The sequence below is a fragment of the Enterobacter sp. BIGb0383 genome, from assembly GCF_003751845.1.
Classification (GTDB): domain Bacteria; phylum Pseudomonadota; class Gammaproteobacteria; order Enterobacterales; family Enterobacteriaceae; genus BIGb0383.
Genome location: NZ_RJKQ01000001.1, coordinates 1484844 through 1541987, shown reverse-complemented (window position 1 = coordinate 1541987; position 57144 = coordinate 1484844). Strand labels below are relative to the sequence as shown.

The following is a 57144-nucleotide window of genomic DNA, read 5'->3' as shown; positions in this document are numbered from 1 at the left end:
CCGACATGGTTGCTCCGTCCGGTGAAGGCGCGGTGCGCTGCATGAAGCTGGCGATGCACGGCGTTGACACTCCGATCGACTACCTGAACTCCCACGGTACCTCTACGCCGGTTGGCGATGTGAAAGAGCTGGGTGCTATCCGCGAAGTGTTCGGTGATAAGAGCCCGGCCATCTCCGCGACGAAAGCAATGACCGGTCACTCTCTGGGCGCCGCTGGCGTACAGGAAGCCATCTACTCCCTGCTGATGCTGGAACACAGCTTTATCGCCCCGAGCATCAACGTTGAAGAGCTGGACGAGCAGGCTGCTGGCCTGAACATCGTCACCAAACCGACCGATGCGGCACTGACCACTGTAATGTCTAACAGCTTCGGCTTCGGCGGCACCAACGCCACGCTGGTCATGCGTAAATACAACGCATAAGCGACATCGTAAGATGACAAAAGGGAGCCTGATGGCTCCCTTTTTTGCTTTGGGGGTCGTCTGTCAGATAACCAGCCAGAACACGACCGCCACGGCCAGTGCGGCAATCAGCATCAGGCCGGGACGTGCGGACAGATTCTTAAACGACTCGATCACCGGCGTGAACGGGTTGATGTATGGCGGCACGTAGCGGGTATCCAGCGCCGGGTTTTCCGCAGAGCGCTCCGTCCGGCGCAGGAAGATCTGATTCAGAATATCCTGGACCTGAGCGGTGGTCAGCACGCTCTGCGGCATCACCTGCCAGTTTTGCTGGGCGTAGTCGCGGATGGTCTGTAATTCCTGCGGTTCCATCGGCTGCTTCAGCGCCGCCTGCAGCGTATGCAGCGTCGGTGCGCTCTGAGTGCTTAGCGTCTGGCGGGCCTGTAGCCAGGTGACCAACTGGGTAAAGTGCTTCGCCGGGATCGGTTCGCCGGTTTTAACGCCGGTCAGTTCCAGCATCGACTGCCAGATAAGCTTCCCGGACTCGCCGGTACTGGCCGCGAGCTTAGTGACCAGCTGATTCAGGGTGTTGTTTTCCGCAGGCAGCATGGGCCTGTCGGTGCCCGGGCGGACCTGGGGCTGCGGGATCGATAACTGGTTATTTTGCAGCAGCGTCAGCACCGTCTTGAGCTGTTCGGGCGAGAGCTGGCTCAGTGCTGTCTGACCAAATTGCTGGCGAATAAAGTCGCTCACCGCCTGGCGGTTATTGCCCTGGCCGAGCAGTTCCGTGAGCTGGGACAGCACCTGACGCGTGCTGTGGGTCTGCTGGGCCGTTTCCAGACGCTGGTTAAGATTCTGTTCGGCGGCAGGGAAGTGGCGCGACAGCAGCGGCGCATCGCCCTTTAAACCGAGATCGTGTTTCACGCCAGCCCATAGCTCGGGGCTTTGATGCTGGGTCAGTGCGATCAGGCGCGTGATCAGGCGCTCCAGGACCGTGCGTTGCAGGCTGGAAAGCGGCAGTTCTCCGATACCGGAGGCGGGTGTTGTCGGGCCCTGGCCGGGAGGTTGCGCAGGAGCGCCCTGAATGGGTTGCATAGTGGTATTCCTCTGGCTCTAAGTATGCCTGGCGGCGAGATTATGGCACACTTATCGCCTTATCTCCCGCACTCAGACAGGAACATGGTGTGAAAATCCTCGTTGACGAAAATATGCCCTATGCCCGCGAACTTTTCAGCCGTCTCGGCGACGTCGAAGCGGTACCGGGACGCCCGGTTCCCCGCGAGGCGCTGGCCGGTGCCGACGCGTTAATGGTGCGCTCCGTCACCAGGGTCGATGCCGCGCTGCTGGCGAACGAGTCGGTCAAATTTGTGGGTACCGCCACGGCCGGGACCGACCATGTGGATATTCCCTGGCTGGAACAGGCGGGAATCGGTTTTTCCGCCGCACCCGGCTGTAACGCCATAGCGGTAGTGGAGTATGTCTTTTCCGCGCTGCTGATGCTGGCGGAGCGGGACGGTTTTACCCTGACCGATCGCACCGTGGGAATTGTCGGCGTGGGCAACGTCGGCGGGCGCTTGCAGGCGCGTCTTGAGGCGCTGGGCGTGCGTACGCTGCTGTGCGATCCGCCGCGTGCGGACCGGGGCGACGAGGGGGATTTCCGCTCGCTGGACGCGCTGGTCGCCGAAGCCGATATTCTGACCTTCCATACCCCGCTGTTTAAAAGCGGGCCGTACACCTCTTTGCATCTGGCCGATAAAGCCCTGATCCAGCGCCTGAAGCCGGGCACTATCCTGATTAACGCCTGTCGCGGTCCGGTGGTGGATAACGGGGCGCTGCTGGCCTGTCTGGAAGCCGGACAGGATCTGAGCGTGGTGCTGGACGTCTGGGAAGGCGAGCCGGATCTCAATACCGCGCTGCTGGACCGGGTGGATATTGGCACCGCGCATATCGCGGGCTACACCCTGGAAGGAAAGGCGCGTGGGACCACTCAGGTATTCGAAGCCTACAGCCAGTTTATCGGTCAGGCGCAGCAGGTGGCGCTGGATACGCTGCTGCCCGCCCCGGAATTCGGGCGCATTACCCTGCACGGACCGCTGGATCAGCCGACGCTAAAAAGGCTGGTGCATTTGGTGTATGATGTGCGCCGCGATGATGCCCCCCTGCGAAACGTGGCCGGTATTCCGGGTGAGTTCGACAAGCTGCGTAAGCACTACCTTGAGCGCCGGGAGTGGTCGTCCCTGTTTGTGCAGTGCGACGATCCGCAGGCGGCAACGCTGCTGCATGCGCTTGGTTTTAACGCTGTTTATCACCCTGCGCATTAATCTGAAATTTCTGTTCCTCGCCTGCCGGGCGAGGAATTTTTGTTATTGTCTGGAGTAAACCACCATGTCAGAAGGCTGGAATATTGCCATCCTGGGTGCCACCGGCGCCGTAGGTGAAGCCCTGCTTGAAACGCTCGCTGAGCGTCAGTTCCCGGTGGGTGAGTTGTATGCCCTGGCGCGCGCGGAAAGCGCCGGAGAATCCCTGCGTTTCGCCGGTAAAACCGTGCGCGTAGAAGACGCAGAGGCGTTTGACTGGACCCAGGTTCAGCTGGCCTTTTTCGTGGCCGGGGTCGAAGCCTCTGCCCGCTATGCCGAAGAAGCCGCGGGTTCGGGCTGTCTGGTCATTGATGCCAGCGGTCTGTTTGCGCTGGAGCCGGACGTGCCGCTGGTGGTGCCGGAGGTCAACCCGTTTGTGCTGGCGGACTACCGCAACCGCAATATTGTCGCGGTCGCCGACAGCCTGACCAGCCAGCTGCTGACGGCTTTGAAGCCGTTAATTGACGAAGGCGGTCTGTCGCGCATCAGCGTGACCAGCCTGCTGGCCGCGTCAGGACAGGGCAAAAAAGCGGTCGATGCCCTGGCCGGACAGAGCGCGAAGCTGCTGAACGGTATCCCGGTTGACGAGGATGACTTCTTTGGTCGCCAGCTGGCGTTTAACATGCTGCCGATCCTGCCCGACGGCGAAGGCAGCGTTCGCGAAGCGCGCCGTGTCGTCGATCAGGTGCGTAAGATTATGCAGGATGAGGGACTGATGATCTCCGCCAGCTGCGTGCGTGCCCCGGTATTCTACGGCCACGCGCAGATGGTGAGCTTTGAGGCCCTGCGCCCGCTGGCGGCGGAAGAGGCGCGTGACGCCTTCGGTCGTGGTGAAGACATTGTGCTGTCTGAAGCTAATGACTTCCCGACGCAGGTTGGCGACGCCTCCGGCAGTGCGCACCTCTCCGTAGGCTGCGTGCACAACGACTACGGCATGCCGGAGCAGATCCAGTTCTGGTCCGTCGCCGATAACGTCCGTTTTGGCGGTGCGCTGATGGCGGTGAAGATCGCTGAGAAACTGGTGCAGGAGTACTGGTACTAATGTCTGACGTTGAAGGTCTGCCGGTGCAGAAAATAGCCCTGGGGATCGAGTATGACGGTAGTCGCTACTATGGCTGGCAGCGGCAACAGGAAGTGCGCAGCGTGCAGGAAAAGCTGGAACAGGCGCTTTCTAAGGTCGCTGATGAGCCGATCGTGGTCTTCTGCGCCGGGCGTACCGACGCGGGTGTCCACGGCACCGGTCAGGTGGTGCATTTCGAAACCCGTGCGGTGCGTAAAGATGCGGCCTGGACGCTGGGCGTAAATGCGAATTTACCTGGAGACATTGCGGTGCGCTGGGTGAAAACTGTGCCGGAGGATTTTCATGCCCGGTTCAGCGCGACGGCCCGCCGTTATCGCTACATTATTCACAATCATCGTTTACGCCCGGCGGTGCTTAACCGTGGCGTGACCCATTACCATCAGCCGCTTGATGTGGAGCGCATGCAGCGCGCCGCTCAGAGTCTGCTGGGGGAGAACGATTTTACCTCGTTCCGTGCGGTACAGTGCCAGTCGCGCACGCCGTGGCGTAACGTGATGCACATCAACGTTGAACGTTTCGGTGCATATGTGGTGGTGGATATCAAAGCCAATGCCTTTGTACATCATATGGTAAGGAACATTGTCGGCAGCCTGATGGAAGTAGGCGCCCAGAACCAGCCAGAGAGCTGGATAGCAGAATTGCTCGCGGCGAAGGACAGAATGCTGGCGGCAGCGACGGCACGAGCGGAAGGGTTGTATCTGGTGGCGGTCGATTATCCGTCCCGTTTCGACCTGCCGGTCATGCCGATGGGCCCGCTATTTTTAGCGGACTGATGCAGACAAACAAAGGCTAACGTTAATGGATCTGATCTACTTCCTTATCGATTTTATTTTGCATATTGATGTGCATATGGCGGAGCTCGTTGCCGAATACGGCATGTGGGTTTACGCCATTCTGTTCCTGATATTGTTCTGTGAAACGGGGCTGGTGGTAACGCCTTTCCTGCCGGGGGATTCTCTGCTGTTTGTGGCCGGTGCCCTTGCGGCGCTGCCGGGTAACGATCTCAACGTCCATATGATGGTTATGCTGATGATCGTGGCGGCAATCCTCGGGGATGCGGTTAACTACACCATTGGCCGACTGTTTGGTGAGAAGTTATTCAGCAACCCGAACTCGAAAATTTTCCGCCGCAGCTATCTCGATAAGACCCATGCTTTCTATGATAAACATGGTGGGAAGACCATTATCCTGGCCCGTTTTGTGCCAATCGTCAGGACTTTTGCGCCTTTTGTGGCGGGAATGGGACATATGTCTTATCGTCATTTTGCCGCCTACAATGTTATCGGCGCGCTGGTGTGGGTGCTGCTGTTTACCTACGCGGGCTACATCTTTGGCGATCTGCCGGTGGTGCAGGAGAACCTGAAGCTGCTGATTGTGGCGATTATCGTGCTCTCTATCCTGCCGGGCGTGGTTGAAATCATCCGCCACAGACGCGCTGCTGCGCGGCAGGCAAAATAAAGCGAACGCGCCCCCGGTTATCATCTACCGGGGGCCAGTACAGGGGGGGCTTCCCCCTGCTTGTCTGTAACCCGCCAGGATTAAGCCCTCGACAAAACCACAGCAATCCTGGTGGAAGGGATCTGATAAAAAATTTTTAATCTTCAAATAACGCCATAGCATACAGCCAGGCTGGAGGCATATGTATTAATTGCTGATAGCTATATTGATTTTGTAAATCGCAAACAACATTTGCGTTATAGGTAAATGCAGGTAATCCTGAGGCGATGAAATATTTGTCAATCAGGGATGACAGACAAAAGAATGGTTTATTATTCGCCGCTGCTGTGAGCTGTGCGATACTCTCACGATCCCGGGATTTTATCAGTACCGGAACATCGCCATAATCTTTTGGCGTAGCTCCGTTTTTTAACAAGAAATCCTCATCACGATCACCGGTCTTTGAAAACATCTCTGCGGGCAGTATTTTATTTTTATAGAAATAGGTATTCAGCGAGGGCTTATGATCACCATAGATAACGATCACCGCGTCAGGATCTAATTTTTCTACCTCTTTTGAAAATTCGGTTATTCTTTCAATGGATTCATTTAGTTCATGACCATATACACCTTCACCATAGTCATTCATGTGCGGGAAGGGGCCATGGGTGGACATGGTAATCAGATTGAGGAATATTTTCTTTCCATCGGCGAGCTTGATGGCATTGATAGCGTTTCGGTATAAGAGATAATCATCAGGTTGCCATTGCCAGGACTGCTTTCTGGAAGCATATTCCGGGGGGAGATCGCCCATTTCAGAAAGGCCATGAAAAACATCAAAACCAAATTTCTTATAAACTACATCCCGGTGCCAAAAGTTTTTAATGTAATTATGCGCAGCGTAGGTTATAAATCCTTTTTGTTTTAATGCGCTGGCTAAAGTTTCCGCATCAGGTTTTATTAATCCAGCATATTCCTGATAGATAATCCCTGATAATTTATCGGCGTTACTGGGCAAGCCCGTGAGCATTTCAAACTCGGCATTCGGGGTGCCTCCGCCGTAGACAGGCGATGTTGCTCTCAGGGCAGAGTAGCCCATACGGAACAGAGGTTCGAACTTTTCAGAAAAATTATTTTTATCATACCAACAGGATTCACAGAGTATATAAATAATTGTTTTATGACCCGTTATCGGTGCCGGATTTCTGTCTTTTTCAGTTGCATAAAGGGCACGCCCGGCATCTGTAGCTGAAGGCACAGATTTTCTTAAACTCGTCTGAATGAGATGCATTGGCAGTCCGTTAGCCTGCGCATTGCCTGGCCAATTCCATGAGGCATAGACGATATTGTATTTTGTAGACAGTGCTTGAAATTTCGCATTGAATTTAGTATCCCCGGGAAGTAGAAGAAAATAGGGTGTAAATGCGAAAGGGCTAATAGCAATAAGCAACAGTAATAAAAACAGCTGGTGTAATCTACTGGTGGTGATATTTTTACTGACGTAAGCTAATATTGTACCGCCCAAAATAATAAGCACTGCGGATGTGATCGACCAGTAATTGAGATAACGTCCTGCAATCGTCAGGTTCAAACCTGAAATAATATCATTAAAAGATAAGGGTTCACCGGTCAGGGCTGTTTTTGTACCGTTAATGAAGTTAAAAGCAACTATCAGGCTCAATGTAATGTAACTACATAACAGAGCTGGTATTCTTATCACACGAAGCAGCAAGTAGAGAAAAATAACGGGCGATGATAACCATATAAAGGCTGTCAAATAATGCTTTTTATCCGCAAGAAACAGATCGGCTCGCCATTCAATAAGCGTCTGACTAAGTACATAAAGAGTGAATGCAATGGTAAGTATATCTACGTGAATGCCTTTTATACTTATTATTTTTTTTTGTAATATTCGTTTGATAAATATTGTCATCGAGTTTCATTACTTTTCATGTTGACTCTGTTTAAAATATAGCCCACCAGGCTTCGCAGAGGCGTTAATCCTCCCATCCTGGCGTGGATTTATAACAGAATTCACGTTAGGATAAAAGTATGCACCCTTATGCGTTATCGTTCGAAATGTGCGCGACATTATTGACTATAGATAGCGAAAAATTGCATGCTGTTGTATATTGTAGCCTAATATATAAGCTAATAGTTATCCTAGTTGTTGTAAAGTAGAGTTTTTTAGACCAGAGAGCCCTCGATGAGCTGGATTGAACGAATTAAAAGCAATATAGCACCCACCCGCAAGGCAAGCATTCCTGAAGGTGTGTGGACAAAATGCGACAGCTGCGGTCAGGTACTGTATCGCGCTGAGCTTGAGCGTAACCTGGAGGTTTGCCCTAAGTGCGACCACCACATGCGTATGACGGCGCGTAATCGCCTGCATACTCTGCTGGATGAAGGTTCACTGGTAGAGCTGGGCAGCGAGCTTGAGCCAAAAGACTTGCTGAAGTTCCGCGACTCCAAGAAATACAAAGACCGTCTGGCGTCGGCCCAGAAAGAGACCGGTGAAAAAGACGCGCTGGTTGTCATGAAAGGCACGCTGCACGAGATGCCGGTTGTGGCTGCGGCCTTTGAGTTCTCCTTTATGGGTGGCTCAATGGGTTCCGTTGTTGGCGCGCGCTTTGTGCGTGCGGTCGAGCAGGCGCTCGAAGACAACTGCCCGCTGATCTGCTTCTCCGCATCCGGCGGTGCCCGTATGCAGGAAGCGCTGATGTCGCTGATGCAGATGGCTAAAACCTCCGCAGCGCTGGCGAAAATGCAGGAGCGCGGTCTGCCGTATATCTCCGTGCTGACCGACCCGACCATGGGCGGCGTTTCCGCAAGCTTTGCAATGCTGGGCGACCTCAACATCGCCGAGCCGAAGGCGCTGATCGGCTTTGCCGGCCCGCGTGTTATCGAGCAGACCGTACGTGAAAAACTGCCGCCGGGCTTCCAGCGCAGTGAATTCCTGATTGAAAAGGGCGCTATCGATATGATCGTCCGCCGTCCGGACCTGCGTCTGAAGCTGGCCAGCGTTCTGGCGAAGCTGATGAACCTTCCGGCACCCAACCCGGATGAAGCCCGCGAAAACGTGGTGGTACCGCCGGTACCGGATCAGGAACCAGGGGCCTGATAATGCAAAGGGCAGGGCCAGACGGCGCTGCCCTTTTGCTTTTACTCTCTTAAAAAATGTACGGGCATCATGGAAAAAGAATCGATTCCTCACGCCACGTCGCCCCTGGCCTCGTGGCTTTTCTATCTGGAAAACCTGCACGGTAAAACCATCGATCTGGGGCTTGAGCGCGTCAGCCAGGTTGCTGCACGTCTGGCGGTTCTGAAACCGGCTCCCTTTGTCTTTACCGTTGCCGGTACCAACGGCAAAGGCACCACCTGCCGTACGCTGGAAGCCATGCTGATGGCCGCAGGCTATCGCGTGGGTGTCTACAGCTCGCCGCACCTGGTGCGTTATACGGAGCGCGTACGCGTGCAGGGCCAGGAGCTGACCGAAGCCGACCACACCGCGGCCTTTGCCGAAATCGAAGCCGTGCGCGGTGATATCTCTCTGAGCTACTTTGAATACGGCACGCTCTCCGGCCTGTGGCTGTTTAAGCAGGCGAGACTTGACGTGGTGATCCTGGAAGTCGGTCTTGGCGGGCGTCTGGACGCCACCAATATGGTGGATGCCGACGTCGCCGTCGTCACCAGTATCGCGCTGGATCATACGGACTGGCTGGGACCGGATCGCGAAAGCATCGGCCGCGAAAAAGCGGGTATTTTCCGTGGCGGAAAACCGGCCATTGTCGGCGAGCCGGATATGCCGGAAAGCATCGCCGCCGTCGCACGCGAGAAAGGCGCGCTGTTGCAGCGTCGCGGTGCCGACTGGCACTATGACGTGAGCGATAACGGCTGGCGCTTCAGCGATGCCGCAGGTGAGCTTAACGGCCTGCCGCTGCCGCAGGTACCGCAGCCGAATGCGGCCACTGCGCTGGCGGCAATACGCGCCAGCGGCCTTGAGGTGAGCGAGACGGCAATACGCGAAGGTATCGCCAGCGCGATGCTGCCTGGACGTTTCCAGATTGTCAGCGATGCACCGCGGACGATCCTCGACGTGGCGCATAATCCCCACGCCGCGGAATATCTCGCAGGGCGTCTGAAAACGTTGCCAAAAACCGGGCGCGTACTGGCGGTCATTGGTATGCTGCATGATAAGGATATCGGCGGAACCCTGGCGCACCTCAAACCGCAGGTGAACAGCTGGTTCTGTGCGCCGCTGGAAGGCCCACGCGGCGCAACGGCAGAAGAGCTGCAGGCGTTTCTGCCGGACGCGGGCGTGTATCCGGATGTCGCGAGCGCATGGCGCGCCGCGCTGGCGGAGGCGAAGCCGGAAGATACCGTGCTGGTGTGTGGCTCTTTCCACACCGTGGCACACGTCATGGACGTAATGGACGCGGGGAGTAGCGGTGGCGAGTAAATTTCAGAATCGCTTAGTCGGAACAATTGTGCTGGTGGCGCTGGGGGTGATCGTGCTGCCAGGGCTGCTCGATGGCCAGAAAAAGCATTATAAGGACGAATTCGCGGCGATCCCGCTGGTGCCGAAGCCGGGTGATCGCGACGAGCCGGACATGTTACCGGCGGTAACCCAGGCCTTACCGGCTCAGCCGCCGGAAGGCGCGGGAGAAGAGGTTCAGGCGGGCAATGCGGCGGCGCCGTCGCTGAATGCCTCGCGGATAGCGGCCAACAACTCTGCGGAGGAGAACGGCGCGCCGTCGCCTGCGCCGGTTGTTGAACAGCCTAAGCCGAAGCCGGTCGAAAAACCGCAGCCGAAGCCTGAACCGAAACCGGAACCGCAGCGTACCGTCGTCAACGAAACGCCGGTCCCGCCAGCGGCAGAAGAGCCTGCGCCTGCCCCGAGCGGCAAAGCGTACGTTGTTCAGCTTGGCGCACTGAAAAATGCCGATAAGGTCAATGAGATAGTCTCAAAACTGCGCGGCGCGGGTTATCGGGTTTATACATCGCCATCGACGCCGGTACAGGGTAAAATCACCCGCATCCTGGTCGGTCCGGACGCGTCGCGAGACAAGTTAAAAGGATCGCTGGATGAGCTGAAACAGCTGTCCGGATTAAGCGGCGTAGTGATGGGGTATACCCCAAACTAACAGGGGATAAACCCCGGTAAATGCGCCCGCTGCGGGCTATCAGCTTAATGGCGTTGAATGTTTTTTCAGCGCCATTTTTATTTACAGTCGGGAAAGGAAATCCCTACGCAAACGTTTTCTTTTTCTGTTAGAATTCGCCCCGAACTGGATGACAGGGCGTGAAATCGTGGGACATATATGGTCTGGATTGATTACGCCATCATTGCGGTAATAGGTTTTTCCTGTCTGGTTAGCCTTATCCGCGGCTTTGTTCGTGAAGCGTTGTCGCTGGTAACATGGGGCTGTGCCTTCTTTGTTGCCAGTCACTACTACACTTACCTGTCCGTCTGGTTCACGGGCTTTGAAGACGAACTGGTACGAAATGGGATTGCTATCGCGATACTGTTTATCGCGACGCTTATCGTCGGCGCCATCGTGAACTACGTGATCGGTGCGCTGGTGGAGAAAACCGGCCTGTCGGGTACCGACAGGGTGTTGGGGATCTGCTTCGGTGCGCTACGCGGTGCGCTGATCGTCGCCGCCATTCTGTTCTTTCTCGATACCTTTACCGGCGTCTCGAAAGGTGAAGACTGGCAGAAGTCGCAGCTTATCCCACAGTTCAGTTTTATCATCAGATGGTTCTTTGAATATCTGCAAAGCTCGTCGAGTTTCTTACCCAGGACATAAGCCCTGGGGTATGGCTGAACGAGGAAAAGACCAATGTGCGGTATTGTCGGGATCGCCGGTGTTATGCCGGTAAACCAGTCTATTTATGACGCGTTAATGGTGCTACAGCACCGTGGGCAGGATGCAGCGGGTATCATCACCATCGATGCAAAAAACTGCTTCCGTCTGCGTAAAGCGAACGGGCTGGTGAATGACATTTTTGAAGCTCGTCATATGCAGCGTCTGCAGGGCAACATGGGTATCGGTCACGTACGTTACCCGACAGCAGGCAGCTCCAGCGCCTCCGAAGCACAGCCGTTTTACGTCAACTCTCCGTACGGTATTACGCTTGCCCATAACGGCAATCTGACCAATGCCCACGAGCTGCGTAAAAAGCTGTTTGAAGAGAAACGCCGCCATATCAACACCACGTCAGATTCCGAAATCCTGCTCAACGTGTTTGCCAGCGAGCTGGATAACTTCCGCCACTACCCGCTGGAAGCCGACAACATCTTTGCGGCGGTTTCCGCAACCAACCGTCAGATCCGCGGCGCATACGCCTGTGTGGCGATGATTATCGGCCACGGCATGGTTGCCTTCCGCGACCCGAACGGTATCCGTCCGCTGGTGCTGGGTAAACGCGACGTTGGCGATGGCCGTACCGAATATATGGTTGCCTCCGAGAGCGTGGCGCTCGATACGCTGGGCTTTGAGTTCCTGCGTGACGTGGCTCCGGGTGAAGCAGTCTATATCACCGAGAAAGGCCAGCTGTTCACACGCCTGTGCGCCGAGAACCCGGTCAGCAACCCGTGCCTGTTCGAATACGTCTACTTCGCACGCCCGGACTCCTTTATCGACAAAATCTCCGTCTACAGTGCCCGCGTCAATATGGGCACCAAGCTGGGGAATAAAATCGCCCGCGAGTGGGAAGACCTGGATATCGACGTGGTTATCCCGATCCCGGAAACCTCTTGCGATATCGCGCTGGAGATCGCCCGTATTCTCGACAAGCCTTACCGCCAGGGCTTTGTGAAGAACCGCTACGTTGGCCGCACCTTTATCATGCCGGGCCAGCATCTGCGCCGTAAATCGGTGCGCCGCAAGCTCAACGCCAACCGCGCGGAGTTCCGCGATAAAAACGTCCTGCTGGTGGATGACTCCATCGTGCGCGGCACCACCTCCGAGCAGATTATCGAGATGGCCCGTGAAGCGGGGGCGAAGAAAGTCTACCTGGTCTCTGCGGCACCGGAAATTCGTTTCCCGAACGTTTACGGGATCGATATGCCGACCGCCAACGAGCTGATCGCGCACGGGCGTGAAGTGGACGAGATCCGCCAGATCATCGGCGCTGACGGCCTGATTTTCCAGGACCTCGACGATCTGATCGACGCGGTACGCGCCGAGAACCCGGAAATCCAGCAGTTCGAATGCTCAGTCTTTAACGGGATCTACGTCACCAAAGACGTGGACCAGCAGTATCTCGACTACCTCGATTCCCTGCGTAACGACGATGCGAAAGCCGTCCAGCAGCAGAACGATCTCGAAAGCTTAGAGATGCATAACGAAGGCTGATCCCCTGTCGCGCCTCCGGTTCCGGGGGCGCGCTTATCTTGCAAGTGTCGGGATAATCCGGCAAAGTCTGCCCATCAGTTGAAAGGGCAATCATCATGAAACGACTTATTGTGGGCATCTCCGGTGCCAGTGGCGCGATTTACGGCGTGCGTTTACTGCAGGTATTGCAGAGCGTGGAAGGCGTCGAAAGCCATCTGGTGATGAGTCAGGCCGCCCGGCAAACCCTCTCCCTGGAAACCGATCTCTCCCTGCGCGACGTGCAGGCGCTGGCCGATGTGGTTCACGATGCCCGCGATATCGCGGCCAGTATCTCGTCCGGCTCCTTTAAAACCGCCGGGATGGTGATCCTGCCGTGCTCGATTAAAACCCTCTCCGGGATTGTGCACAGCTATACGGACAGCCTCCTGACCCGCGCGGCCGACGTGGTGCTGAAAGAGCGTCGTCCGCTGGTGCTCTGCGTGCGTGAAACGCCGCTGCATCTGGGGCATCTGCGTCTGATGACCCAGGCCGCCGAACTGGGCGCGGTAATTATGCCGCCGGTCCCGGCGTTTTATCATCGCCCTGAAAGCCTCGACGACGTGATTAACCAGACGGTAAACCGGGTGCTGGATCAGTTTGCTATCGATCTGCCCGACGATCTCTTTACCCGCTGGCAGGGCGCATAGCCCTGTGCACCGCATCGGTGCATAACGGCTCCGCTTGCTCTGTTTCAGGGCGATTTTGTAACCCCGATCATATCCTCAACATTTAATCCCTCAATTGTGCGTTTTGCGCTGCGGTTCATTCGTGGCACCTGCTATCTTCCAGGTTAATACAGAGCGATAACTTTTAATTAACATATTTAACCTGCTATCGCCGGGACGGAGCCAATGTGGCACAGGACGTGCATCGGACAGACAGCAACACACAACGCAATCGATAATAAAATCACCACATTGAGGGTATTGTATGAAGAAGACGGTTCTGGCTCTCTCTTTACTGCTGGGGCTCAGCAGCGCCGCCAGCGTTTACGCCGCGCTGCCGCAGACGGTACGTATCGGGACAGACGCCACCTATGCGCCGTTCTCATCGAAGGATGCGAAAGGGGAGTTCGTGGGCTTCGATATCGATCTTGGCAATGAAATGTGCAAGCGCATGGCCGTGAAATGCACCTGGGTAGGCAGCGATTTCGACGCGTTGATCCCGTCCCTGAAGGCGAAGAAAATTGACGCCATTATCTCTTCTCTGTCGATCACCGAGAAACGCCAGCAGGAGATCGCTTTCTCCGAGAAGCTGTACGCTGCGGATTCCCGCCTGATTGCCGCCAAAGGTTCCCCAATTCAGCCGACCCTTGATTCCCTGAAGGGCAAACACGTTGGCGTCCTGCAGGGCTCCACCCAGGAAGCTTACGGCAATGCTACCTGGCGTAGCGAAGGGGTCGATGTGGTGGCCTACGCTAACCAGGATCTGATCTACTCCGATCTCGCCGCCGGTCGTCTCGATGCCGCGTTCCAGGATGAAGTCGCCGCCAGCGAAGGCTTCCTGAAGCAGCCTGCCGGTAAAGGCTTCGACTTCGCTGGTCCGTCGGTGAAAGACAAAAAATACTTCGGTGACGGCACCGGTATCGGCCTGCGTAAGGACGACACCGAGCTGAAAGCCGCGTTCGATAAAGCCTTTACCGAACTGCGCGCCGATGGCACTTACGACAAGCTGGCGAAGAAGTACTTTAACTTTAACGTCTACGGCGATTAAGACCGCCGCGACGGACTCGCGCTGTGCCGCTTCGATGTTCGGAGCGGTGCACGCTGACGTGGATTGCATCATTATGGTGCCTGTTGTGCACCATAATGGGGCGTGAGTGCATAGTTAAGCGGTTATGATGCAAAAAAAGTCCCGTGAAGCGGGCAGAAACTTTTGCGTTGCCGGCCTGAATAATGGCACGATAACCGCTCCTTATACTTCTTATAAATCCCGTCAGAATGACCGTCGGTTGAGGATAATTATGAAAAAGTTGGTGTTATCACTTTCTCTGGTACTGGCGATGTCCAGTGTTTCCAGCGTATTCGCTGCGATCCCACAAAAAGTCCGTATCGGTACCGATCCGACCTATGCCCCGTTTGAATCGAAGAATTCACAGGGTGAGCTGGTTGGTTTTGATATCGATCTGGCAAAAGAGCTGTGTAAGCGCATTAATACGCAGTGTACCTTCGTCGAAAACCCGCTGGACGCGCTAATCCCGTCTCTGAAAGCGAAGAAAATCGACGTGATCATGTCTTCTCTGTCGATCACTGAAAAACGCCAGCAGGAGATTGCCTTTACCGACAAGCTCTATGCAGCGGATTCCCGTCTGGTGGTGAAGAAAGGCTCCGGTATCGTTCCGGACGTGGCGAAGCTTGCGGGCAAACGCGTCGGCGTACTGCAGGGCACCACTCAGGAAACCTACGGTAACGTCCACTGGGCACCGAAAAATATTGAGATCGTCTCTTATCAGGGCCAGGACAACATCTACGCTGACCTGACCGCAGGCCGTATCGACGCCGCGTTCCAGGATGAAGTCGCTGCCAGCGAAGGCTTCCTGAAGCAGCCGATTGGCAAAGATTACGAGTTTGGTGGCCCGTCCATCAAAGACGAGAAGCTGTTTGGCGTCGGGACCGGTATGGGCCTGCGCAAAGAGGACAACGAGCTGCGTGAAGCGCTGAATAAAGCCTTCGCAGAAATGCGCGCCGACGGTACCTACGAAAAACTGGCTAAGAAATATTTTGATTTTGACGTTTACGGTGGCTAATCCCCACGCGTAACGGCACCTGTCCGCGCGAGCGGGCAGGGCCGTGCCTTACGACGACACACGACAGGACAGGCTGAATGCTGTACGGGTTTTCTGGAGTCATCTTACAGGGTGCCATCGTGACGCTGGAGCTTGCGCTCAGCTCGGTGGTACTGGCAGTACTGATAGGCCTGGTGGGTGCCGGCGCAAAGCTTTCCGGTAATCGTCTGCTGGCGATTATTTTTGAAGCCTACACCACGCTGATTCGCGGTGTGCCAGACCTGGTTCTGATGCTGCTTATCTTTTACGGCCTGCAAATCGCGCTCAACAGCGTGACCGATGCGCTCGGCCTCGCGCAGTTTGATATCGACCCGATGGTGGCCGGTATTATCACCCTGGGCTTTATCTACGGGGCCTACTTTACCGAAACCTTCCGCGGCGCCTTTATGGCGGTGCCGAAAGGGCATATCGAGGCGGCGACCGCCTTCGGTTTTACCGCCAGCCAGATCTTCCGCCGCATTCTGTTTCCGTCGATGATGCGCTTTGCGCTGCCGGGGATCGGCAACAACTGGCAGGTTATCCTCAAAGCCACGGCGCTGGTGTCCCTGCTCGGCCTGGAAGATGTGGTCAAAGCCACGCAGCTCGCCGGGAAAAGCACCTGGGAACCCTTCTGGTTCGCCATCGTCTGCGGCGTGATTTATCTCTTTTTTACAACGGTGTCCAACGGCGTCCTGCTGCTGCTCGAACGCCGTTACTCGGTGGGTGTGAAGAGGGCTGACCTGTGATTGATATTCTCCAGGAGTACTGGCGCTCTCTGCTGTGGAGCGACGGCTACCGCATGACCGGCGTGGCCATCACCCTGTGGCTGCTGATCTCTTCCGTGGTGATGGGCGGGATCATGGCGGTGTTCCTCGCCATTGGCCGCGTCTCCAGCAACAAATTTATTCGTTTCCCGATCTGGCTGTTCACCTGGGTCTTTCGCGGCACGCCGCTGTACGTCCAGCTGCTGGTGTTCTACTCCGGGATGTACACCCTGGAGATCGTCAAGGGCACCGATCTGCTCAACGCCTTCTTCCGTAGCGGGCTGAACTGTACGGTGCTGGCGCTGACCCTCAACACCTGCGCCTACACCACGGAGATCTTTGCCGGGGCGATACGCTCCGTTCCGCACGGCGAGATTGAAGCCGCGCGGGCCTACGGGTTCTCCTCATTTAAACTGTACCGCTGCATCATTCTGCCGTCGGCGCTGCGCATCGCGCTGCCTGCCTACAGCAACGAGGTGATCCTGATGCTGCACTCCACCGCGCTGGCCTTTACCGCCACCGTGCCGGACCTGCTCAAGATTGCCCGCGATATCAACTCCGCGACCTACCAGCCCTTTACGGCCTTTGGTATTGCTGCGGTGCTGTATCTGATTATCTCTTATGTGCTGATTAGCCTGTTCCGCAAGGCGGAAAAGCGCTGGTTGCAGCATGTGAAACCGTCTTCGACGCACTGAGAATACGATGTCTGAGAACAAATTAAACGTTATCGATCTGCACAAGCACTACGGCGAACACGAAGTGTTGAAAGGGGTCTCGCTGCAGGCCAACGCCGGGGATGTGATCAGCATCATCGGCTCGTCCGGCTCCGGGAAAAGCACCTTTCTGCGCTGCATCAACTTCCTCGAAAAGCCGAGCGAAGGCACTCTGGTCGTTAACGGCCAGAACATCGGCCTGGTGCGGGACAAAGACGGCCAGCTTAAAGTCGCGGACAAAAACCAGCTGCGGATGCTGCGCACCCGCCTGACCATGGTCTTCCAGCACTTCAACCTGTGGAGCCATATGACGGTGCTGGAAAACGTCATGGAAGCCCCAATCCAGGTCCTGGGCCTGAGCAAAGCCGAAGCCCGCGAGCGCGCCATCAAATACCTGCAAAAAGTCGGTATCGACGAACGCGCCCAGGTCAAATACCCGGTCCACCTCTCCGGCGGCCAGCAACAGCGCGTCTCCATCGCCCGCGCATTAGCCATGGAGCCGGAAGTCCTGCTGTTCGATGAACCCACCTCCGCCCTCGACCCGGAACTGGTCGGCGAAGTCCTGCGCATCATGCAGCAGCTGGCGGAAGAGGGGAAAACCATGGTCGTGGTAACCCACGAAATGGGCTTCGCCCGCCATGTCTCTTCCCACGTCATCTTCCTGCATCAGGGGAAAATCGAAGAAGAGGGGACACCGGATGAGGTATTTGGGAATCCGAAAAGTACCAGGCTGCAGCAGTTTTTGAAGGGGTCGTTGAAGTAGGTTCGAGGAACCCAATAAAGAGAAGCCCTGGGTACTGGATATCCGGGGCTTTCAGACCAGAGGGTTTATGGCGCGAAATAGAAAGGAGAATTTTTAAACTTCAGCCAGGTCTTCTCATCCGGTGCCGGTGGCAGTTTCGCACGCGTCAATGCAGCAAGCGCCGCCTCACAAAACTCCGGATCGCCATCCTCAGCCACTGCTTTCATCAGCATTCCATCCTGCAAAATTGAAGCCCGGATAGTACATTCCTTTCCCCGCCACGACTTAATGTCCGAAAACTCCGCCGTTACCGCCTGCTGTATCTGTGCTGCATAGCTCTGGATTTTAGAAATCTCATCCTGGTTTACTTCCGGTTGGATAGCCTGTTTTTGATTACCGCTGGCGCAGGCAGCTACCAGAAATGGCAGGAGTAGCAGAAGCGGTTTGATATGTCGTGCTGACATTGGACACAATCCCTGTTAGTGAGTAGAAGAGACATAGTAGCTTACAGAAGAAGCCAAATCAGAAAAGGCACTGGAGCTTCGCTCGTATGTCCATGGGGATAACAGCCGTGCAATTCGTGCCTATGAGCGCTGCGGATTCACCGAATCCCCGTATACCATTATGAAAGCAGGTTTGTAACCTCTCCGGATACAGACGCCTGATGCGCTACCTGAATTCAGAACACAATGCCGCGTGAGCGGCATCTTTATGCCCGCTGAGTGCCAGAATCTGACGTTGCTTACATAGTTTTAAGTTTGTTTATGTGGAGTAAGTCACCGATTTATGCTTTTACTCTGCGTTGAACACCAGCCATCAGACTATGCTTCTCTTCTAAATCTAAGTCAGATGTCCATACAGTGTTATTACGGCTCCTGCGGCCTGAGGCAACGATCTTACGCTTAATTTCTTTTGGAGATATGTTATTCGCCTGGCCAGCAAGAACATAGTCTCTGGATGCTTTCTCTACTGTTTTCAGCAGATTATCAGTGAGGAGTTGTCCGTCGTTACGACATCTGCGAGTGTTAAACCGCACAGCGAATATCAACACATCCTGGTAATCAGAGCGGACAATTTCAGTTTTGAGCATCTGTTGCACACGTTTATGGGCAGTTGTCGATTTGCCCAAGTGTCTAACTGCCGCTTGCTTACTTGGTCTCATAAGATCCTCCCAAAGTTCTTCTCATAAGTATTTTATCATAACAGTTCATAAAATGCTCAATGCGTACTATCTGATCAGTTTTGTCAACAGCTTAGCCCGGGGATTATTGTTCCGCTTAACTCGAGCTTTGTCTGCAGCGTTTAGGGAATAGCCAAACGATTGATATCTATTGATAAGCCCTTTGTCTGGCCGACTTATATTGACCTGGCTTATACCATATGCATCAGCGAAGCTCTCTGAAATAATCAGGGCAATCGGCATGACGAAACCTTTCAAGGGATGGTCATTGGGATTTCCTTCGAGGTAGCGAAGGGTTATGCAAAGCCGTTTTTTAGAACGCCTCCCAAGCATCAACCCGCAAAGAAAATCGCGGCATCGAATACTTACATCAATGCGCTTGGTCTGGTTACACTTTTCTTGGCTCCAGTTGAAGTCAATAAATTGACGTTTTTCTGGCAGACGCCAATTACTACTAGCCTCTTCTGAATCTGAATAATAAATATGACCCAATACGATTTCAGCAACCGGCAGTTGGCTACTAAACTTCGCAGTAATGGAAATCATTGCATCAGCGATTGCCTGAGAATAGATTAACTCATGTGTTAGCTCTTCATCGGCAGAAAGGATGTCAGCTTGTTCCGACGCCATATCAACTCCCTTTTCATTATTTTTACCATAACCTGTAACTGAAACCATTTATTGATGTTTAAAGCAGACATTGATATCAGTTCCTCGTCCAGCGCTAACAGTAATATTTGATTTTGTGCTGCACGAGAGAACTGTCACATCAAACCTCAGTTAGTACACATGAGGGGTCTACCAGTTTTTTTTGGCAGACAATTCTAGCATTTAAAGAACTTATCGTTTTCACTTAGTTCCAAAATAGTGCTTGTAGCTATGGTTTTGCCATTAATGCTAGCCAGTTTGTCTTTTAATATCGCTATTATATATTGTCCATCAATTGTAGCAGCTATATCAAAAAGGGTTTTAATTTGGTTCTGATGTATTGCTTCAATTCCATCATGTGCAACAAAACGTATAAATCTAGATGATATTTCCTCTTGAAGTGAAAGATATGCAAGATCAAAAGCGGAAACCTGAGCTTTTTTCTTTCCATCACCTAGATTGCCTTGTGATTGTATATTACCAATAGGGTCAATGGTGAATTGAAATAGATCGGATTTATATTCGTAACTGAGTATGAATTCTTCATTGTAAAGTTGGCGAGTGTATTTTGAAAAGTATTTATTGAAGATTTTAAGGTTGTCATCGAACTGACTTATATATTTATCTATTTTAAATGAAATATTTTTGAGCTTAATCGTGAGAGCATTAACCTTTGATTCATATTCTTCGATTTGGTTTAATGAGCTTTCAAAACTACCTTTGCTTTCGTATAGTTTGTTTATATCTTTTTGTAATAACTGCAGGTCACTTAAAGAACCAAGTTTAGATAGTTCTTTTAATATTTCTGACTCCTTTTTAAGCCAGATACCTAGTTTATTATTTTTGGAAGATATTTCACTTTCTAAACTTGTCATTTGTGACTCGATAAACTCAACTTTCTTGACGATCATTTGATTATAAAAATTTAAAGCATCCTCGAAAGTTTTATTTAGAACGCCAACACGTTCTGTTGCTTCATTATACAGTTTTTTTAGGTCGTCAGGATTGGAATTGTCTTGTTGTACAAGTAAACTCTTAATAGCTTGTTCATTAAGAGAACGTCTCATATTCATGCTGGCTAAGTCTAATGATAAAGTTGAGATTTCAACCTTAATATCATTCAACTCTTGCATCTGCTGGTCATATGATGCGCCTAAATCATAATTATCAATATTACTAGCACTATTTTCAATCTCACGATTAATCACTTCAAGAGATTGTTCTAATGCATTTTTAGATTTTAATTTTGTTAATAATTTAAATTCGGTATCAATTTTTTTTAAATTCTTGGTGACACTTTGTTTTTCTGAAAGTAATGAGGCATCCTCAAACCCAAAAAGAAATAAATTAAGCGTCTCATACTCAGAGTAATTGCTCTTATTGAATAACGTTTTTAATGTGTTAGACATTTTATCGGGCGTATCCCGAACAACACGAGTCATTATTTGTCTTAAAGTTGGCTTGTCAGCTGAGCTGTAAAAAAGAGCAACTTTTAGATCATGACAAAAGTTTTTTAAGTTTTTGTATTCAATATTATTTATTTTACAAAGTACTTTTGGTTCCGATAGTGCTTTTCTATAAATGACTAGTGGGGAGTTATTTTTAGATAATAATGTTAGTGTAAACTCAACTTCATTATCTATAAGAAAGCTTCGTATAATCTCATTATCTTTTTTAAACTCTGGATCAGTATAGAATAGCTCTTGCTTGCATCCGAAACAAAAATCTAATGATCTTAGGGCTGTCGTTTTACCAACACTATTCCCAGTTTCTGAATCAGTGAGTGTACTTTTATCAACAATTAAGTTAACCCCTTTTTTGAAAGTAATGTTTCTAATCTCACCTAAAAGTGGTGAGCTGACTATGAGATTGCTCAAAAACATATGACAATATCTCCTTTGTCATTAATTTCTAAAAGGTCGAGAAGGAAAAGCCAGTTTAAAGCGTACATATATTGCACGAAACTTACTTTCGAAGGAACTATTGTTTGAAACTTCTCAAATAAAATTATGCTATCCAATATCTTTGATGGTTGAGACTGAATGCATTGAATCAATTTTGCACCTAAGTAATAAATAGTATTTTGTGGTTTAATGCTATTGGAAATAATCATAATGGTTTTTCCAATACTTTGCATTCCACGAAAGCGTGGAAAACTATATATTCAGCGTGCATTTCAATTTCTTCAATAGAGACCGCTGCGGAATTCAAAGCATTAATACATGTTTTTTTTACGTGATCAATAACGCAGCGAATTATCCCATCTGAATTATCTTTTATTATTTGTAAGAATGCTTTGTCTTTTTCTATTTTAAATTCTATTTTTTTTAGATGAGTTTTGTTTTCTATTTGGAGATCACCAATACAGTCACGATAATATTGGTTTATTCTGTTTAATGATTTTTCCCTAGCTGCTGGCATCTTTTCATTTAGGGCTTGGTATGACTTTTCAATCATATTATTGTATAGATAGAAATCTTCTATTCTACTTCTGTATTTTATAACGTCATTGAAGTCTATTTTACCCTCAATATCATAGGCGGAATAATCATCTTGCAAACTACTATCTTGAAAATTGTCCATAGAAGCAATTATTTCAACAAGATTCATGAAGATAGAAGGGGAACGCACAATGTCGATTGATGATGTTAAAAAATTATTCTGTATATTTGTTGAGCCCAATCCACCACGTTGTTGAATACTATTCATTTTTTGTTGTCTCCATTTGTACCGGAGAAATAATTATTTTGAGTATTCTGTGAAAAAGCACCACCCTTTTGTGTCGCAGTGTTTTGGATGGTTGATTCTTTTTTAGTCTTAATGAGGGTGCCTAAAAAACCAACAAACAAGCTCAGGGATGTAAAATACAAATTATTACTATGCAATGATATAGCTGCTACGAAGGCTGCAATCGAGCCTATTAAAGTCAATAATCGAATGATTAGCTTAATCATTTTCTTCCCTTTTTAACCATGTAATGCACTGATACATAACATTTTTTATACCACTTAACTCATCTGCTGTTGACAAGCTAAAATTTAAATGGTTCCAGAGATTATACCCATGTTTTCTTTGTTGAAAATAGAATTTTAGTACGAAAGTACATACCGCATTCAACCGCATAAAATTGCATTCGTTTTTCTGATTTACAAAAACTAGTGTTACCTTTAACAGTAAGTGATTGAGGTCTGGCTGCACCTGCATTAAAACCGACACATGAAGGGTGCTGGTGTGGCAGGGATAGCATTGCGCGCTTGAGTGTTTAATTATGTCGGTGTGGCGTTGAGAGATGCGCAGACATATCACGTTGTAGTTGTGGCGTTACGCAGTGTGAGGTACGTCTGAGGAAGTGAGAAGAGGGCGTTAAAAAGCCACTACCTGAGCGACCTGAGCGGCTGATATCGGGGATATACGGTGGCTGTCAGTGTAAGTATCTCACTTAACCGGAGCACTCATTTTTAGAAATTTTCCAGCGGGCTGATTATATCTTGGGCTAGCCCCCATTGGACTAATACACCAGTGTGTTCGTTAAGACCTTACCGACCGTAAGAGCAATTATGAACTTCCACTTTTCGCTCATAGCAGACTTTGATACCCCGCTTCCCACCGTAAAAAACATGAAACAAACCCCAGCCATATCAGTTTTTTGCGAGGCGACTCGGGGAAGTGATAAAGTGCATGGCAGCACGGCGAAAAAGCCTTGTTGTCTGTAAGGATGAACAGTATGGTCTTCCCGCACCTGCAAAATCAGGTGCCGGGATTAGCCTCCAGTCAACGTTACAGGCGACATAGCAAATATATGTCGTGCGTCCGGTTATACCTCAATGGCAGACCGGACGAGGGCGTCGAAAGACGCGCCGGTTTCCTGTAACACCGGTAAGGCTAACCTCGTTCGGTTCTGCCACCCGCGAGATTAGCCTCTCCAGTGGCAGAGTTATAACCTGTTACGGGAGATAACCTGATGTCCAGAACTCAAACATCCTCTTTATTCACGCTTCCCTTTACCCACGCCACCGAATTCACCGAGCTGGCCGATCACTGCGAAAGCTTTGCGCATGGCATGGCCAACTGCGATGACCCACAGCAGAAAATGGCCCTGTGTGGCCGGCTCTCTGCCTGCCTCGCGCTGCTCCAGCCGACGCTGAACGATCCCATTCCCGACTATTTAAAAGCGAGCCTGACCGTGGAAGATATTCCCGCTCGACTTCCTGCCTTTGAGCCGGATGCTATATCCCTGGCGGGCTATTGCCAGGTGCTGACCGGGCTGGTGATGGGCGGTGCACTTGCGGCGGAGACAGAAACGATTATTGCAGAGCTGCTCTGCGAGCTGGTTGATTACCTTGCCGATACCGTAAAAGCACCGCGCTGGCTCAAAACCGGGGAAGGGACGATTACCCTTGAGAGTCTGCACTAAGAGCGGCCATGCCTGGACTTAACGCGACTGACCATGTCAGGGAGCAGGGAACGCAGGCCGAAGAGTAAAGCGTCTCGCGCCATGGATGGCGCGAGCCGAGCTGTCAGGGATGACGCTTTTTGCGACTTTACGATCGGACTGCGTTCCCTGCGTTGGGCACAATGCCAACGCAGGGATTCAGCGCACACAGGTATTCACTATGGGAGATTCTAATATGACCGTTTTGCCAATGTCTTATAGCCCGTCAGCCATTGATCGCTGCTTTGTGATTGTTGATGAATTCGACGTGGCAGGCATTCGCGCGGCTGTTATCTATGATGCAGCAACGCCACGTGCGGCGATTATCGATCTGGATATTACGGCCGATATTCGCGGAGCGGCGCGCCACCGTGTGCTTGCCATGCTGAACCTTGCGAAAAAAAAGCCTCCAGGCAATAACGCAATCGCCGTTAAACGTTTCTGGCAGGATCAAAACTGCGTTGCAAAGGCCGGAGACACTTGTCTTTGGACTGCTGGTCTGGAAACGCACATGTATGAAACACTTGCCATCAAGTGTGGCGTAACCGTGGTCAGCGATAACGAGTAACCTCCGCTACACGTCAATCCAGTTATGCCGTTCCAGCCGAAACACCCAGTCGTCATGATACTCACCGCGCAGCAGATACGCCTTCTCCAGCACCTGCGTTTTACGAAAGCCACGCTTTTCCAGCACCCGGACCGAGCCGTGATTCTCCGCCAGCACCCAGGCGTTTAACGCCAGAATACCCCGCTGATTAAATGCCACCTCGCACAGCGCCCGCAATGCCTGAGAGGCGACGCCCTGACCCTGCGCGGCGGGCGCTACCGAATATCCCACGTCGGCTTCCTCCGCGTTCTCGGTGCTAATCTGCAGCCCGATATCGCCCACGGGCCGCTGGCGCGCATCACGAATAATAAAAGCGTTAGCGTCCGCCAGCCGGTCATCAAACAAAATGCGGATTTGTTCTTCGGAGGCAATTTCCGCCATAAACTGCATAATCGCCGGATCGCGACGCAGTTCTAAAAAGAACGACCAGTCCGAAGGCTGAAAAGGGGTAAGGGTAAAGCGGGGGGCTGTATCTGTGGGCATCGGGACTCCTTTCGGTATAAGCCCTCAAGCCTGACACCGAAAGGAAAAGAAATAAACCGCTTCGTACCCTGCCAGAAAAGGTGGGCTACTTGCCCAGCACATCCTCCAGGGCCTCTTCTAAATCATACCAGCGAAAGCCAAACCCGGCGGCTTCCAGCCGTTTCGGCAGGGCGCGCTGGCCGCCAAGCACCAGCACCGAGGACTCGCCCATCAGCAAACGAACGGCGGTCGCAGGCGCGCGCAGAACGGCCGGGCGATGCAGAGTATGGCCCAGCGCGTGGCTGAACTGCTCGTTACGCACCGGGTAAGGCGACACCATATTAAACGGCCCGCGCAGGTCGTTATCCAGCAGCCACAAAATCGCGTTCACCATATCGTCAACGTGGATCCACGCCAGATACTGACGCCCGTCGCCGACGGGGCCGCCAAGACCGAGCCGGAAAATCGGCGCCATTTTACCGAGGATCCCGCCCTTCGGGGCCAGCACCACGCCGGTCCGCATCAGGCAAACGCGGGTCCGATCCGACTGGGCTTCGCAGGCGATCTGCTCCCACTGAGCGCACAGCTTGTGGGTAAACTCGTTATGCGGCGGCTCCTCTTCGGTCACCACCACCTCGCCCGTATCGCCGTAATAACCCGTTGCCGAACCGGAAATCAGCACCGACGGCGGCGTCTGGCTGGCGGCAAACAACGCCACCAGTTTGCGGGTGATACCCCACCGGCTGTTGCAAAGCCGCTGCTTCTGCTGCTCCGTCCAGCGCTTATCGGCGATAGGCTCCCCGGCCAGGTTAATCACCGCATCAATACCGTCGAGGTTCTGCTGCCCGTCCAGACCGTTCCAGATCTCAATTCGGGAGTCCAGACGATCGCGCGCTTTCTGCGGATGACGCGTGACCACAACAACCGAATGCCGCAGCTCCAGCAGGCGCGGAATAAGATGCTGGCCAATCAGGCCGGTACCGCCGGTAATCAGGACTCTCATGCAACCTCCCGGGTTGCGCTCAGCGCCGCCAGCTCATGATCATCGACACCGAGTCGGCATAGCGCAGCGCGTGAAGTTTATCGATCTCCACTTCAGCATAAGTGACCCAGTGATGTTCGCGTGCGATATTGAGCACATCCTGCGTTAATTTTTCCAGCAGTGAAAAACGATTTTCTTCAATATGATGGATGATGTTCTTGGTGATGGTGCGGTAATTCAGCGCGTCGTTAATGTCTGCGCTGCTGCGGGCTTTGTCCGCCGGATAGTGAATAGCAACGTTAATCACCACATCCTGACGGTTGGCGATCTCTTCCTCTTTGATACCGATAAAGGTGCGAAGGCGCAGGTTTTTAATGCGGATAATGGCATCGGGCTGGGACATTGCGGGCTTCCTCGTTGTTATGTTTTTTTTATCATACACGAGGCGGTAAGGAGATGCGCCCAAAGGGCGCATCCTGTTAACGATGGCTTACAGGGCGCATCGCGTTAATTTTGCTCGGCTTTTCGCATCGCCCGCTCCGTCGCCGGACGCGTACGAATCCGCTCAAACCAGTTCTGCACCGCCGGGTAACTCGCCAGGTCGATCCGCTGGCGCTCGTACGCATTAACCCAGGGCCAGGTGGCAATATCGGCGATACTGTAGTGCTCGCCGCCCAGCCACGGCGATTTCTCCAGCCGCTTATTCAGCACGTTATACAAACGCTGAGTCTCCACCTGATAGCGTTCGATCGCGTAGGGCACGCTCTGCGGCGCAAAGTGGTTAAAATGATGGTTCTGGCCGAGCATCGGGCCGAAGCCGCCCATCTGCCAGAACAGCCACTGCAACGTAATATGCCGCTCGCGCAGTTCGCCGCTCAGCAGCAGGCCGCTTTTCTCCGCCAGATAAAGCAGGATCTCGCCCGATTCAAACAGGCTCAGCGGTGGACCACCATCGTCAGGGTTCAGATCGACAATCGCCGGGATCTTATTGTTCGGTGAGATCGCCAGAAAGGTCGGGCGAAACTGATCGCCTTTGCTGATATCGACGCGGATCAGCCGATACTCGATCCCGGCTTCTTCGAGAAACAGCGTAATTTTGTGACCGTTTGGCGTAGGGGCATAGTAGAGATCAATCATCCTGACTCCCGGTATTGTTGTTTTGCTTGTCACCAGAAGCAGTATAGGCGTTTCCCGACGGACGCAAGTGGCGATCGCGTGACAGTGAATCACGGGCGTTATATGTTGGAGGACTAGCTAATCATTTGACGAGGATGTTATGAGCCAGCCGGAAATTACCCTGTGGTCCGATAGCAGTTACTTCTCCCCTTATGTGATGTCCGCGTACGTTGCCCTGCAGGAAAAAGCGCTGCCTTTCAGCCTGCAAACTGTCGATCTCGACGGTGGCGAGCATTTACAGCCGGGCTGGCGTGGCTATGCGCTGACCCGTCGCGTGCCGCTGCTCCAGCACGGTAACTTTGAACTCAGCGAATCCTCAGCCATTACCGAATACCTCGAAGACGTCTTTGCCCCGCCGCAGTGGGAGCGCATCTATCCGCATGATGCTCAGAAACGCGCCCGTGCGCGCCAGATCCAGGCCTGGATACGCAGCGACCTGATGCCGATCCGCGAGCAACGCTCCACGGATGTCGTCTTTGCCGGGGTGAAAAAGCCACCGCTGGACCAGGCCGGTATCGCCAGCGCGGAAAAGCTGTTTGCTATCGCCGGGAACCTGCTGGAAGAGGGCAAACAGAACCTGTTCGGCGAGTGGTGCATTGCCGATACGGACCTGGCCCTGATGCTTAACCGCCTGGTGCTGAACGGCGATGCCGTCCCGGATGCGCTGGCCGAATACGCCGCCTTCCAGTGGCAGCGCGCCTCGGTCCAGCGCTATGTCGCACTCTCGGCAAAGCGTAAGGGCTGATCGCACCGGCTGAATCCGCTATCATAAGCGCCTCACTTAAAGGAGTACGTGATGAAGCTGATGTTTGCATCGGATATCCACGGCTCGCTGCCTGCCACCGAGCGTGTTCTGACGCTGTTTGGCGAGAGCGGCGCGTCCTGGCTGGTGATTCTGGGCGATGTCCTTAACCACGGGCCGCGCAATGCGCTGCCGGAAGGCTATGCGCCTGCGCAGGTCGCTGAGCGCCTGAATACGGTGGCGGACAGGATTATCGCCGTACGCGGCAACTGCGACAGCGAAGTCGACCAGATGCTACTGCACTTCCCGATCACCGCGCCCTGGCAGCAGGTGCTGACCGAACGCCAGCGCCTGTTTCTGACCCACGGTCATCTGTTCGGCGCGGATAATCTGCCGCCGCTGTCCTCCGGCGACGTACTGGTTTATGGTCACACCCATCTCCCGGTCGCGGAACTGCGCGAAGGCATTTATCATTTTAATCCGGGATCGGTCAGTATCCCGAAAGGCGGGTTCCCGGCAAGCTACGGCATGCTGGAAGAGGATTTCCTGCGCGTTATTACACTGGACGATCGGCAGGTTATTGCACAGGTGTCGATAAATCCGTAAGTTAGCATCAATCAAAAATGCGCCGTAAGAGCGCGCTCAACAGAAGGTTTCCTGATGGTGGATCAGAGTGATTTGGCAGGCACAGAATGGGTCGATATCGTAAACGAAGACAATGAGGTCATTGGCCAGGCCAGCCGCGCCCAGATGCGCGCTCAGTGCCTGCGTCATCGTGCTACCTACATTGTTGTCAGTGATGGTATGGGCAAAATTCTGGTGCAGCGACGCACCGAGACCAAAGATTTTATGCCGGGCATGCTGGATGCCACCGCCGGTGGCGTGGTGCAGGCAGAAGAGCAGATGCTCGAGTCCGCGCGCCGTGAAGCAGAAGAAGAGCTGGGTATTGCCGGCGTTCCGTTTGCCGATCACGGCCAGTTCTATTTCGAAGACAGCAACTGCCGCGTCTGGGGCGGGCTGTTCAGCTGCGTGTCGCACGGTCCTTTCGCGTTGCAGGAAGAAGAGGTCAGCGAAGTCAGCTGGATGACGCCGGAAGAGGTCACCGCCCGCTGCGACGAATTTACCCCTGACTCCCTGAAAGCGCTGGCCCTGTGGATGAGCCGCAATGCCAGCCAGGAAACGGCTCAGGCGAAAACAAAGGCAGAAGAGGCGGAATAAGCCCCTCTGCTAGCAGCTGTCCCGTAAACAAAGCGTCGAAACAATCGGCGCTTTGTCGCTCCAGCTCCCTTCATTCAGACGTGCCAGCAGGGCGCGTCCCGCTTCTATCCCGATTTTCCGGTGCGGTACCGCCATGGTGGTCAACGGCGGTTGACACACGCGGCTGACGTCGCTGTCGCCAAAGCCGACAATGGCTAAGTCGTCCGGCACTTTGATACGTCGACGATGACACTCGTACAGCGCGCCGCAGGCCAGCTCATCCGACACGCAGACCAGCGCATCCAGCTCCGGCCACGCCAGTAAAAACTCAGGAAGCTGGGCGGTGCCGGTGGAGAAGGTGGGCGGTGCGGCGGCGTTAATCACCCGGTTCGGCGACAGATGATGGCGCAGCATCGCCTTGTACCAGCCCTGCAGATGCTGCTGGAAAATCCACTGCTCCTGCCTGGCGCACAGCAGACCGATATTCTGATAGCCACGCTTAATCAGCATTTCCGTCAGCTCAAACATGGCGGCGACGTTATCAATCCCGATATTCATATCCAGCGGATCGGCCTGCGCCGCGCCGATTTCCAGCACCGGAATATTGGCGTTTTTCAGCCAGTTTCGCACCGTATCGCTGTGCTCCACGCTCAGCAGAATGGCCGCCGCCAGATTAGAAGCCAGCAACGTTTCCAGTAGCTTCTCTTCCTGCTCCAGTCTGTGCTGGGACTCGGCCAGCATAATCTGATAGCCCGCAGGCTGCAGTACCTGCTGTAGCCCGGCAAACATCTCAGAGCAGCCGGACTCCATCAGGCTCGGTACCACCATCGCAATGGTGTGCGAGGAGCCGGAAGCCAGCGCGCTGGCGGCCAGATTGGGCATATAGCCCAGCTCGCTAACCGCCGCTTCGATTTTTTCGCGCAGCTTATCGGAAACCTGTTCGGGCGTGCGCAGCGCGCGCGAGACGGTCATGGTGCCGACGCCTGCCAGCTGCGCGACATCGGCGATAGTAACTTTTCCTGTGTTACGGCGTTTTCGGGTGACTGACATGCTGATTCCTGAGTGAACGCGATGATCCCGGGTGTTTATTTGATGGTTGATTGTTCAATGATAAGGGGAGTATACGCCTGAACTCCCTGGTTTTGATGTGAATTCCGCCGTTACATTGAAATTGATAGCGCTATCACAATTTCGAATCCTCCTCATTGATAGCGCTATCTTTGTGAGTGTTATCACGGATAACAATTTATTCACCGCATAAAGTTTGCTCAGTTTTTACCTGAATCGAGGGCAAGATCGTGCTTGAACGATGGATATATGATGCAACCATTCAGTGCAGGGAATCGGTGGAAAACTGGCAGCAGGCGCTGGACCTCTGCGCTGTACCGCTGCTGGAGGCCGGCGTGATTACCCCGGAATACGTGACGGCGATTGTGCGCCAGCACCAGCAGCTCGGCCCGTACTACGTCCTGGCCCCCGGCCTGGCGATGCCGCATGCGCGCCCGGAAGACGGGGCGAAAGGGATCGGGCTGTCGCTGCTAAAGCTGCGCGACGGCGTGGCGTTTGGCAGCGAGGAGGGCGATCCGGTCGACGTGATTATTATGCTGGCGGCGCCGGATAAGCATGGGCATATCGATACCATCGCCGCCCTGGCGAAATTATTTGTCAGCGAAAACGATATGGCGGAATTACACCAGGCCACCACCGTTCAGGAAATAAAAGAAATTATTCAGCGGTTCTGATTTTTACGCGTTGTTAATACATTCCGCGGCGATGACCGCTGCGTGATGCTGTCTTCTTCTACCTAAAATAAAGGTGACCACAATGAAAATTATGGCGATCTGCGGCTCAGGACTGGGCAGCAGTTTTATGGTCGAGATGAATATTAAAAAGGTTCTCAAAAAACTGAATATTGAGGCGGAAGTCGAACACTCCGATCTCTCATCGGCCACGCCGGGCGCGGCCGACCTCTTCGTGATGGCAAAGGATATTGCCGCCAGCGCCGGAGTGCCGGAATCGCAGCTGGTGGTGATTAATAACATTATTGATATTAACGAGCTGGAAGCGAAGCTGGTTGCTTTCTTTGCTAATCGTTAACCACGCAATTAAGCGAGGTGAATATGTTTATTCTCGAAACGCTGAATTTTATCGTCGATATATTAAAAGTGCCTTCGGTGCTGGTCGGGTTAATTGCACTTATTGGCCTGGTGGCGCAGAAGAAATCTTTTTCTGATGTCGTTAAGGGAACCGTTAAAACCATTCTGGGCTTTATTGTTCTCGGCGGCGGCGCGACCGTGCTGGTCGGTTCGCTTAATCCGCTGGGCGGCATGTTTGAACACGCTTTTAGTATCCAGGGCATTATTCCCAATAACGAGGCTATCGTTTCCATCGCGCTGGAAAAATACGGTGCGGCAACGGCGCTGATTATGGCCTTCGGGATGGTGGCGAACATCGTTGTGGCCCGCTTTACGCGCCTGAAGTACATCTTCCTTACCGGGCATCACACCTTCTATATGGCCTGTATGATTGGCGTGATCCTGACGGTAGCGGGCTTTGAGGGCATAGGCCTGGTCTTTACCGGCTCGCTGATCCTCGGCCTGGTGATGGCCTTCTTCCCGGCGCTGGCCCAGCGCTATATGAAGCGCATTACCGGCAATGACGATATCGCCTTTGGCCACTTCGGCACCCTCGGCTACGTGCTCGCCGGCTGGATTGGCAGCGTCTGCGGGAAAGGGTCGCGCTCAACGGAAGAGATGAACCTGCCGAAGAACTTAAGCTTCCTGCGCGACAGCTCCATCTCTATCTCCCTGACCATGATGATTATCTATCTGATCATGGCGGTGAGCGCGGGCAGTGAGTATGTGGAAAGCACCTTTAGCGGCGGGCAGAACTACCTGGTCTACGCCATTATCATGGCCATTACCTTCGCCGCAGGCGTGTTTATTATCCTGCAGGGCGTGCGTCTGATTCTGGCGGAAATCGTCCCGGCCTTTACCGGCTTCTCGGAAAAACTGGTCCCCAATGCGCGCCCGGCGCTCGACTGCCCGGTGGTCTATCCCTATGCCCCTAACGCGGTGCTGATTGGCTTCCTGTTCAGCTTCCTCGGCGGCCTGGTCGGTCTGTTCCTGCTGGGCCAGATGAGCCTGGTGCTGATCCTCCCGGGCGTGGTTCCGCACTTCTTTACCGGCGCAACCGCCGGTGTCTTCGGCAACGCTACCGGCGGGCGTCGCGGCGCGATGCTGGGAGCTTTCGCCAACGGGCTGCTGATCACCTTCCTGCCGGTCCTGCTGCTGCCGGTGCTGGGTGCGATTGGCTTCGCCAACACCACCTTCTCCGATGCTGACTTCGGCATGATCGGTATCGTGCTGGGCAACCTGGCCCGCTATCTCTCGCCGATGGCGATTACCGGGCTGATGGTGGGGCTGTTCGCGCTGCTGGTGGCCTGGAATCTGATGGTAAAAACCAAAACCACCGGCGGTGACTCTCGGGAAAATAACGGGGCGAAATCATGACTACACTCGACGAACTCTCACGGCTGGCGCGGGATATTCGCGTCGCCACCCTGAAATCGCTCACAGGCCTGGGCTTCGGCCACTACGGCGGCAGTATGTCGGTGGTGGAAACCCTGGCGGTGCTGTACGGAGAGGTGATGCGGATCGACCCGGCAGATCCGGACTGGCCGCAGCGCGACAATTTTGTCCTGTCGAAGGGCCATGCGGGTCCGGCGCTGTACAGTATTCTCGCCCTGAAAGGCTATTTCCCGGTAGAGGAACTTGCCACCCTGAACCAGAACGGCACCCGCCTGCCAAGCCATCCGGACAGGCTGAAAACCCGCGGCGTCGATGCTACCACCGGCTCGCTGGGCCAGGGGATCTCCATCGCGGGTGGGATGGCGTTGTCCCATAAGCTGGCCGGGCGGCCGAACCGGGTCTTCTGCATCGTCGGCGACGGCGAGCTGAACGAGGGCCAGTGCTGGGAAGCCTTCCAGTTTATCGCCCACCACCGGCTGAATAACCTGACCCTCTACGTTGACTGGAACAAGCAGCAGCTCGACGGCGAGCTGGATGAGATCATCTGCGCCTTCGACCTGGAGGGGAAATTCCGCGCCTTCGGGTTCGATGTCGTCACGGTCAAGGGGGACGATATTGCCGCGCTGCTGGCGGCGTCTGCCCCGGTCACCGATGCCCAGGCCCGGCCTAAGCTGGTGATCCTCGACAGTATCAAAGGGCAGGGCGTGCCGTACCTGGAAAATTTAAGCAACTCACACCACCTGCGTCTGACCGATGAGATGACTCAGGCCCTTAATGAGACTATCCGCCAGCTGGAGGCCGCCTATGATTAACGTTGCACCTGCCGGAGATAAAGACGCCGTCGAAATGCGTAAGGTCTACGCCGGTTTTGTGGCGCAGCAGATTGACGCCGGAAGCGAGATTATCGCCCTCGAAGCGGATCTGATGAGCTCGATGGCAATGGACGGGGTCCAGCGCCAATACCCGGAATCGGTGATAAACTGCGGGATTATGGAAGCCAACGTGATTGGCACCGCCGCAGGGCTGTCGCTCACCGGCCGCAAGCCGTTTGTGCATACCTTTACCGCCTTTGCCAGCCGTCGCTGCTTTGACCAGCTGTTTATGTCCCTCGACTATCAGCGTAACAACGTCAAAATTATCGCCTCCGATGCGGGCGTCACGGCCTGCCATAACGGCGGCACCCATATGTCGTTTGAAGATATGGGCATCGTGCGCGGCCTGGCCCACTCGGTGGTGCTGGAAGTGACGGATGCGGTGATGTTTGAGGATATTCTGCGTCAGATGATGACCCTCGAAGGCTTCTACTGGATCCGCACCATCCGCAAACAGGCGGCGACCGTCTATCAGCCCGGCTCGACCTTTACCATTGGCAAAGGCAACGTCCTGCGCGAAGGGGAGGACATTACGCTGATCGCCAACGGTATTATGGTCGCAGAAGCGCTGGAGGCGGCGCGTCGCCTGGCGCGCGAAGGTATCAGCGCGGCGGTCATCGATATGTTTACCCTTAAGCCTATCGACCGGATGCTGGTAACCAACTACGCCGAGAAAACCGGGCGCATCGTCACCTGCGAGAATCACAGCATTCACAACGGCCTGGGCTCGGCGGTAGCGGAGGTGCTGGTGGAAACCTGCCCGGTGCCGATGCGCCGCGTCGGCGTGAAGGAGCGCTACGGCCAGGTCGGCACCCAGGACTTCCTCCAGCAGGAGTATGGCCTGACGGCGGACGAGATTGTGAAGGCGGCGCGGGAGCTGCTGTAAGGTTTTCATGCCGACAGGGAGGTCGGCCGCACTATAAGAAATCGCGGGTTTTACCAAAAATGATTTGTGGTAGTCTGCAACGTTGCGATTTATTTGAGCAATGCGAAAAAGGAATGCCTGCATGCTTTCAGCTATTCAGTTAACACCCGATCAAAGCTTCGAGTTTTTATTAAACGTTGCCACCACGCGACCGGTCTTTATGTGGGGCGCGCCGGGGATCGGCAAAAGCGCGCTAGTCCAGCGCTTCGCCGAAGAAGTGGGTATGGAGTGCGTGTCGCTGCTGGGAAGCCAGCTTGCGCCGGAAGATTTACTGGGGATCCCGCAGATTGACGGCGAGTGCTCCCGCTTTTTCCCTCCCGCCAGTATCGTACGCAAGCAGCCGTTCGTCCTGTTCCTCGATGAGCTTAATGCCTCCTCCCATGAGATCCAGAAAGCCTTCTACTCCCTGATCCTGGAAAAGCGTGTCGGCGAGTACCGCCTGCCGGAAGGGACGATAGTGATTGGTGCGGGTAACCGGGCGAAAGACGCGGCGATAGTGAAGCCGATGCCTTCCGCGCTGATTAACCGCATGGTGCATATCCATCTGCGGGCGGATCACCGCCAGTGGCTGCACTGGGCTATCAACCAGGCCGGGATCCATCCCTGGGTGGTGGAGTATATCCAGATGCGCCCTGACCAGCTGTGGAATGAGCCGCCCAAGCATGAAGAGCCTTTCTCCACGCCGCGCAGCTGGCACATGCTGTCAGATGCGCTGCTCTCATTTGGCGAGAATATCCCCGATGAGATGCTGGAAGCGTTGATTTATGGCCTGCTCTCTCCTGCCCACGCGGGCAGCTTTAAAGGCTTTGTTAAGCAGATCCGCCAGAAGCATACCGTGACCGCCATTCTTAAAGGCGATGCGGCGTGGCCAGACGATCCCGCCGACCGCGACGTGCTTTACTTCCTGGCCCAGTCATTCCGTACCTGGATTTATAAAGAGCTGCCTGCCGATGAGCAATCACTGCGTGCGGAGCACAAGCGTATGGCGCTGCAGGCAAAAGACTGCCTGAAAACCCTGGCGCGTATCAGCGTTGAAATTGCCCAGTCGGTAATGAGCGAGGACGATCACGGCCGTAAGCTGCCCGCGTGGTTCCTGCTTGAGGTGGCGCGTGACCTGCCGCGCCTGGCCAACCGCGCATGAGGAAACCCGGTCGTAATCCGGCGCTGGAAGCCTGCCAGGCAGGGATCGCCATTATCCGTCAGCACCCGCTGTTTGCCCCGATGTGGTCCCACGTTTACGAGCGAATCGACCACAATCACGATCGCCTTTCGTCGAAAAGCTGGCTCTCCATCGGCAACGACGGCTACCTGTGGCTAAACGCAAAGCGTCATGCCACCCCGGAGCAGTGGGCGAGGATGATTGCCCAGGCGCTGTCGGCGCTGGGATTCGGGTTGATCGATGCGCAGGCGCCGACGGTACGGCAGCTGTCGGTCCTGCTGGCGATGGTGCGTTTTTGTGAGGAGCTGAAAATCGGCCCTCTGCCCGATGAGCTACAGTCCTTTCCCTTCCTCGAAGGTCCGGGCGATCCCGAGGCGATATTCCGCCAGCTCAGCGCGGAAGGGGTATCTGAGCTGCTCTGGCAGTGGCATTCCCGCTACTGCGGTGGGGCGGAAAGCGGCTTTCATGTTAACCAGGTTGAGAGGTATCGCCAGCACACGACCGACTGGAAAACCCTGCTGGCCGATGGTCTGAGCAACAGCGTCAGCCTCGCGCTTGAGAAGGTGGGCGGTTACGAATCCGCCACCCCGGAAGGCTTTAAGCTGACGCTGGCACAAAAAGCCCGTCGGCAAATTATGACCAGCTACCCGCTGCTGGGCGCGCTGGCGGCCAGTTTTGATATCGAAGAGAACGCCCAGCTCTGTAGCCAGTACGATATCGCCGTGGCCGCGATTGACGTCGGGATCGGTAAAATCTGGATCAACCCGCAGGCCGGGCTGAAAATGCCGGAGATGATCTTTGTTTTCGCCCATGAGCTGCTACACGCCGGGTTGAATCACGCGTCCCGTCGTCGGGGCCGGGATGCCGAACTGTGGAACGTAGCCTGCGATTTTATTATTAACGACTGGCTGGTGGAGATGCAGATTGGGACACCGCCCTCCATTGGCATGCTGTACGATGCCAAATTCTCCGGGATGTCGGCGGAGGAGATCTACGATAGCCTGGCGCAGAATATGCGGCAGGCGCGCAAGCTGATTACCCTGCGCGGCCGGGCGGGCGGGGATATTATCGGCACCGACAGCGACGCGGGCTTTACCGATGCCGAGGCGTACTGTCGGCGGGCGCTGTATCAGGGAATGGACCGATGCCTGTACGGCACCGGGCGTGGCACGCTTCCGGCGGGGCTGATTGAGGAGATCCGCAGCCTGGCGCAGCCACCGGTTCCCTGGGACGTGCGTCTGGCCGAATGGTTCGATGAGCACTTCCCGCTGCCAGAAATGCGCCGCTCCTGGGCCCGGCCTTCTCGTCGGCAGAGCGCAACGCCCGATATTCCGCGTCCGGCAACGATAAAACCGCCCGAAGAGGAGCGCAGCTCCCGGGTATTCGGCGTCATTCTGGATACGTCCGGTTCAATGGATCCGCACCTGCTCGGGAAAGCACTGGGCGCTATTGCCAGCTATTCCCTTGCCAGAGAGGTGTTTGCCGTGCGCTTTATCTGCTGCGATGCGAAAGCCTACGATCGCGGCTGGGTGATGCCGGAGCAGTTGCTGGATAATTTCACGCTGCAGGGACGCGGCGGCACGATTTTGCAGCCGGGCGTCGAGCTGCTGAATCAGCTGGCGCTGAAGGGGGATTTCCCGCGTAACGGGCCGGTCTTAATCATCACCGACGGCTACTGCGAAGATAAAGTGCTGGTGTCGATGGAACACGCATGGCTTCTGCCTCAGGGGCGTAGTCTGCCTTTTGTACCTCGTGGTGCGGTCTTCACGCTGAGCTAACCCCATAAAAAAAGCCCCTGTGAAGGGGCTTCATTCTACAGCCGACAGCAATTACTGCTGTTGCTGAGACGACTGAATCGCGGTCAGTGCGATGGTGTAGACGATATCGTCAACCAGCGCGCCACGGGACAGGTCGTTAACCGGCTTGCGCATACCCTGCAGCATCGGCCCGATGGAGATCAGGTCGGCAGAACGCTGTACCGCTTTGTAGGTGGTGTTACCGGTGTTCAGATCCGGGAAGATGAACACGGTAGCGCGACCTGCAACCGGCGAGTTCGGTGCTTTGGATTTTGCTACGTCAGCCATAACGGCCGCATCGTACTGCAGCGGGCCGTCGATCATCAGGTCAGGACGTTTTTCCTGCGCCAGACGGGTTGCTTCGCGAACTTTCTCTACGTCGCTACCTGCACCGGAGTTACCGGTAGAGTAGGAGAGCATAGCCACGCGCGGTTCGATACCGAAGGCGATAGCGGAATCGGCGGACTGGATTGCGATCTCAGCCAGCTGTTCTGCGGTCGGGTCCGGGTTAATCGCACAGTCACCGTAAACGTAAACCTGTTCTGGCAGCAGCATGAAGAACACGGAAGACACCAGCGAGCTGCCCGGTGCGGTTTTGATCAGCTGCAGCGGCGGACGGATGGTGTTGGCAGTGGTGTGAACCGCGCCGGAAACCAGGCCGTCAACTTCGTCCTGCTCAAGCATCAGCGTGCCCAGCACAACGTTGTCTTCCAGCTGCTCGCGGGCAACGGCTTCGGTCATGCCTTTGCTCTTACGCAGCTCAACCAGACGAGCGATATAGCTCTCGCGAACCACTTCCGGGTCGACGATTTCGATACCGGCGCCCAGTTCAACGCCCTGAGCCGCAGCAACGCGGTTGATCTCATCCGGGTTACCCAGCAGCACACAGGTCGCGATACCGCGAGCGGCACAGATAGCGGCGGCTTTAACGGTACGCGGCTCGTCGCCTTCCGGCAGCACAACGCGTTTGCCCGCTTTGCGCGCCAGCTCGGTGAGCTGGTAGCGGAAGGCTGGCGGAGAGAGACGACGGCTACGCTCGGAGGTCGCGGTCAGAGACTCGATCCAGTCGGCGTTGATGTAGCTGGCGACGTATTCCTGAACTTTCTCGATACGCTCGTGATCGTCAACCGGGACTTCCAGGTTGAAGCTCTGCAGGCTCAGAGAGGTCTGCCAGGTGTTGGTGTCAACCATAAACAGCGGCAGGCCGGTGGCGAAAGCACGTTCGCAGAGTTTGGCAATGCGCTCGTCCATTTCGTAACCGCCGGTCAGCAGGATCGCACCGATTTCCACGCCGTTCATGGCGGCCAGGCAAGCGGCAACCAGCACGTCAGGACGGTCGGCAGAGGTCACCAGCAGTGAGCCCGGACGGAAGTGTTCCAGCATGTGCGGGATGCTGCGCGCACAGAAGGTCACGGATTTCACGCGGCGGGTATTGATATCGCCTTCGTTAATCACGGTCGCGTTCAGATGGCGAGCCATATCAATCGCACGGGTGGCGATCAGGTCAAAGCTCCACGGCACTGCGCCCAGCACCGGCAGCGGGCTGGAGGCCTGCAGCTGTGCTGCATCAACATGAACAACTTTCGCTTTAGACGAGTCGTCGAAGATCTCGGACAGGTCAGGGCGAGTACGGCCCTGCTCGTCAACCGGAGCGTTCAGTTTGTTCACGATAACGCCGGTGATGCTGGCATTTTTCGCGCCGCCGAAGCTGCTGCGGGTCAGCTCAATACGCTCTTTCAGCTGTTCCTGGGTATCGGTACCCTGGGACATCACGAACACGATTTCTGCGTTCAGCGTTTTGGCAATCTCATAGTTCAGCGACTGGGCAAACTGGTGTTTACGGGTCGGGACCAGGCCTTCAACCAGCACCACTTCAGCGTCTTTGCTGCTTTCGTGGTAACGGGCGATGATCTCTTCCATCAGCACGTCTTTCTGGTTGCTGGAGAGCAGAGACTCAACGTGGCTCATGTTCAGCGGTTCAGCCGCTGGCAGCGTGGTGTTTGCACGCACGATCGCGGTGGTCTGGTCTGGTGTATCGCCACCGGTACGCGGCTGGGCGATAGGTTTAAAGACGCTCAGACGAACGCCTTTGCGCTCCATAGCACGGATCACGCCGAGGCTGACGCTGGTCAGGCCGACGCTGGTTCCGGTAGGGATCAGCATAATAATACGGGACACGGTTTATCCTCTTTTGGCTACCGCCAGATTCAGGCGGGTTACAAAACAGCACCGCCAGCATTGGCTGGCGGTGTGAAATCAGGCGGTCAGACGGCTGGCGTCTTGTGCGATGACCAGTTCTTCGTTGGTCGGGATAACCACTGCCGGGGTGGTGCCTTCTTTGTTGATGAAGCCAGACTTGCCGAAACGGGCAGCCAGGTTACGCTCGTGATCAACGTCGAAGCCCAGAACGCCCAGTTTACCCAGGGAGAGTTCACGCACCATTGCAGCGTTCTCACCGATACCACCGGTGAAGACGATACCGTCCAGACGGCCTTCCATCAGCGCAGTGTAGGAACCGATGTATTTGGCCAGGCGGTGGCAGTAAACGTCCATTGCACGTTTAGCGTCCGCTTTTTCCTGGTAGTTGTCTTCAACATAACGGCAGTCGCTGGTGACTTCGGTCAGACCCTGCAGGCCGGACTCTTTGGTCAGCATGGTGTTGATATCAGCAACGCTCATGCCCAGGGTGTCGTGCAGGAAGAAGATGATCGCCGGGTCGATGTCACCGGTACGGGTGCCCATTACCAGACCTTCCAGCGGGGTCAGACCCATAGAAGTATCAACACACTCACCGTTACGGATAGCGGATACGGAACCGCCGTTGCCCAGGTGGCAGGTAATGATGTTCAGCTCGGAAACCGGCTTGTTCAGCATTTTTGCGGCTTCCTGAGTCACATAGTAGTGACTGGTGCCGTGGAAGCCGTAGCGGCGCACGCCGTGCTCTTTGTACAGTTTGTACGGCAGGGCGTACAGGTAGGACTCTTCCGGCATGGTCTGATGGAACGCGGTGTCGAATACGGCCACGTTTTTGTCTTTCAGCTGCGGGAAGGATTTCAGCGCTTCAGCGATACCGATCAGGTGAGCCGGGTTGTGCAGCGGTGCGAAAGAGGCTGCATCTTTGATGCCCTGAATAACGGTTTCATCGATAATAACGGACTTAGTATACTTCTCGCCGCCGTGCACGATACGGTGACCGATTGCGGTCAGCTGTGCAGACAGTTCTGGTTTTTGTGCCAGAATAGTGTTAACGATGAAGTTCAGCGCTTCACTGTGAGCGGCGCCGGCGCCTAATTCCGCTTCTTGTTTACCGCCGTCCATTTTCCACTTGATGCGTGCTTCAGGAAGATTGAAACATTCGGCTAAACCAGAGATGTATTCATCACCGTTCACGGCATCGATGATGGCGAATTTCAGTGATGAGCTACCGCAGTTCAGAACCAGTACTAGCTTACTCGACATGGAAGTACCTATTTATGATACGTGGCTAAAAAAAAGTCAGTGAGTCTTTCAGCGTAGCGCATGAAGACGCTGACATTTATGATTAACATCATGGCCAGTTATGTTTTTTGCCACAATGAAAGAAAAGTGATGGTGTTTTACCCCTTTTGCGCAAGTTCCACCCAGTGGCATACTATGCAAAAGTTTGACGGGAACACGATCTTATACTCAGCCTTTTTCAGGCCCGCACAGGATACCTGATTGTAGGTAGCGATGACAAAATGTTTTGAACGTTGACGGTCAGAGTTGTTGTTTTGCACAATTTTTTTAATTTTTATATGTGAAGTTGAGGTAGCGCCATGTCGACGCCTGAGAATCGCCCGGTTACGTTTTTTAGCCTGTTTCGCCGGGGACAGCATTACGCCAAAAGCTGGCCGATGGAAAAAAGCCTTGCGCCGGTTTTTGTCGAAAACCGCGTTATTCGCGCCACCCGCTATGCTATCCGTTTTATGCCGCCCGTCGCGGTCTTTACCCTGTGCTGGCAAATCGCCCTCGGTGGACAGCTTGGGCCTGCGGTTGCTACGGCGCTGTTCGCGCTGAGCCTGCCGCTGCAGGGACTGTGGTGGCTGGGCAAGCGCTCGGTGACGCCGTTGCCGCCGACCATATTGAGCTGGTTTTATGACGTCCGGGATAAGTTACAGGAGGCCGGACAGGCACTGGCACCCGTTGAAGGCAAACCTGACTACCAGGCGCTGGCTGACACGCTTAAGCGCGCCTTTAAACAGCTGGATAAAACTTTCCTTGATGATTTGTAATAGATCAGGGAATCCGAAGATAAAACAGGGCATAACATAGGTATGCCCTTTTTGTTTTTTAGCGCCTCGTGCGATACAGGAGTCACAAATGGAAATGACCAACGCCCAACGTCTGATTTTATCCAATCAGTATAAAATGATGACCATGCTCGATCCTTCCAGCGCCGAGCGCTATCGTCGTTTACAGACAATCATTGAGCGTGGCTATGGTTTGCAGATGCGCGAACTGGATCGCGAGTTTGGTGAACTGAAAGAAGAAACCTGCCGCACCATTATCGACATTATGGAGATGTATCACGCTCTGCACGTCTCCTGGACCAACCTGAAAGATGCCCAGTCCATTGACGAACGTCGTGTCACCTTCCTCGGCTTTGATGCCGCAACCGAAGCCCGCTATCTCGGCTACGTGCGCTTTATGGTCAATGTTGAAGGGCGCTATACTCACTTTGATGCCGGCACCCATGGTTTTAACGCACAAACCCCGATGTGGGAAAAATACCAGCGCATGCTGAGCGCCTGGCATGCCTGCCCGCGCCAGTATCACCTCAGCAGCAATGAGATTAATCAGGTCATCAACGCGTAAGGAGCGGCTTGTGCAGTGTAAAGGTTTCCTGTTCGATCTCGACGGTACTCTGGTGGATTCGCTTCCGGCTGTTGAACGCGCCTGGAGCAACTGGGCCGATCGCTTTGGTATCGCCCGCCAGGAGGTACTCGATTTTATCCACGGTAAGCAGGCGATTACCTCTTTGCGTCACTTTATGCCCGGCCGCTCTGAAGAGGAGATCGCCGCTGAGTTTACGCGCCTTGAGAAAATCGAAGCTGAAGATACCGATGGCGTGGTGGCGCTGCCCGGTGCGGTTGAGCTGCTGAATCAGCTTAACAAGGAAGGGATCCCCTGGGCGATTGTGACCTCCGGCTCTGTGCCGATTGCCCACGCTCGTCATCAGGCGGCGGGTTTGCCGCTGCCCGAGGTCTTTGTGACAGCGGAGCAGGTGAAGCGCGGCAAGCCGGAACCTGACGCTTACCTGTTAGGTGCCGAACTGCTGGGGCTGGCACCGGAGGCGTGCGCGGTAGTTGAGGATGCGACGGCTGGCGTACTCGCTGGTCTGGCGGCGAAGTGCCATATGATTGCGGTCAATGCACCCGATGAAGCCTCGCGGCTGGCGGGCGTGGATTTCGCGCTGCGTTCTCTGACGCAGCTGACGATCCACAAGCGGCCGGACGGCAGCGGCGACGTGGTCGTTGAGGCAACGGTCTGATCTCATGATTTAGCCCCGCATTAGCGGGGCTTTTTTATGCAACAATGTTTCAGTTTTCATTTCTGGCAAGGACGTGACGTGACCAATGAACTGATTTGGGTGTTGTCTCTGTTGGCCATCGCCGTGGTGCTCTTCGCCACGGGTAAGGTGCGCATGGATGCGGTGGCGCTGCTGGTTATTATCGCTTTTGTGCTGAGCGGCACGCTGACGCTGCCGGAGGCGCTCTCCGGATTCAGCGATCCCAACGTCATATTGATCGCCGCACTCTTTGTGATTGGCGACGGGCTGGTACGCACCGGCGTGGCGACCACGATGGGCGCGTGGCTGGTAAATGTCGCCGATAACAGCGAAGTTAAAATGCTGGTGTATCTGATGCTCACCGTTGCCGGGCTGGGGGCGTTTATGAGCTCTACCGGGGTGGTGGCCATCTTTATTCCTGTGGTGCTCAGCGTATGCGCCCGGATGAAAACGGCCCCTTCGCGGCTGATGATGCCGTTGAGCTTTGCGGGGTTGATCAGCGGCATGATGACGCTGGTGGCGACGCCGCCGAATCTGGTTATCAACAGCGAGCTGCTGCGCGAAGGGCTGGACGGTTTTGGCTTCTTCAGCGTGACCCCGATTGGTCTGGTGGTATTGGTACTGGGTATCTTTTATATGCTGCTGATGCGCTCGGTACTGAAAAGTGACACCGCCGACAGTGCCAGCGTGGGCTGGAAGCGCAGCAGCTTTCGCGATCTGATCAAAGCGTATCATCTGACCGGGCGCGCCAGACGACTGGCGATCCGCCCCGGCTCGCCGCTGATCGGCCAGCGCCTGGACGCTCTTAAACTGCGTGAAAACTACGGCGCTAACATTATTGGCGTTGAGCGCTGGCGTCGCTTTCGGCGCGTTATCGTTAACGTTAACGGGGTCTCGGAGTTTCGCGCCCGCGACGTGCTGCTGATCGATATGTCATCGGCGGAAGTGGATCTGCGCCAGTTCTGCGGGGAGCAGATGCTGGAGCCGATGGTGCTGCGCGGGGAGTATTTCTCCGACCAGGCGCTGGATGTCGGCATGGCGGAGGTGACGCTGATCCCGGACTCGGAGCTGATCGGGAAAAGCGTGCGTGAAATTGGCTTCCGCCGTCGCTTTGGCCTCAATGTTGTCGGCCTGAAGCGGGGAGGAGAGGCGCTGGATGGCTCTATCGTCGATGAGCCGCTGCGCCTGGGGGACGTGTTCCTGGTTATCGGAAACTGGAAGCTTATCAGCCAGCTGACGCAGGCCGAGCGCGATTTTGTGGTGCTCAATATGCCAATAGAAGAAAGCGATGCGCCACCGGCCCACAGTCAGGCACCCCACGCGATTTTCTGTCTGGTGCTGATGGTGGCGCTGATGCTGACCGACGATATCCCGAACCCTATCGCCGCGATTATTGCCTGCCTGCTCATGGGTAAGTTCCGCTGTATCGACGCGGAAAGCGCCTGGCGCTCTATTCACTGGCCGAGCATTATTCTGATTGTCGGGATGATGCCGTTTGCGCTGGCGCTGCAAAAAACCGGCGGTGTGGATCTGGCGGTGCAGGGGCTGATGGAGGTCGGCGGTGGGAAAGGGCCCTACATTATGCTGATCTGCCTGTTTGTAATGTGCGCAACCATCGGCCTGTTTATCTCCAACACCGCAACGGCGGTCCTGATGGCACCCATTGCGCTGGCGGCAGCGAAATCGATGGGCGTCTCGCCTTATCCGTTTGCCATGATGGTGGCGATGGCGGCCTCGGCGGCGTTTATGACGCCGGTCTCTTCACCGGTCAATACGCTGGTGCTGGGGCCGGGCAACTACACCTTCAGCGACTTTGTGAAGATTGGCGTGCCCTTTACGCTGCTGGTGATGGTGGTGTGCGTGATGCTGATCCCTGTACTTTTCCCGTTCTGATATACCCGGCATACTTCAAGCTGCAGGAGCGTTGGCTTTCCTCGCGAACCCCAGTCACTTACTGGTGTAAGCTCCTGGGGATTCGCTGCGTCGCCGCCTTCCTGCAACTCGAATTATTTGGGTATATCTATCATGTAGGAAAAACTACAGCGGAGAGTCCTGGCTGATCTCATCCAGCGACAGCTCGAAGCTCGGCACGAAGATCTGCATAAAGTAGTCCATCTCCGGGCTGCGGCGCGCTTCAAGGGTGCGTTCGAGGCGGGTTTTGGCGAGCCGGAACTCGTTATTGCCCGCAGAAAGCTCTTCCAGACACTTCAGATAGGCACACAGGGCATCCGCCTGCTTCACAATCGCTCTCTCTTCCGCGCTGCTCTGGTGCTCGTCTATCAGGGGCGCAAAAATATCCTGCAGCTCTTCCGGCACCATCTCAACCAGCTTCTGCTGGGCGATTTTCTCGATAGCCTTATATTCCTGCGCGATCTGGGTATTGAAATACTTCACGGGCGTGGGCAGATCCCCGGTCAGCACTTCAGATGCGTCGTGATACATCGCCAGCAGAGCAATGCGCTCGGCGTTGAGGTCGCCACCAAATTTACGGTTACGAATTGCCGCCAGGGCATGGGCGACCATCGCCACCTGCAGACTGTGCTCGGAGACGTTTTCGGTACGCACGTTGCGCATCAGCGGCCAGCGGTTGATTAACTTAAGACGGGAAAGGTGGGCAAAGAAATGGCTCTGACTCATAGTGACCCTTAGTCGATTACAGCGATAAGGCTATTTTGCAGAGAAAATCGCCGGATGCAAATACCCTTCATACTTCAAGCTGCAGGTGCGTTGGCTTTCCTCGCTCACCCCGGTCACTTACTTATGTAAGCTCCCGGGGATTCGCTGCGTCGCCGCCTTCCTGCAACTCGAATTATTTCGGGTATTTCACTTAAGCCTGACGGTAGCCTGACAGGAAGCGGTCAAACTTGGTGATGGCCATATCCAGCTCATCAACGCGGGGCAGGGTGACGATACGAACGTGGTCCGGCCACGGCCAGTTAAACGCTGTTCCCTGAACCAGCAGCACTTTTTCCTGCAGCAGGAAATCGAGCACCATCTTCTGGTCGTCGTGAATGTTAAAGCGTTTGGCGTCTATTTTCGGGAACATATAGAGCGCGCCTTTAGGCTTCGTACAGGAGACGCCTGGGATCTGGTTAATCAGTTCCCACGCGCGGTTACGCTGCTCGTACAGACGCCCGCCCGGAACGATAAACTCGCTTATACTCTGATACCCGCCAAGCGCGGTCTGGATGGCGTGCTGTGCCGGAACGTTCGCACACAGACGCATAGAGGCCAGCATTTCCAGGCCTTCGATATAGCTCTTCGCGTGCTTTTTCGGGCCGCTGAGTACCATCCAGCCCTGACGGAAACCGGCAACGCGGTAGGTTTTGGACAGGCCGTTAAAGGTAATGGTGAACAGATCCGGTGCCAGCGCGGCGATCGAGTGGTGTTCAGCTTCGTCGTAGAGGATCTTATCGTAGATCTCATCGGCAAAAATAATCAGGTTATGCTGACGGGCGATTTCGACGATCTCTAACAGCAGCTCTTTAGAGTAGACCGCGCCGGTTGGGTTGTTCGGGTTAATAATCACAATTCCGCGGGTACGCGGCGTGATCTTCGCACGAATATCGTCGAGGTCCGGGAACCAGTCAGAGGATTCATCGCACAGGTAGTGCACGGCCTTGCCGCTGGACAGAGAGACTGCTGCGGTCCACAGCGGGTAGTCCGGGGCCGGGACCAGCATTTCATCGCCGCTGTTGAGCAGCGCCTGCATCGACTGAACGATCAGTTCGGAGACGCCGTTACCGATGTAGATATCCTCAACGGTAACATCGCGCATATCCCGGGCCTGGTAGTGCTGCATAATGGCTTTGCGGGCGGAATAGAGCCCTTTGGAGTCGCAATAGCCCTGCGCCGTCGGGAGATTACGGATCACATCAACAAGAATTTCGTCCGGTGCCTCAAAGCCAAAAGGCGCGGGGTTGCCGATATTGAGCTTAAGAACTTTGTTGCCTTCTTCTTCGAGGCGTTTCGCTTCTTTGAGAACCGGGCCGCGAATGTCGTAACAGACGTTATCTAATTTGCTGGATTTTTCGATGGGGGACATGAACCTTTGACCTTATTCGCTATTAACGCCACTCCCTGCCGCGGAAGTCAGCACCGAACAATGTACTCCCACTGCCGTCTGTTTTGAAGGGTTAGCAGAAGAAGATTTTGCAACCCCCTCTCGTTCATAGACATTGTTTCAGACTGCGGCTGTTATTTTTTATGAGATTAAATTCATGTAAAGAAGTTTAATAATAGTGGTTAATATCGCATTTTTACCAAAAGAACTGTATTTTGTGCTAATTAAAAGCGGCCGTTTAGTCTCTATTGGGATGCGCTATGCCAGTCTTGTGAGGGTCACCTCGCACCCGCGAAACCTGCCGCAGAGTGATGTAACACGTTGATGAACACGGACAGCGATCGATGATGTTAATGTTAAGATCTGTTTATGAATTAAACTGATATTAATTCATAATTATTTATTAATTGATGGCACTCTTAGTAGATTGTTAATTAATAAGCTTATCGTTTTGAGCAAAAAGGTGCAGGACGGACCTCCGAACAGCACTTATATAGTGAATGAATTTAGGTTAAAATGCCTGGCTGGAACGAGGGATGTCGCTGTTTTTCCTGCGTTTTACACAATGGTCGTCTAATTAAGTTGTTGTTATTTGTTGTTTTTTATAATGCTCCTCATCAGTTGATGGGACTGTGTACTAACAGCAGGTCAAATATGACCGTTAAATCGTTACTATGGAAATAATAAGCAGGATCGGCTGCGTCCGCCTGCCTGAATATATTCCGTAAGTTGATAAATAAACATAAATATATAGCAAGGAATGCTGCCGGCCAGCCCGCTGGAGGACATTCATTCGCACTCGCGCTCATTCAGGCAATCTGACCGTTTGTTAGCGTATCTGCGGTCTGATGTTAAGGAAACACCCTGATTTTTCGAGCACAGCATAAACTCGGGCAGGCACGCAAAGCGTGACCTGTAAGTGAAAAAATATGATAAATGCTAATAGTCCGATCCTGAATCTCGACCTCGATCTGCTGAGAACATTCGTCGCAGTCGCTGATTTAAACACTTTCGCGGCTGCGGCCGTTGCCGTTTGTCGCACCCAGTCAGCGGTGAGCCAGCAGATGCAAAGGCTGGAACAGCTCGTTGATAAAGAACTTTTTGCCCGTCACGGACGCAATAAGTTGCTGACAGAACACGGTATTCAACTGCTGGGCTATGCGCGTAAAATTTTGCGTTTTAATGACGAAGCATGTACGTCATTAATGTTTAGTACGCTGCAGGGCGTGCTAACAATCGGCGCATCTGATGAATCTGCCGATACGCTGTTACCGTTTCTGCTTAACCGGATTAGCTCCGTCTATCCGAAGCTGGCGCTGGATATCCGGGTGAAACGTAACTCGCTGCTGGTTGATATGTTAAAGGAACATGAAGTCGACCTGCTGCTGGCGACCCACTGCCCGGCTAACTACCGTAGCCTGACGCTGCGTACTTCCCCGACGCTGTGGTATTGCGCTGCTGATTTTGTGCTGCAGCACGGCGAGCCGGTGCCGCTGGTGCTGCTGGACGAACCCAGCCCGTTTCGCGATATGGTCCTCCGCGCGCTGGATGCGGCGTCGATCCCATGGCGACTCGCCTATGTGGCTTCAACCCTGTCAGCGATGCGGGCAGCGGTAAAAGCGGGGCTTGGCGTGACGGCGCGGCCGGTAGAGATGATGAGCCCCGAGCTGCGCGTGCTCGGCAATACTGAAGGTCTGCCGCAGCTGTCGGATACCCACTATCAGCTGTGCTGCCATCCCGACAGCACCAATCCGCTGGCGGAGACTATCTTCCAGGCGATGGATAATTTTCATAACCCCTGGCAATACAAGAACTATACCCCCGAGGGGGGAGGCAGTTCGCTGATTGCTGAGGGGGATTTGGAGTAACATCGGCGTCATTATCTGGTAACAAAATGTGATTACCAAAAACAAACCGCAGAACAGCTTTTTGCTTTCTGCGGTTTGTTTTTGCACAAATCCCATTTCTCGTCTATTTTTTACTCATCGATTTAAAGCAATTTCATAGAGTTAACGCATGCGTCAGGGTTTTCGCGATCAATTCCTGACTGGGATCCACGCGCTCGGGTTTTGTTAAAAAATGCGCAAGGTTTGTTGCTAGTTTTTAAATGAATTAATAAAAGCGTGTCTCAGATCAAGAAAATACTCCTCCAGAGGGGGAGGAATCGCCGCAAAATCCTGTCAAAATAAGCGGGTAATACACGGAAAAGCTCGCTACGGACACGATTCAACAGCGGAAACGCGGACATCAATTGTCCAGCATCGAGCAAAATGGCATTAAATGTTAATGAGATTTTGCCGATGTAAACTAACGTGAGCATACTTTTGTTAAAGTTGACAAAAGGTTATAGAAAGGAGTAAAAGACCCCATCATTTAGCTGCCTAAGTGCTTATTTCGGCAGAGAATGTAGGGTTATTTTTTTATTCCTCCCCTTGAAACGATGTGGCGTTCATCTGCCAATAAGAGCAGAGGTTTCAGCGCTACCTTTTTGGTTAAGCAATGCGTATGTCAACATCCACTGAAGTCGTCGCTCATCATTGGGCATTCGCTGTCTTTCTTATTGTCGCCGTAGGCCTGTGCTGCATGATGCTGGCCGGTGCCTGGTTCCTGGGTGGTCGCGCGCGCGCGCGTCACAAGGAGACGCCGTATGAGTCGGGGATCGATTCCGTCGGTACCGCGCGTCTGCGCCTGTCCGCGAAGTTCTACCTCGTGGCTATGTTCTTCGTCATCTTCGACGTCGAAGCCCTTTATCTTTTCGCATGGTCAGTCTCTATCCGTGAAAGCGGCTGGGTCGGCTTTGTGGAAGCCGCAATTTTCATTTTAGTGCTACTGGCTGGTCTGGTGTATCTGGTGCGCGTTGGCGCTCTGGACTGGACGCCCGCGCGCTCACGCCGCGAACGTATCAACCCGGAAACGGACAGTCACTAACCGTTATAAGCAGTAAAAGCGAGGCAATAAGATGGATTATACGCTCACCCGCATAGATCCTAACGGTGAGAACGACCGTTACCCCCTGCAAAAACAGGAGATCGTAACCGACCCCCTGGAGCAAGAAGTTAACCGTAGCGTTTATATGGGCAAGCTCGAGCACGCCCTGCACGACATGGTGAACTGGGGCCGCAAAAACTCAATCTGGCCTTACAACTTCGGCCTTTCCTGCTGCTACGTTGAAATGGTGACGTCATTCACTGCGGTGCATGACGTTGCGCGTTTTGGTGCAGAGGTACTGCGTGCATCGCCGCGTCAGGCTGACCTGATGGTGGTTGCAGGTACCTGCTTCACCAAAATGGCCCCGGTTATTCAGCGCCTGTATGACCAGATGCTGGAGCCGAAGTGGGTTATTTCCATGGGCGCCTGCGCCAACTCCGGCGGCATGTACGACATCTATTCTGTTGTACAGGGTGTCGATAAGTTTATCCCGGTCGATGTTTATATTCCTGGCTGCCCGCCGCGTCCAGAAGCCTATATGCAGGCGCTGATGCTGCTGCAGGAATCCATCGGCAAAGAGCGTCGCCCACTTTCATGGGTGGTTGGCGATCAGGGCGTGTACCGCGCCAATATGCAGTCGGAACGCGAGCGTAAACGCGGCGAACGTATTGCAGTCACGAATCTGCGGACACCTGACGAGATTTAATTTGCGGCCTGTGGGCGGTGGCACCAACTTCGCAAATCCATATACAACAAAGCGAAGCCACACCTGACAGTCACCACGGACCTTTTGCAATGGTGAACAATATGACCGATTTAACCGCGCAAGACGCCGCTGCATGGCAAACCCGCGATCATCTCGATGATCCGGTGATTGGCGAACTGCGTAACCGTTTTGGGCCGGATGCCTTTACCGTTCAGCCTACCCGCACCGGGGTGCCCGTTGTCTGGGTTAAGCGTGAACAATTACTGGAAGTTGGCGATTTCTTAAAGCGTCTCCCTAAGCCGTACGTCATGCTCTTTGACCTGCACGGCGTGGATGAGCGTCTGCGCACGCACCGCGACGGTTTACCGGCCGCGGATTTTTCCGTTTTCTACCATCTGATCTCAATAGACCGCAATCGGGATATTATGCTCAAGGTGGCTTTGTCCGAAAACGATCTGAACGTGCCAACATTTACCAAACTTTTCCCCAACGCCAACTGGTATGAGCGTGAAGTCTGGGATCTGTTCGGGATCACCTTTAATGGCCACCCGCACCTGACGCGCATCATGATGCCGCAAACCTGGGAAGGCCACCCGCTGCGTAAAGACTACCCGGCGCGCGCCACCGAGTTCGATCCGTTTGAGCTGACCAAAGCCAAGCAGGATCTGGAAATGGAGTCGCTGACCTTCAAACCGGAAGAGTGGGGCATGAAGCGTGGTACCGAAAACGAGGACTTTATGTTCCTCAACCTCGGTCCTAACCACCCGTCCTCGCACGGTGCGTTCCGTATTGTTCTCCAGCTGGACGGCGAAGAGATCGTCGACTGCGTGCCGGACGTGGGTTACCACCACCGCGGCGCGGAGAAAATGGGCGAACGTCAGTCCTGGCACAGCTACATTCCGTATACCGACCGTATCGAGTACCTCGGCGGCTGCGTAAACGAAATGCCGTACGTGCTGGCCGTTGAAAAACTGGCGGGCATCGTCGTGCCGGATCGCGTAAACGTGATTCGCGTGATGCTCTCCGAGCTGTTCCGCATCAACAGCCACCTGCTGTATATCTCGACTTTCATTCAGGACGTCGGGGCGATGACGCCGGTCTTCTTCGCCTTTACCGACCGTCAGAAAATTTATGACGTGGTAGAAGCGATCACCGGTTTCCGTATGCACCCGGCCTGGTTCCGTATCGGTGGCGTGGCGCACGATCTGCCGCGCGGCTGGGAAGGCCTGCTGCGTGAATTCCTCGACTGGATGCCGAAGCGCCTCGACTCTTATGAGAAAGCCGCGCTGCGCAACACCATTCTGAAAGGTCGTTCGCAGGGCGTCGCCGCGTACACGGCGAAAGAAGCGCTGGAGTGGGGTACCACCGGTGCCGGTCTGCGTGCTGCTGGCGTGAACTTCGACGTGCGTAAGGCGCGTCCGTACTCTGGCTATGAGAACTTCGACTTTGAAGTCCCGGTTGGCGGTGGCATCAGCGACTGCTACACCCGCGTGATGCTGAAAGTGGAAGAGCTGCGTCAGAGCCTGCGCATCCTTGAGCAGTGCCTCAAAAACATGCCGGCAGGCCCGTTCAAAGCGGATCACCCGCTGACTACGCCGCCGCCGAAAGAGCGCACGCTGCAACATATCGAAACCCTGATCACTCACTTCCTGCAGGTTTCCTGGGGTCCGGTTATGCCGGCCAACGAATCCTTCCAGATGATCGAGGCGACCAAGGGGATTAACAGCTACTACCTGACCAGCGATGGCAGCACCATGAGCTACCGCACACGTATTCGTACGCCGAGCTTTGCGCACCTGCAGCAGATCCCGGCAGCGATTCGCGGCAGTCTGGTTTCCGACCTGATTGTCTACCTGGGCAGTATCGATTTTGTTATGTCAGACGTGGACCGCTAATTATGCACGAGAATCAACAACCACAAACCGAGGCTTTTGAGCTGAGTGCGGCAGAGCGTGAGGCGATTGAGCACGAGAAGCACCACTACGAAGACCCGCGTGCGGCGTCCATTGAAGCGCTGAAAATCGTTCAGAAGCAGCGCGGCTGGGTGCCGGACGGCGCGATCTACGCTATCGCTGAAGTACTGGACATTCCGGCGAGCGACGTTGAAGGCGTGGCAACATTCTATAGCCAGATCTTCCGCCAGCCGGTTGGCCGTCACGTGATCCGCTACTGCGATAGCGTGGTGTGCCATATCACCGGTTACCAGGGTATTCAGGCTGCGCTTGAGAAGAAACTCGACATCAAGCCGGGTCAGACGACCTTTGATGGTCGCTTTACCCTGCTGCCGACCTGTTGCCTGGGCAACTGTGACAAGGGGCCGAACATGATGATTGATGAGGACACTCACAGTCATCTGACGCCAGAAGCGATTCCTGAGCTACTGGAGCGGTATAAATGAAAACAGTTATCCGTACTGCCGAAACCCATCCGCTGACCTGGCGTCTGCGCGATGACAAACAGCCGGTATGGCTGGATGAGTACCGCAGCAAAAACGGTTACGAAGGTGCGCGTAAAGCGCTGACCGGTATGGCGCCGGACGAAATCGTCAACGCGGTAAAAGACTCCGGGCTGAAAGGCCGCGGCGGTGCAGGTTTCTCCACCGGTCTGAAGTGGAGCCTGATGCCGAAAGACGAATCCATGAACATCCGTTACCTGCTGTGTAACGCCGATGAAATGGAGCCGGGCACCTATAAAGACCGTCTGCTGATGGAGCAACTGCCGCACCTGCTGGTGGAAGGGATGCTGATTTCCGCGTTTGCGCTGAAAGCATACCGTGGCTACATCTTCCTGCGCGGTGAATATATCGAGGCCGCCGTGCATCTGCGCCGCGCCATCGCGGAAGCCACAGAAGCAGGCCTGCTGGGTAAAAACATCCTCGGCACCGGTTTTGATTTCGAACTGTTCGTGCACACCGGTGCAGGCCGCTATATCTGCGGTGAAGAAACGGCGCTGATCAACTCCCTGGAAGGCCGTCGTGCGAACCCGCGCTCCAAGCCGCCGTTCCCGGCGTCCAGCGGCGTGTGGGGTAAACCGACCTGCGTCAACAACGTTGAAACCCTGTGTAACGTTCCGGCGATTCTGGCGAACGGTACCGAGTGGTATCAGAACATTTCGACCAGCAAAGATGCTGGCACCAAGCTGATGGGCTTCTCCGGCCGCGTGAAAAACCCGGGCCTGTGGGAACTGCCGTTCGGCACCACCGCGCGTGAAATCCTCGAGGATTACGCGGGCGGGATGCGCGATGGCCTGAAGTTCAAAGCCTGGCAGCCGGGCGGTGCCGGTACCGACTTCCTGACCGAATCCCACCTCGACCTGCCGATGGAGTTTGAAAGCATCGGTAAAGCGGGTAGCCGTCTGGGCACCGCGCTGGCGATGGCGGTGGATCACGAAATCGGGATGGTTCCGCTGGTGCGTAACCTGGAAGAGTTCTTTGCCCGCGAATCCTGCGGCTGGTGTACGCCGTGCCGTGACGGCCTGCCGTGGAGTGTAAAAATTCTGCGTGCGCTGGAGCGTGGCGAAGGCCAGCCGGGCGATATCGAGACACTTGAGCAACTGTGTCGATTCCTCGGTCCGGGTAAAACCTTCTGCGCCCATGCGCCAGGTGCGGTTGAACCGCTCCAGAGCGCGATTAAATATTTCCGTGAAGAATTCGAAGCGGGCATTAAGCAGCAGTTCAGCAATACCCACCTGATTAACGGGATTCAGCCGAACCTGCTTAAAGCGCGCTGGTGAGATAACGATTTTTTTAATTTGGAAGCACGCTAATGGCTACGATTCATGTAGACGGCAAAGAATACGAGGTAAACGGGTCAGACAACCTGCTTGAAGCATGTCTGTCTCTCGGCCTCGATATTCCTTATTTTTGCTGGCATCCGGCGCTGGGAAGCGTTGGCGCCTGCCGCCAGTGTGCGGTGAAGCAATATCAAAACGCGGAAGACACGCGTGGCCGCCTGGTGATGTCCTGTATGACTCCGGCATCCGATGGCACCTTTATTTCGATTGACGACGACGAAGCGAAGCAGTTCCGCGAAAGCGTGGTCGAGTGGTTGATGACCAACCACCCGCACGACTGTCCGGTCTGTGAAGAGGGCGGCAACTGCCACCTGCAGGATATGACCGTTATGACCGGTCACAGCTTCCGTCGCTATCGCTTTACGAAACGTACCCACCGCAATCAGGATCTGGGGCCGTTCATTTCGCATGAGATGAACCGCTGCATCGCCTGCTACCGCTGCGTGCGTTACTACAAAGATTATGCCGACGGCAGCGATCTGGGCGTCTACGGCGCTCATGACAACGTCTACTTCGGTCGCCCGGAAGACGGTACTCTGGAGAGCGAATTCTCCGGTAACCTGGTGGAAATCTGCCCGACCGGCGTATTCACCGATAAAACGCACTCCGAGCGCTATAACCGTAAGTGGGATATGCAGTTTGCACCGAGCATCTGCCAGCAGTGCTCGCTGGGCTGTAACACCAGCCCGGGTGAACGCTATGGCGAACTGCGTCGTATCGAAAACCGCTATAACGGCACCGTAAACCACTACTTCCTCTGCGACCGTGGTCGTTTCGGCTATGGCTATGTGAACCTGAAAGACCGTCCGCGTCAGCCGGTTCAGCGCCGTGGCGATGACCTGATCACCCTCAACGCCGAACAGGCGATGCAGGGCGCAGCGGATATTCTGCGCCAGTCGAAGAAAGTGATCGGTATCGGCTCCCCGCGTGCCAGCGTTGAAAGCAACTTTGCGCTGCGTGAGCTGGTTGGGGCGGATAACTTCTATACCGGTATCGCCCGTGGCGAACAGCAGCGTCTGGAACTGATGCTGAAAGTGCTGCGCGAAGGCGGTATTCGTACCCCGGCGCTGCGCGAAATTGAATCCTACGATGCGGTACTGATCCTCGGCGAAGACATCACCCAGACCGGCGCCCGTGTCTCCCTGGCGGTACGTCAGGCGGTGAAAGGTAAAGCACGTGAAATGGCAGAGGCGCAGAAAGTCGCCGACTGGCAGATTGCGGCCATCCTGAACATCGGCCAGCGCGCGAAGCATCCGCTGTTTGTCACTAACGTTGACAGCACGCGTATGGATGACATCGCGGCCTGGACGTACCGTGCACCGGTTGAAGACCAGGCGCGTTTAGGCTTTGCTATCGCACACGCACTCGACAACGGTTCGCCGGCGGTTGAAGGCCTGAGCCGCGATCTGCAAAACAAAGTCGACGTTATCGTTCAGGCGCTGGCAGGGGCGAAAAAGCCGCTGATTATCTCCGGCACTAACGCCGGTAGCGTGGACGTGATTCAGGCGGCGGCTAACGTGGCGAAAGCCCTGAAAGGCCGTGGTTCTGACGTCGGTGTGACCATGATTGCCCGCGCGGTTAACAGCGTGGGTCTCGGCCTGATTGGCGGCGGCTCGCTGGACGACGCGCTGGCGGAACTGGAAAGCGGTTCTGCTGATGCGGTCGTGGTGCTGGAGAACGATCTCCACCGTCACGCCTCTGCAACCCGCGTTAACGCCGCGCTGGCAAAAGCGCCGCTGGTGATGGTTATCGACCATCAGCGTACGGCGATTATGGATCACGCGCACCTGGTGCTGTCGGCGGCAAGCTTCGCCGAAAGCGACGGGACGGTGGTAAACAACGAAGGTCGCGCCCAGCGCTTCTTCCAGGTTTACGATCCGGCCTACTACGACAGCTCGGCGATTATGCTGGAAAGCTGGCGCTGGCTGCACTCCCTGCACAGCACCGTAGAAAACCGCGAGGTTGACTGGACTCTGCTGGATCACGTGATTGACTCCGCGGTGGCAGCACTGCCTGCGCTTGCCGGTATTAAAGATGCCGCGCCGGATGCCTCTTTCCGCATTCGCGGTCAGAAGCTGGCCCGTGAACCGCACCGCTACAGTGGCCGTACCGCAATGCGCGCCAATATCAGCGTGCATGAGCCGCGTCAGCCGCAGGATAAAGACACCATGTTCGCCTTCTCGATGGAAGGGAACAACCAGCCGACCGCACCGCGCTCGCAAATTCCGTTTGCCTGGGCTCCGGGCTGGAACTCCCCGCAGGCGTGGAACAAGTTCCAGGCTGAAGTGGGTGGCAAACTGCGTCACGGCGATCCGGGCGTGCGTCTGATCGAAGCCTCTGAGAACGGCCTGGAGTACTTCACCACCGTCCCGGCTGGTTTCGAGCCGCAGGCAGGTAAATGGCGTATCGCGCCTTACTACCATCTGTTTGGCAGTGACGAGATGTCCCAGCGTTCACCGGTCTTCCAGCAGCGTATGCCGCAGCCGTACATCAAGCTCAACCCGGCAGATGCCGCAGCGCTGGGCGTTAATGCGGGTGCGAACATCGCCTTTAGCTACGAAGGTCAGACGATCAGTCTGCCGCTGGTGATTTCCGAAGGGCTGGCAGCAGGGCAGGTCGGTCTGCCGATGGGGATGCCTGGCATCGCACCGGTACTGGCGGGCAGCAGCCTTGAAAATCTGCAGGAGGCACAAGCATGAGTTGGTTAACTCCGGATCTTATCGAGATTCTGCTAAGCATTCTGAAGGCTGTCGTTATCCTGCTGGTGGTGGTCACCTGC

At 54.6% G+C, this 57144-nt stretch carries 57 protein-coding genes and 1 pseudogene (2 of these 58 running past the window's edge); 40 read left to right on the top strand and 18 right to left on the bottom strand.

Annotated elements, in window-relative coordinates:
- Positions 1–422, top strand: partial view of a beta-ketoacyl-ACP synthase I gene (fabB, locus tag EDF81_RS07310; protein ID WP_123347417.1) — the final stretch only. It extends 796 nt beyond the left edge of the window; only the last 422 of its 1218 coding nucleotides appear in the window; its start codon lies beyond the left edge, outside the window; it ends in the stop codon at positions 420–422.
- Positions 423–485: 63 nt separating this feature from the next.
- Here fabB and flk read toward each other — a convergent pair whose 3' ends face one another.
- Positions 486–1496, bottom strand: a complete 1011-nt coding sequence (gene flk / locus EDF81_RS07305; protein WP_123347416.1) for a flagella biosynthesis regulator Flk — start codon at positions 1494–1496, stop codon at positions 486–488.
- A gap of 89 nt (positions 1497–1585) precedes the next feature.
- Between flk and pdxB the strand changes: the two genes are divergently transcribed.
- The 4 genes from pdxB to EDF81_RS07285 all read left to right on the top strand — a co-directional run bounded on the left by pdxB (position 1586) and on the right by EDF81_RS07285 (position 5297).
- Positions 1586–2722 carry a 4-phosphoerythronate dehydrogenase PdxB gene (gene pdxB / locus EDF81_RS07300; protein ID WP_123347415.1) on the top strand — a complete coding sequence of 379 codons (1137 nt, stop codon included), beginning with the start codon at positions 1586–1588 and terminating at the stop codon, positions 2720–2722.
- A gap of 64 nt (positions 2723–2786) precedes the next feature.
- Positions 2787–3800: an aspartate-semialdehyde dehydrogenase gene (locus EDF81_RS07295; protein ID WP_123347414.1), complete on the top strand. Its 1014-nt coding sequence runs from the start codon at positions 2787–2789 to the stop codon at positions 3798–3800.
- On the top strand, positions 3800–4612 hold the full coding sequence (truA, locus tag EDF81_RS07290) for a tRNA pseudouridine(38-40) synthase TruA (RefSeq protein WP_123347413.1): 813 nt from the start codon (positions 3800–3802) through the stop codon (positions 4610–4612). The genes EDF81_RS07295 and truA overlap by 1 nt, the downstream gene beginning before the upstream one ends.
- Positions 4613–4637: 25 nt before the next feature.
- Complete coding sequence (locus EDF81_RS07285) at positions 4638–5297, top strand: DedA family protein (RefSeq protein WP_123347412.1); 660 nt, start codon at positions 4638–4640, stop codon at positions 5295–5297.
- Between the two features lie 136 nt (positions 5298–5433).
- On the opposite strand, the gene EDF81_RS07280 is transcribed toward EDF81_RS07285, so the two are convergent.
- Positions 5434–7209 (bottom strand): LTA synthase family protein, encoded by a 1776-nt coding sequence (locus EDF81_RS07280; RefSeq protein ID WP_123347411.1) that lies wholly within the window; start codon positions 7207–7209, stop codon positions 5434–5436.
- Positions 7210–7482: 273 nt separating this feature from the next.
- Between EDF81_RS07280 and accD the strand changes: the two genes are divergently transcribed.
- The 11 genes from accD (at position 7483) to hisP (ending at position 17659) form a co-directional block, all read left to right on the top strand.
- Complete coding sequence (gene accD, locus EDF81_RS07275; RefSeq protein WP_123347410.1) at positions 7483–8397, top strand: acetyl-CoA carboxylase, carboxyltransferase subunit beta; 915 nt, start codon at positions 7483–7485, stop codon at positions 8395–8397.
- Positions 8398–8466: 69 nt separating this feature from the next.
- A complete protein-coding gene (folC, locus tag EDF81_RS07270) occupies positions 8467–9735 on the top strand; it encodes a bifunctional tetrahydrofolate synthase/dihydrofolate synthase (protein WP_123347409.1) in 1269 nt (422 codons plus the stop codon).
- Positions 9725–10420 carry a cell division protein DedD gene (gene dedD / locus EDF81_RS07265; RefSeq protein ID WP_123347408.1) on the top strand — a complete coding sequence of 232 codons (696 nt, stop codon included), beginning with the start codon at positions 9725–9727 and terminating at the stop codon, positions 10418–10420. The genes folC and dedD overlap by 11 nt, the downstream gene beginning before the upstream one ends.
- Before the next feature lie 177 nt (positions 10421–10597).
- A complete protein-coding gene (gene cvpA / locus EDF81_RS07260; protein ID WP_123347407.1) occupies positions 10598–11086 on the top strand; it encodes a colicin V production protein in 489 nt (162 codons plus the stop codon).
- 33 nt (positions 11087–11119) lie between these two features.
- On the top strand, positions 11120–12637 hold the full coding sequence (purF, locus tag EDF81_RS07255; protein ID WP_123347406.1) for an amidophosphoribosyltransferase: 1518 nt from the start codon (positions 11120–11122) through the stop codon (positions 12635–12637).
- A gap of 95 nt (positions 12638–12732) precedes the next feature.
- A complete protein-coding gene (locus EDF81_RS07250) occupies positions 12733–13302 on the top strand; it encodes a UbiX family flavin prenyltransferase (protein ID WP_123347405.1) in 570 nt (189 codons plus the stop codon).
- 283 nt (positions 13303–13585) lie between these two features.
- Positions 13586–14368, top strand: coding sequence for a lysine/arginine/ornithine ABC transporter substrate-binding protein ArgT (gene argT, locus EDF81_RS07245; protein WP_123347404.1), 783 nt, complete (start codon positions 13586–13588; stop codon positions 14366–14368).
- A 250-nt stretch (positions 14369–14618) separates the two neighbouring features.
- Positions 14619–15401, top strand: coding sequence for a histidine ABC transporter substrate-binding protein HisJ (hisJ, locus tag EDF81_RS07240; RefSeq protein ID WP_123347403.1), 783 nt, complete (start codon positions 14619–14621; stop codon positions 15399–15401).
- Positions 15402–15478: 77 nt separating this feature from the next.
- Entirely contained in the window at positions 15479–16165 is a 687-nt protein-coding gene (locus tag EDF81_RS07235) for a histidine ABC transporter permease HisQ (protein ID WP_123347402.1), read from the top strand.
- Positions 16162–16878, top strand: coding sequence for an ABC transporter permease (locus EDF81_RS07230; protein ID WP_123347401.1), 717 nt, complete (start codon positions 16162–16164; stop codon positions 16876–16878). The genes EDF81_RS07235 and EDF81_RS07230 overlap by 4 nt, the downstream gene beginning before the upstream one ends.
- 7 nt (positions 16879–16885) lie before the next feature.
- A complete protein-coding gene (gene hisP, locus EDF81_RS07225; protein ID WP_123347400.1) occupies positions 16886–17659 on the top strand; it encodes a histidine ABC transporter ATP-binding protein HisP in 774 nt (257 codons plus the stop codon).
- A gap of 65 nt (positions 17660–17724) precedes the next feature.
- Here the strand turns inward: hisP and tolA are convergent, their stop codons facing one another.
- The 7 genes from tolA to EDF81_RS07185 all read right to left on the bottom strand — a co-directional run bounded on the left by tolA (position 17725) and on the right by EDF81_RS07185 (position 22420).
- Positions 17725–18102, bottom strand: coding sequence for a cell envelope integrity protein TolA (tolA, locus tag EDF81_RS07220; protein WP_123347399.1), 378 nt, complete (start codon positions 18100–18102; stop codon positions 17725–17727).
- Positions 18103–18422: 320 nt separating this feature from the next.
- Positions 18423–18800, bottom strand: a complete 378-nt coding sequence (locus tag EDF81_RS07210) for a hypothetical protein (RefSeq protein ID WP_123347398.1) — start codon at positions 18798–18800, stop codon at positions 18423–18425.
- Between the two features lie 383 nt (positions 18801–19183).
- Positions 19184–19324: a flagellar biosynthetic protein FliO gene (locus EDF81_RS24355; protein WP_404851453.1), complete on the bottom strand. Its 141-nt coding sequence runs from the start codon at positions 19322–19324 to the stop codon at positions 19184–19186.
- 318 nt (positions 19325–19642) lie between these two features.
- Complete coding sequence (locus tag EDF81_RS07200) at positions 19643–21349, bottom strand: DUF2326 domain-containing protein (protein WP_123347396.1); 1707 nt, start codon at positions 21347–21349, stop codon at positions 19643–19645.
- Entirely contained in the window at positions 21340–21579 is a 240-nt protein-coding gene (locus EDF81_RS24350) for an ABC-three component system middle component 6 (RefSeq protein ID WP_103184578.1), read from the bottom strand. The genes EDF81_RS07200 and EDF81_RS24350 overlap by 10 nt, the downstream gene beginning before the upstream one ends.
- On the bottom strand, positions 21576–22175 hold the full coding sequence (locus EDF81_RS07190) for an ABC-three component system protein (RefSeq protein WP_123347395.1): 600 nt from the start codon (positions 22173–22175) through the stop codon (positions 21576–21578). Before EDF81_RS07190 ends, EDF81_RS24350 begins: the two co-directional genes overlap by 4 nt.
- A complete protein-coding gene (locus EDF81_RS07185) occupies positions 22172–22420 on the bottom strand; it encodes a hypothetical protein (protein ID WP_123347394.1) in 249 nt (82 codons plus the stop codon). The genes EDF81_RS07190 and EDF81_RS07185 overlap by 4 nt, the downstream gene beginning before the upstream one ends.
- Positions 22421–23427: 1007 nt before the next feature.
- Here EDF81_RS07185 and EDF81_RS07180 point away from each other — a divergent pair.
- Complete coding sequence (locus EDF81_RS07180) at positions 23428–23880, top strand: hypothetical protein (protein ID WP_123347393.1); 453 nt, start codon at positions 23428–23430, stop codon at positions 23878–23880.
- Between the two features lie 199 nt (positions 23881–24079).
- Positions 24080–24466, top strand: coding sequence for a hypothetical protein (locus EDF81_RS07175; RefSeq protein ID WP_123347392.1), 387 nt, complete (start codon positions 24080–24082; stop codon positions 24464–24466).
- A 6-nt stretch (positions 24467–24472) separates the two neighbouring features.
- Here the strand turns inward: EDF81_RS07175 and EDF81_RS07170 are convergent, their stop codons facing one another.
- The 4 genes from EDF81_RS07170 to yfcG all read right to left on the bottom strand — a co-directional run bounded on the left by EDF81_RS07170 (position 24473) and on the right by yfcG (position 27086).
- Positions 24473–24988, bottom strand: a complete 516-nt coding sequence (locus EDF81_RS07170) for a GNAT family N-acetyltransferase (protein ID WP_123347391.1) — start codon at positions 24986–24988, stop codon at positions 24473–24475.
- A gap of 85 nt (positions 24989–25073) precedes the next feature.
- Positions 25074–25970, bottom strand: coding sequence for a TIGR01777 family oxidoreductase (locus EDF81_RS07165; protein ID WP_123347390.1), 897 nt, complete (start codon positions 25968–25970; stop codon positions 25074–25076).
- Between the two features lie 19 nt (positions 25971–25989).
- Positions 25990–26352, bottom strand: a complete 363-nt coding sequence (gene folX, locus EDF81_RS07160) for a dihydroneopterin triphosphate 2'-epimerase (RefSeq protein WP_123347389.1) — start codon at positions 26350–26352, stop codon at positions 25990–25992.
- Between the two features lie 104 nt (positions 26353–26456).
- Entirely contained in the window at positions 26457–27086 is a 630-nt protein-coding gene (gene yfcG, locus EDF81_RS07155) for a GSH-dependent disulfide bond oxidoreductase (protein WP_123347388.1), read from the bottom strand.
- Positions 27087–27225: 139 nt separating this feature from the next.
- On the opposite strand from yfcG, the gene yfcF reads away from it, so the two are divergent.
- From yfcF to yfcD, 3 genes are read left to right on the top strand one after another with little or no spacing between them, the layout of a single operon-like run.
- Positions 27226–27870 carry a glutathione transferase gene (yfcF, locus tag EDF81_RS07150; RefSeq protein WP_123347387.1) on the top strand — a complete coding sequence of 215 codons (645 nt, stop codon included), beginning with the start codon at positions 27226–27228 and terminating at the stop codon, positions 27868–27870.
- A gap of 51 nt (positions 27871–27921) precedes the next feature.
- Positions 27922–28473 (top strand): phosphodiesterase, encoded by a 552-nt coding sequence (yfcE, locus tag EDF81_RS07145; protein WP_123347386.1) that lies wholly within the window; start codon positions 27922–27924, stop codon positions 28471–28473.
- 54 nt (positions 28474–28527) lie between these two features.
- Positions 28528–29085 carry an NUDIX hydrolase YfcD gene (gene yfcD, locus EDF81_RS07140; RefSeq protein ID WP_123347385.1) on the top strand — a complete coding sequence of 186 codons (558 nt, stop codon included), beginning with the start codon at positions 28528–28530 and terminating at the stop codon, positions 29083–29085.
- Positions 29086–29094: 9 nt separating this feature from the next.
- Here yfcD and EDF81_RS07135 read toward each other — a convergent pair whose 3' ends face one another.
- On the bottom strand, positions 29095–30114 hold the full coding sequence (locus EDF81_RS07135) for a LacI family DNA-binding transcriptional regulator (RefSeq protein WP_123347384.1): 1020 nt from the start codon (positions 30112–30114) through the stop codon (positions 29095–29097).
- 248 nt (positions 30115–30362) lie between these two features.
- Here EDF81_RS07135 and EDF81_RS07130 point away from each other — a divergent pair, with 248 nt between their 5' ends.
- The 7 genes from EDF81_RS07130 (at position 30363) to EDF81_RS07100 (ending at position 37328) form a co-directional block, all read left to right on the top strand.
- The gene (locus tag EDF81_RS07130) at positions 30363–30806 is read left to right on the top strand and encodes a PTS sugar transporter subunit IIA (RefSeq protein WP_123347383.1); all 444 of its coding nucleotides are present in this window, start codon (positions 30363–30365) and stop codon (positions 30804–30806) included.
- An 82-nt stretch (positions 30807–30888) separates the two neighbouring features.
- Positions 30889–31161, top strand: a complete 273-nt coding sequence (locus EDF81_RS07125; protein ID WP_123347382.1) for a PTS sugar transporter subunit IIB — start codon at positions 30889–30891, stop codon at positions 31159–31161.
- Positions 31162–31184: 23 nt separating this feature from the next.
- Positions 31185–32576 carry a PTS ascorbate transporter subunit IIC gene (locus tag EDF81_RS07120; protein ID WP_123347381.1) on the top strand — a complete coding sequence of 464 codons (1392 nt, stop codon included), beginning with the start codon at positions 31185–31187 and terminating at the stop codon, positions 32574–32576.
- Positions 32573–33406 carry a transketolase gene (locus tag EDF81_RS07115; protein ID WP_123347380.1) on the top strand — a complete coding sequence of 278 codons (834 nt, stop codon included), beginning with the start codon at positions 32573–32575 and terminating at the stop codon, positions 33404–33406. The genes EDF81_RS07120 and EDF81_RS07115 overlap by 4 nt, the downstream gene beginning before the upstream one ends.
- Positions 33399–34352: a transketolase family protein gene (locus tag EDF81_RS07110; RefSeq protein ID WP_123347379.1), complete on the top strand. Its 954-nt coding sequence runs from the start codon at positions 33399–33401 to the stop codon at positions 34350–34352. Before EDF81_RS07115 ends, EDF81_RS07110 begins: the two co-directional genes overlap by 8 nt.
- A gap of 121 nt (positions 34353–34473) precedes the next feature.
- Positions 34474–35532: an AAA family ATPase gene (locus EDF81_RS07105; protein WP_123347378.1), complete on the top strand. Its 1059-nt coding sequence runs from the start codon at positions 34474–34476 to the stop codon at positions 35530–35532.
- On the top strand, positions 35529–37328 hold the full coding sequence (locus tag EDF81_RS07100; protein ID WP_123347377.1) for a DUF2201 family putative metallopeptidase: 1800 nt from the start codon (positions 35529–35531) through the stop codon (positions 37326–37328). The genes EDF81_RS07105 and EDF81_RS07100 overlap by 4 nt, the downstream gene beginning before the upstream one ends.
- Before the next feature lie 51 nt (positions 37329–37379).
- On the opposite strand, the gene pta is transcribed toward EDF81_RS07100, so the two are convergent.
- Together pta and ackA are read right to left on the bottom strand one after the other, a co-directional pair.
- A complete protein-coding gene (pta, locus tag EDF81_RS07095; RefSeq protein ID WP_123347376.1) occupies positions 37380–39524 on the bottom strand; it encodes a phosphate acetyltransferase in 2145 nt (714 codons plus the stop codon).
- Between the two features lie 78 nt (positions 39525–39602).
- Positions 39603–40805: an acetate kinase gene (gene ackA / locus EDF81_RS07090; protein ID WP_123347375.1), complete on the bottom strand. Its 1203-nt coding sequence runs from the start codon at positions 40803–40805 to the stop codon at positions 39603–39605.
- 338 nt (positions 40806–41143) lie between these two features.
- Here ackA and yfbV point away from each other — a divergent pair, with 338 nt between their 5' ends.
- The 4 genes from yfbV to EDF81_RS07065 all read left to right on the top strand — a co-directional run bounded on the left by yfbV (position 41144) and on the right by EDF81_RS07065 (position 44769).
- Positions 41144–41599 (top strand): terminus macrodomain insulation protein YfbV, encoded by a 456-nt coding sequence (gene yfbV / locus EDF81_RS07080; protein ID WP_123347374.1) that lies wholly within the window; start codon positions 41144–41146, stop codon positions 41597–41599.
- A gap of 88 nt (positions 41600–41687) precedes the next feature.
- Positions 41688–42182, top strand: coding sequence for a YfbU family protein (locus EDF81_RS07075; RefSeq protein WP_123347373.1), 495 nt, complete (start codon positions 41688–41690; stop codon positions 42180–42182).
- Positions 42154–42858, top strand: a complete 705-nt coding sequence (locus EDF81_RS07070; RefSeq protein ID WP_123347372.1) for a sugar phosphatase — start codon at positions 42154–42156, stop codon at positions 42856–42858. Before EDF81_RS07075 ends, EDF81_RS07070 begins: the two co-directional genes overlap by 29 nt.
- Positions 42859–42936: 78 nt before the next feature.
- Entirely contained in the window at positions 42937–44769 is a 1833-nt protein-coding gene (locus EDF81_RS07065) for an SLC13 family permease (RefSeq protein WP_123347371.1), read from the top strand.
- A 144-nt stretch (positions 44770–44913) separates the two neighbouring features.
- Here EDF81_RS07065 and yfbR read toward each other — a convergent pair whose 3' ends face one another.
- Both yfbR and alaA read right to left on the bottom strand, forming a co-directional pair.
- Entirely contained in the window at positions 44914–45513 is a 600-nt protein-coding gene (gene yfbR, locus EDF81_RS07055) for a 5'-deoxynucleotidase (protein ID WP_123347370.1), read from the bottom strand.
- A 190-nt stretch (positions 45514–45703) separates the two neighbouring features.
- A complete protein-coding gene (gene alaA / locus EDF81_RS07045) occupies positions 45704–46921 on the bottom strand; it encodes an alanine transaminase AlaA (RefSeq protein WP_123347369.1) in 1218 nt (405 codons plus the stop codon).
- Between the two features lie 947 nt (positions 46922–47868).
- On the opposite strand from alaA, the gene lrhA reads away from it, so the two are divergent.
- The 8 genes and pseudogenes from lrhA to nuoH form a co-directional block, all read left to right on the top strand.
- Entirely contained in the window at positions 47869–48807 is a 939-nt protein-coding gene (gene lrhA, locus EDF81_RS07040) for a transcriptional regulator LrhA (RefSeq protein ID WP_123347368.1), read from the top strand.
- 631 nt (positions 48808–49438) lie between these two features.
- Positions 49439–49883 (top strand): annotated as a pseudogene (nuoA, locus tag EDF81_RS07030) (NADH-quinone oxidoreductase subunit NuoA).
- Positions 49884–49898: 15 nt separating this feature from the next.
- Positions 49899–50573: an NADH-quinone oxidoreductase subunit NuoB gene (gene nuoB / locus EDF81_RS07025; RefSeq protein WP_123347366.1), complete on the top strand. Its 675-nt coding sequence runs from the start codon at positions 49899–49901 to the stop codon at positions 50571–50573.
- Positions 50574–50662: 89 nt separating this feature from the next.
- Entirely contained in the window at positions 50663–52468 is a 1806-nt protein-coding gene (gene nuoC / locus EDF81_RS07020) for an NADH-quinone oxidoreductase subunit C/D (protein WP_123347365.1), read from the top strand.
- A 2-nt stretch (positions 52469–52470) separates the two neighbouring features.
- Positions 52471–52971 (top strand): NADH-quinone oxidoreductase subunit NuoE, encoded by a 501-nt coding sequence (gene nuoE, locus EDF81_RS07015; RefSeq protein WP_123347364.1) that lies wholly within the window; start codon positions 52471–52473, stop codon positions 52969–52971.
- Positions 52968–54305 carry an NADH-quinone oxidoreductase subunit NuoF gene (gene nuoF / locus EDF81_RS07010; protein ID WP_123347363.1) on the top strand — a complete coding sequence of 446 codons (1338 nt, stop codon included), beginning with the start codon at positions 52968–52970 and terminating at the stop codon, positions 54303–54305. The genes nuoE and nuoF overlap by 4 nt, the downstream gene beginning before the upstream one ends.
- A gap of 32 nt (positions 54306–54337) precedes the next feature.
- Entirely contained in the window at positions 54338–57064 is a 2727-nt protein-coding gene (nuoG, locus tag EDF81_RS07005; protein WP_123347362.1) for an NADH-quinone oxidoreductase subunit NuoG, read from the top strand.
- Positions 57061–57144, top strand: the start of a protein-coding gene (gene nuoH, locus EDF81_RS07000) for an NADH-quinone oxidoreductase subunit NuoH (RefSeq protein WP_123347361.1). 894 nt of this gene lie beyond the right edge of the window; the window shows 84 of its 978 coding nt (coding positions 1–84); it begins with the start codon at positions 57061–57063; its stop codon lies beyond the right edge, outside the window. The genes nuoG and nuoH overlap by 4 nt, the downstream gene beginning before the upstream one ends.

Coding starts and splice junctions, on each gene's coding strand:
- flk (WP_123347416.1), bottom strand. CDS start 1,496: ATGCAACCCATTCAGGGCGCTCCTGCGCAACCTCCCGGCCAGGGCCCG.
- EDF81_RS07295 (WP_123347414.1), top strand. CDS start 2,787: ATGTCAGAAGGCTGGAATATTGCCATCCTGGGTGCCACCGGCGCCGTA.
- truA (WP_123347413.1), top strand. CDS start 3,800: ATGTCTGACGTTGAAGGTCTGCCGGTGCAGAAAATAGCCCTGGGGATC.
- EDF81_RS07285 (WP_123347412.1), top strand. CDS start 4,638: ATGGATCTGATCTACTTCCTTATCGATTTTATTTTGCATATTGATGTG.
- EDF81_RS07280 (WP_123347411.1), bottom strand. CDS start 7,209: ATGACAATATTTATCAAACGAATATTACAAAAAAAAATAATAAGTATA.
- accD (WP_123347410.1), top strand. CDS start 7,483: ATGAGCTGGATTGAACGAATTAAAAGCAATATAGCACCCACCCGCAAG.
- folC (WP_123347409.1), top strand. CDS start 8,467: ATGGAAAAAGAATCGATTCCTCACGCCACGTCGCCCCTGGCCTCGTGG.
- cvpA (WP_123347407.1), top strand. CDS start 10,598: ATGGTCTGGATTGATTACGCCATCATTGCGGTAATAGGTTTTTCCTGT.
- purF (WP_123347406.1), top strand. CDS start 11,120: ATGTGCGGTATTGTCGGGATCGCCGGTGTTATGCCGGTAAACCAGTCT.
- EDF81_RS07250 (WP_123347405.1), top strand. CDS start 12,733: ATGAAACGACTTATTGTGGGCATCTCCGGTGCCAGTGGCGCGATTTAC.
- argT (WP_123347404.1), top strand. CDS start 13,586: ATGAAGAAGACGGTTCTGGCTCTCTCTTTACTGCTGGGGCTCAGCAGC.
- hisJ (WP_123347403.1), top strand. CDS start 14,619: ATGAAAAAGTTGGTGTTATCACTTTCTCTGGTACTGGCGATGTCCAGT.
- EDF81_RS07235 (WP_123347402.1), top strand. CDS start 15,479: ATGCTGTACGGGTTTTCTGGAGTCATCTTACAGGGTGCCATCGTGACG.
- hisP (WP_123347400.1), top strand. CDS start 16,886: ATGTCTGAGAACAAATTAAACGTTATCGATCTGCACAAGCACTACGGC.
- tolA (WP_123347399.1), bottom strand. CDS start 18,102: ATGTCAGCACGACATATCAAACCGCTTCTGCTACTCCTGCCATTTCTG.
- EDF81_RS07210 (WP_123347398.1), bottom strand. CDS start 18,800: ATGAGACCAAGTAAGCAAGCGGCAGTTAGACACTTGGGCAAATCGACA.
- EDF81_RS07200 (WP_123347396.1), bottom strand. CDS start 21,349: ATGTTTTTGAGCAATCTCATAGTCAGCTCACCACTTTTAGGTGAGATT.
- EDF81_RS24350 (WP_103184578.1), bottom strand. CDS start 21,579: ATGATTATTTCCAATAGCATTAAACCACAAAATACTATTTATTACTTA.
- EDF81_RS07190 (WP_123347395.1), bottom strand. CDS start 22,175: ATGAATAGTATTCAACAACGTGGTGGATTGGGCTCAACAAATATACAG.
- EDF81_RS07185 (WP_123347394.1), bottom strand. CDS start 22,420: ATGATTAAGCTAATCATTCGATTATTGACTTTAATAGGCTCGATTGCA.
- EDF81_RS07180 (WP_123347393.1), top strand. CDS start 23,428: ATGTCCAGAACTCAAACATCCTCTTTATTCACGCTTCCCTTTACCCAC.
- EDF81_RS07175 (WP_123347392.1), top strand. CDS start 24,080: ATGGGAGATTCTAATATGACCGTTTTGCCAATGTCTTATAGCCCGTCA.
- EDF81_RS07170 (WP_123347391.1), bottom strand. CDS start 24,988: ATGCCCACAGATACAGCCCCCCGCTTTACCCTTACCCCTTTTCAGCCT.
- EDF81_RS07165 (WP_123347390.1), bottom strand. CDS start 25,970: ATGAGAGTCCTGATTACCGGCGGTACCGGCCTGATTGGCCAGCATCTT.
- folX (WP_123347389.1), bottom strand. CDS start 26,352: ATGTCCCAGCCCGATGCCATTATCCGCATTAAAAACCTGCGCCTTCGC.
- yfcG (WP_123347388.1), bottom strand. CDS start 27,086: ATGATTGATCTCTACTATGCCCCTACGCCAAACGGTCACAAAATTACG.
- yfcF (WP_123347387.1), top strand. CDS start 27,226: ATGAGCCAGCCGGAAATTACCCTGTGGTCCGATAGCAGTTACTTCTCC.
- yfcE (WP_123347386.1), top strand. CDS start 27,922: ATGAAGCTGATGTTTGCATCGGATATCCACGGCTCGCTGCCTGCCACC.
- yfcD (WP_123347385.1), top strand. CDS start 28,528: ATGGTGGATCAGAGTGATTTGGCAGGCACAGAATGGGTCGATATCGTA.
- EDF81_RS07135 (WP_123347384.1), bottom strand. CDS start 30,114: ATGTCAGTCACCCGAAAACGCCGTAACACAGGAAAAGTTACTATCGCC.
- EDF81_RS07125 (WP_123347382.1), top strand. CDS start 30,889: ATGAAAATTATGGCGATCTGCGGCTCAGGACTGGGCAGCAGTTTTATG.
- EDF81_RS07120 (WP_123347381.1), top strand. CDS start 31,185: ATGTTTATTCTCGAAACGCTGAATTTTATCGTCGATATATTAAAAGTG.
- EDF81_RS07115 (WP_123347380.1), top strand. CDS start 32,573: ATGACTACACTCGACGAACTCTCACGGCTGGCGCGGGATATTCGCGTC.
- EDF81_RS07110 (WP_123347379.1), top strand. CDS start 33,399: ATGATTAACGTTGCACCTGCCGGAGATAAAGACGCCGTCGAAATGCGT.
- EDF81_RS07105 (WP_123347378.1), top strand. CDS start 34,474: ATGCTTTCAGCTATTCAGTTAACACCCGATCAAAGCTTCGAGTTTTTA.
- EDF81_RS07100 (WP_123347377.1), top strand. CDS start 35,529: ATGAGGAAACCCGGTCGTAATCCGGCGCTGGAAGCCTGCCAGGCAGGG.
- ackA (WP_123347375.1), bottom strand. CDS start 40,805: ATGTCGAGTAAGCTAGTACTGGTTCTGAACTGCGGTAGCTCATCACTG.
- yfbV (WP_123347374.1), top strand. CDS start 41,144: ATGTCGACGCCTGAGAATCGCCCGGTTACGTTTTTTAGCCTGTTTCGC.
- EDF81_RS07075 (WP_123347373.1), top strand. CDS start 41,688: ATGGAAATGACCAACGCCCAACGTCTGATTTTATCCAATCAGTATAAA.
- EDF81_RS07070 (WP_123347372.1), top strand. CDS start 42,154: ATGAGATTAATCAGGTCATCAACGCGTAAGGAGCGGCTTGTGCAGTGT.
- yfbR (WP_123347370.1), bottom strand. CDS start 45,513: ATGAGTCAGAGCCATTTCTTTGCCCACCTTTCCCGTCTTAAGTTAATC.
- alaA (WP_123347369.1), bottom strand. CDS start 46,921: ATGTCCCCCATCGAAAAATCCAGCAAATTAGATAACGTCTGTTACGAC.
- lrhA (WP_123347368.1), top strand. CDS start 47,869: ATGATAAATGCTAATAGTCCGATCCTGAATCTCGACCTCGATCTGCTG.
- nuoB (WP_123347366.1), top strand. CDS start 49,899: ATGGATTATACGCTCACCCGCATAGATCCTAACGGTGAGAACGACCGT.
- nuoC (WP_123347365.1), top strand. CDS start 50,663: ATGGTGAACAATATGACCGATTTAACCGCGCAAGACGCCGCTGCATGG.
- nuoE (WP_123347364.1), top strand. CDS start 52,471: ATGCACGAGAATCAACAACCACAAACCGAGGCTTTTGAGCTGAGTGCG.
- nuoF (WP_123347363.1), top strand. CDS start 52,968: ATGAAAACAGTTATCCGTACTGCCGAAACCCATCCGCTGACCTGGCGT.
- nuoG (WP_123347362.1), top strand. CDS start 54,338: ATGGCTACGATTCATGTAGACGGCAAAGAATACGAGGTAAACGGGTCA.